We start from the raw sequence: 57124 nt of genomic DNA on the forward strand, positions 1-57124 counted from the left end.
ACGGCCCGAGTCCCGGATGGCCCGAGTCCCGGATGGCCCGAGTCCCGGATGGCCCGAGTCCCGGATGGCCCGAGTCCCGGATGGCCCGAGTCCCGGACGGCCGGAGTCCCGGACGGCCGGAGTCCCGGACGGCCGGAGGCTGGAGGACCGGAGTCTGGAGGACTGGAGTTCTCGAGCCCCGAGCCCGGGCCCGAAGTCACCGAGCCCGGACTGCGGGGGGCCGGATGCCCGGGGCCCGGGCCGGAAGTCCCCGAGCCGGGTCCGGAGTCGTCGCGCCCGGAGTGCCGGGGCCGGATGCCCGGAGCCCGGGGCCGGAAGTCCCCGAGCTGAGAGTGCCGGAGCCCGGAGCCCGGAGCCCCCGAGCCCGGGTCCCCGAGCCCGCAATGCCGGACCGCGGAGGCCCCGGCCCGGACTGCCGGAGTGCCGGGTCGGCATTCGTAGGGTCAGGCGGCCGTCGCGGTCCACATGGCCGTGAACGCCGCCGCCTCGCCGGCGAGCCAGCGTTCCACGTCGCCGGTCTTCGCCGCCGGGTCGAGGCGGTGGGTCGTGCCGCGGCGCAGGTCGACGAGGACTGGTTCCGCGTTCGGGAGGATCTCGTCCATGTGGCGGGCCATCAGGTGCAGGGTTGCCGTCACAGCTTCCGTGGTCGGGGGCTCCTCGTCGAAGTGGAGGCGGACGGCTTCGCGGCGGTTGTCCGCGTACCGGAGTCCGAAGTGGGGGTTGATCTTCACGGCCAGTGGGCCCACCGAGGCGAGGGCGTCGCGGGTCTGGGCGAGGCTCACGTCCTCGGGGTCGCCCAGGGAGTGCAGGTAGGTCAGGGCGCCGGCGCTCACGGACTCGTAGAGCGGCTTCCAGCGCTGCTTCACCAGGTCGACGACGCTGGTCAGGTAGGTGCCGCCGGTGCGGAAGGCGATGTCCGCCTTGAGGGCCTTGACGAGTTGGCTGTGGGGGTTGAAGCCGGTGCGGCGTTCACGCTGGCGGCGCAGGCCGCCCACGAACGTCGCCTTCGCCGGGCCGGTTCGCGCAACGTAGCGGGCGAAGCCGAGCATGGTCGCGTAAGGCGGAACGGTCGGCACTGAAGTGGACAAGGCAGGCCCGGTGGACAAAACAGGCCCGGTGGACAAAACAGGTGTCGTCACGTTGATCTCCCCGCAGCTCAGGCGCCGTTTTCGTACATACATTCTAATCGACGGGTACGACATTCCCAACCGACCGATGAGCGCCCGCAGGGCGCCGCTCCGCCCGGCAGAAGCGCGGACAGGCATCATCGGCTGATGCCAACTCCAGTGATCGTCATCCGCGACGGTGCTGTCCGCGCACACGGCTTCCGCGACGGCGACGCCGTCGTCTACGACTGGGGATTCACCTGGCAGGGCGTCGCCCAGGAGCAACGCATCGATGGCCCCTCGATGGGAGCTCCTGGAGAAGTGACTCCCGTCGGCCGAACGCTCAGTGATCGAGGGGGAGCGATACTGGTGCGATGGCATTGATCCGGTGTGACTTCTCCTCCGAGGCCCTGGCGCTGGGCACCTCCATGACCGTCCTCCTCCCGCAGCAGGCGAGCACCCAGATCGGCCTCGAAGGCCGCGCCGGTGATGCCGCTCCGCCCGTTCTCTATCTGCTGCACGGGCTGACCGACGACGACACCGCCTGGACCCGCTACACGTCGATCGAGCGCTACGCCGCCGCCAAGGGCATCGCCGTGGTCATGCCGCAGGTGCACCGCAGCTTCTACGCCGACGAGCGGCACGGCCTCAAGTTCTGGACGTTCCTCTCGGAGGAGCTGCCGTCCGTGGTCTCCAGCTTCTTCCGCGTCTCGACCCGCCGGGAGGACACCTTCGTCGCGGGGTTGTCGATGGGCGGCTACGGCGCCTTCAAGTGGGCGTTGCGCCGGCCGGAGCGCTTCGCCGCCGCGGCCAGCCTCTCCGGGGCGCTGGATCTGGTGTACATGGCCGAGCATGACCGTCGGCCCCACATCGCCGGGCTGATCGGCCGCGTCTTCGGGGATCGCCCGGTTGCCGGCGGCGATGACGATCTGCTGCACCTGCTGCAGGCGAACGACCGCGAGCTGCCCCGGCTCATGCTCCGGTGCGGGACCGAGGACCACCTCGTGGCGCACAACGAGCGCTTCGTCGCGGCCTGCCGCCGGTACGGGGTCGACATCGACGCCGAGTTCGGGCCGGGCGAGCACGAGTGGGGCTACTGGGATGCGCAGATCCAGGCGGTGCTGGACTGGCTGCCCCTGAAGAACTGAGGGTCAGGACTGGAGCGCGGACGCCATGCGGGCCTGCTCCTCGAGCACCTCGTTCATGCGGGCCTGCACGGCGTCCATCTGCCCGATCGTCTCGCTCGTCGTGTGGATGCCCGAGGAGACCGTACGCGCGCTGTTCTGGATCCCCGTGATCTGTTCGGCCACCCGCTGGGTGGCCTCCGCGGTCTCCCGGGCGAGGTCCTTGACCTCCCCGGCGACCACCGCGAAGCCGCGGCCGACCTCGCCGGCCCGGGCGGCCTCGATGGTGGCGTTGAGGGCGAGCAGGTTGGTCTGGTCCGCGATGGACGAGATGATTTTGATGACGTCGCCGATGGCGGTGGACGCCTGGCCCAGCGCCTCCACCTCCTGGGTCATCTCGGACGCGCGGGACACCGCGTCCTGGGCGACCCGGGTCGCGTCGTCGCTCGCCGCGCGCAGCCGCGAGACCGTGTCCAGCAGCTCGCGGGCGTTCACCGCGGCCGTCTCGTTGCCGCGGACGATGTCGAGGCGCTGGGAGACCAGCTGGGCGACGTTGCGCAGCGCGGACGCGCGTGACTCCGAGAGCTCGATGTACTCGCTCGTGAAGAAGTCCATGGTGCCGATGATCCGGCCGTGGCTGATGATCGGGAAGCAGACGCCGGAGCGGACGCCGGCCCGCTGCGCCGCCGGCGCGCGCACGCAGTCGGCAAGCTCACCGATGTCGCGGACGAAGACCAGGTCCCGGGTACGCCATGCGCGCCCGGACAGCCCCACGCCCTCGGCGAAGGTGGCCGCCAGGGTGACCTTGCGGAACTCGTCGCCGGCCGTACCGGACTCCACCTTGAACCGCAGCACGTTGTCGGCGTCGTCGATCTCCCAGTACGACCCGTACGCCCAGTCGAACGCGGCGCGCACCGAGTCCAGGGCGATCCGCAGCGTGGACGGCACGTCGGTGGCGTCGCCCAGGGCGGTGACCACGCTGGTCACGGCGAGGCGGTCGGCGGCGACCTGGCGCAGCTCGGCGGCGGCGACCGCGGAGAACCGGGCCCGCTCGGCGATCCGGGCGATGGACGCCCACTTCTCGGTGCGCGGCCCGTCGATGTACATCGGCTCGGCCGAGTAGTACTCGAGCACCGCGACGATCTCGCCGTCGCGCAGCACGGGCATGACGACCGCGGCCTCCATGCCGGCGTTCGCCGCCGCCTGGCAGCGCAGGCAGTCCTCGCACTCGGCCATGACGCCGACGTAGACCGGCTGCTTCGTGCGGACCGCGCGGCCGACGAGGCCGACGTCCATGGGCACCGGCTTGCCGGCGATGACGGCCTGCAGGTCGGGCGTGATGGCGCCGACCTCGTACGCGACCTCGATCTGACCGGTGCCGGTGGGCCGCCACACGGCGCCGTAGCTGAAGTTGTGCGAGGTCACCGTGCTGTCCACGGTGACCCGCCAGGCGGAGTCCTCGTCGGTCACGTTCTCCAGGTCGAGGATCAGCTTCTCGAGACTCTCGACGTCGCGCGGAATCGGACGCAGCGACGGGGTCTCCGCCACCCGCGATCGGAACGAGACCACCCGGCACTCCCGTCACTCGTCACCCCTGGACGAACCCATCATGGGGCAGGTTTGGGCCCGGGTGTGGCGGTTTGCCGGAACCGGCCACCCGGGCCCGACGGGTCACTCGCCGTCGCGGGCCTGCTCGGCGAGGAAGCGCTCCAGCTCCGCGCCGAGTTCGTCGGCGCTGGGCAGGGCGCCGCTCGGCTCGGCCAGCAGATTGCCCGCCCGGCCGCGCAGGAAGGCGTCGTACTGGGCCTCCAGGGACGTGACCAGGCGGCCGGCCTGCTCGTCGTCGGCGACCTGCTTGTCGATCTCCTCGCGGACCTCGGTGGCCGCCTCGTGCAGGGCCGCGGTGGGCAGGACCAGGCCGGTGGTGTTGGCGACCGACTCGACGAGCAGCTCGGCGGCCGCCGGGTACGTGGTCTGGGCGAGGTAGTGCGGTACGTGGGCGGCGTACCCCATGGCGTCGTGGCCGGCCTGGCCGAGGCGGAACTCGAGCAGGTTGCCGACGCTGGCCGGGACCTGCACCCGCTGCAGCCACGACTCCCGCTCGCCGAGGAGGCGCTGGTCGGTGGCGTGCGCGGTGACGCTCACCGGGCGGGTGTGCGGCACGGCCATGGGGATGGCGTTGAGGCCGATGGTCAGGCTGACACCGAAGCGTTCGATCAGGGCGCGGACGGCCTTGATGAAACGCTCCCAGTGCAGGTCCGGCTCGGGGCCGGCGAGCAGCAGGAACGGGGTGCCGGTCAGGTCGTTCAACAGGTGGAGCGCCAGGCTGGGCTGCTCGTAGCTCTCCCAGTGGTCCTCGACGAAGATCATCGGAGGTCGGCGCGACCGGTAGTCGAGGAGCTGGTCGAGGTCGAACGTCGCCAGGACGCGCCCCCCGAACTGCTCCAGAAGGTGTTCGCGGGCGAGCTGGATGGCGCTCCCCGCGTCGACGAACCCCGTGAGTGCCTGGACGAGTACCACGCCGTCCAGCTCAGGCAGGTCGTCGGCCAACTCGTAGAGCCCGTGTGGGTCGAGCACGCTGCGGACCTCCTCATGTACGTCGCCCGTGGACGCACGGGCGATAGAGGAGAAACACGCGGCCCCGCCGGGAAATTCCGGAGTCAGACCCGGAACTGTGCCACCAGCGACTGCAGCTCCTCGGCGAGCCGCGCCAGCTCGTCGGCGGTACGCCGGGATTCGGTCACGCCGTCGTTGGTGTTCTGCGCCGCCTCCGCCACGCCGGAGATGGTGCGGGCGATCTCGGTGGAACCGCCGGCCGCCTCGGCCACACTGCGTCCGATCTCGCTGGTGGTGGCGGTCTGCTCCTCCACCGCCGAGGCGATGGTGTCCGAGTACGCGTTGATCCGCTCGATGACCGCGGCGATCTCGCCGATGGCGTCCACCGCCGCCGACGTGTCGGTCTGGATGGCCTGGATCCGGTTGGAGATCTCCTCCGTCGCCTTCGCGGTCTCCTGCGCCAGGTCCTTGACCTCGCTCGCGACGACCGCGAAGCCCTTGCCGGCCTCGCCCGCCCGGGCCGCCTCGATGGTGGCGTTCAGGGCCAGCAGGTTGGTCTGCTCGGCGATCGAGGTGATCACCTTCACGATGTTGCCGACCTCGGCGGACGAGACGCCGAGCTTGGCGACGGTGGTGTTCGCCGACTGGGCCACCTCGACGGCGCCGCGCGCCACGGCCGCGGCGTCGGCGGCGCTGCTCGCGATCTCCTTGATCGAGGCGGTCATCTCCTCGCTGGCCGCGGCGACCGTGTCGACGTTGCTGCTGACCGTACCGGCCGCGACCGACACCAGGTCGGCGCGGGAGCTGGTCTGCTCCGCGTTCACGGCGATCCGGGTGCTCACCTCGGCCATCTCCTGCGCGGAGCCGGCCAGCGTGTGGCTGCTGCCGGTGATGCGGGAGATCGTGCTGCGCAGCGTGGCCGTCGCCCGGTCGAGCTGGTCCGCCATGCGGCCCACCTCGTCCTTCGACTTCATGCTCGCCGTGCGGGTGAGGTCGCCCGCGGCGATGCTGTCGATGACCTGTGAGACGCTGCGTACCCGCGACACGATGCCGCGGGCGATCGCCAGGCCCAGCAGCGTGGCCAGCGCGAGGCCGACGAGCAGGGTCACGATCACGAACGTCCGGGCCGATTCGTACGTCGATGCGGCGTCCGCGGCGCGGGCCCGGGCCGCGTCCTCCTCCTGCATGGCGAGCTGCTCGAGGTTGTACTTCGCCCGGATGATCGCCGGCTGGACCTGGGTGTCGCGTACCTGGAGCGTGGCCTGGGTGTTCCCGGCGTCGGCGGCGTTCAGGTAGGCGTCACGCGCCTCGACGTACTTGGTCCACAGGAACAGGGTCTGATCCATCAAGCGCGGGTTGACGGTGGTGGCCCGGTAAGCGGCGCCGTCCTGGACGATCTGGGCGTCCATCTTCTTGATCGCCGCCCTGATGTCCGGCGACGGGGACTGGCCGTACGTGAGCACGTAGGCGTGGACCGTGCCGGTGTCGGAGCTGATCTTGTTGAGCTGCTTCGAGGCGGTGAAGCTCTGTTTGAACAGGTTCTCGCCCACCGAGGCCATCTCGGCCAGGCGCGCGAGGGCGACGAGGCCGACGGCCGCTGCGACGAGCGTCATGGCTGCCACGATGATCAGGATCTTGGTGTTCAGCGACCGGTTGCCGAGCCAGTTCCCGAGCGGGCTGCGGAACGTGGGCAGGCGGAAGGACGGCGCTCTTCTGGCGGCAGACATTCGTGACGACCTCGTGGTAGCTCGGACGGGACGCTGTCGTCCCCTTCCTCACTATCGGTTGTCATTCGGGTGCGCTGAGGTGATATCGCGGAGTTCGACCTCACACGGTGAGCGGCCGGTGCTCGGCCAGGTGCTCACTGACCTGGTCGGCGGAGAGCGGCCGGGAGAAGTGGTAGCCCTGCGCGAAGCGGTAGCCGAGCCGGTAGAGCGTCTCCGCCTGCTCCGCGGTCTCGACGCCCTCGGCGATCGCCTGCAGGTGCAGGCCGTTGGTGATCTGGATCATCGCGGTGGCGATGACCGCCTCCTCCGAGCGGCCGCCGATCCCGTCGACGAACGACTTGTCGACCTTCAGCGTGTCGGCGGGGCAGGTCCGCAGCAGACCCAGCGACGAGTGGCCGGTGCCGAAGTCGTCCAGCGCGATCCGCACGCCGAGCGTGACCAGGTTCTGCAGCGCGTCCAGCGCGACGCCGCCGTCGAAGACCGCGGTCTCGGTGACCTCGACGACCAGCTTCTCCGGGTCGAAGCCGGTGTCGGCCAGCGCCGCCCGTACGTCCGCGGCGAAGCCGGGCTCACGCAGCTGGCGGGCCGACACGTTGACGCCGATCTCGCCGGGCGCGGCCGCGCCGAAGCGCTCCTGCCACTCCGCGGCCTGCCGCAGCGCGGTCCGCAGGATCCAGTCGCCGAGCGGCACGATGAGGCCGGTGCGCTCGGCGATCGGGATGAACACGTCCGGCCCGATGAAGCCGCGCTCGGGGTGCTTCCAGCGGATCAGCGTCTCCAGCGACGTCCACTCGCCGCCGGGCAGCGACACGATGGGCTGGTAGACGAGGGTGAAGTCGCCGTCGTCGAGGGCCCGGCGCAGCTCGGCGCCGAGCTGCGCGTCGGCGGCCTGGTCCTGCTCGAGCCGGGCGTCGTAGACGGCGTGCCGGCCCTTGCCGCGCTCCTTGGCGGCGTACATGGCGAGGTCGGCGCGGCGCAGAAGCTCCTGCGGGCTCGCCTCCGGCCACACCTCGGCGAGGCCGATGCTGGCCTTGACCAGCAGGTCGTAGCCGAGCGCGTGCACCGGCCGGGTCAGCGACTCCGCGATGCGGTCCAGCACCTCGGTCGCCTCGTCGCTGCGCAGGCCGTGCAGCAGCAGGCCGAATTCGTCGCCGCCGAGGCGGGCCACGACGTCGTCGGTGCGGACCGCCTCGCGCAGCCGGTCGGCGACGACCACCAGCATGGCGTCGCCCACCGCGTGGCCCAGCCGGTCGTTGATCGCCTTGAAGTCGTCGAGGTCGATCAGCGCGAGGCTGAGCGTCTCGGCGTCCTCGCCGGTCCGGTCCAGCGCCTCCTGGGTCTTCTGCTCGAAGAGCGTGCGGTTGGCGAGGTCGGTCAGGGCGTCGTGGTTGGCGCGGTGGGTGAGCTGGGTCTGGTAGCGGTTCAGCTCCAGCAGGTTCGCGTCGACCCGGCGCAGCAGACGTCCGTTCTCCGAGAGTGCGTTGATCTGGCGCGCCACCACCAGGGCGGTGAGCACGACCGCGGCGAGGGCGACGGTCAGCACCACCCCGCCCGCCGAGCTGCTGACGACCACCAGCAGGCCGTCCGTCGCGGCCACGGCCAGGTAGGGCGCGACACTGAACGGCCGGGCCCGCCGGTGCGGCACGTGCAGATGAGCGGCACGGCGCTGCCGGTCGGCGGCGAGGACGACGAACAGCAGGGTGCCGGGGATGTACGTCATGGCGCCGCTCAGGCCCGGGTGCACGTTGCCGGTGAGCGGGAACAGGGCACCGCCCAGCGCTCCGACCGCCGCGGCGCCGGCCAGCAGCCGCAGGGCGATCGGGTCGAGGCCGCCGAGCCCGGTGACCTTGACCTTGAGGAAGGCGAGCGAACCGAGCGTTCCCAGGACGGCCAGCATGAGCATCGGGCCGACCGCGACGCTGCCCACCGGGGCGGCGTCGAGGACGCTGATGGTGAAGTACCAGGAGAAGACGCCGAGGGTCACGGTGACCGTGGCGGCGTCCAGGACGAACCGCACCATGAGCCGGTCCCGCCGCTGGCGGGAGCCGATCGGCAGCCGCATCAGCGTCCAGAGCAGCACCATGATGGAGAGGCCGTACCCGATGGAGGCGACCACGTCGTGATCCCGGTCGCTCGCGCTGGGGTCGAGCACGTAGTGGCGGGCGTCGCCGGCGACGCCGAGCACGATGAAGGCGCAGACCACGGCGAGCGAGCGCCAGACACGCGAGGTGACGCGGTCGAGACCGGGGGAGAAGGCGGTACGCCGGCAGGCCCAGCCCGAGACGACCGCGCTGAGCAGCGCCGGGATCCAGCCCCACACCACGTGGGTGCGCTGCTCCGAGTAATTCACCACGAACAGGACGATCGACGCCACAAGGGTCGCGGCCGCCGTCAGCAGCAGCGGAGTCGGCCGCAGCCGATCCACCTGCCGTTCGTCGACCGTCATGCGGCACTGCCTTCCTGCCGGGTCCGGGGTGCTCCTGGGTGACTGATCGGTCGCACCGCGTGCGGCATGAGCAGAACGGGATGCCGGGTCGGTGCTCGCCTGACCGCGCGGCGTCGAATATTCCGGCAGCCATGTCGTGCACGTGCATCTGCAAGGCACAATGCAGTATCGTCGCGTCCCCCCCCTCGGAGTGATCTGGTGAATGACACCGAACAGGAACAGGCCGAACCGCCCGGGTCACTCTGGGCGCGCATGAAAGCCGACCCGCAGTACGCTCCCGAGCACCTGGCGCTCGAGGCGGTGCGCCGGCTCGGCCCGGAGGCGCGGCGGTGGGCCGAACGTGCCCGCGAGGACCAGCCCGAGGTCGCCGCCGACGCCCTCGCCGACCAGGCCGTCAAGCGCTTCATGAACCACGCCCGGCTCTCCGGCGCGGTCTCCGGGGCCACCGGGCTGCCCGGCGCGGTGGTCGACGTCGGCGTGCTGGCCTGGACGCAGTCGCGCATGGTCCTGCACATCGCCGCGGCGTACGGCGTCGATCCCACCAGCGCCGAGCGTGCCACCGATCTTCTGGTGCTCCAGCGGGTGCACAAGGTCGCCGAGACCGCGCGGGTCGCGCTGGGCGTCGCCGCGGGCCGGGAGCGGGCCAGCCGGCTCTTCGCGGGCGCCGCCGATCGGCCGCTCAGCGGCGTGATGCTCAAGCTGGGCGTGAAGCTGGCGCAGATGGCCGGCGTACGCGCGGCGAAGCGCATGTTCGCCAAGATCATCCCCGGCGCGGCGGTGGTGCTGGGCACCTGGGTCAACTCGGCCGCTACCAGAGACCTCGCTCACCGCACCCGGGAGCTGTACGGCCGCTCCTAAAGTGGCCCTCCCCGCTGTCGATCTACCCCGGGTAACGACCAGGATCCGGCGGCACGAGGGGAGGAACGCATGAAGAACGGCCGACGCTGGCTGCTGCTCTTCGCGCCCCTCCTGCTGGCCGGCTGCGGCGGGCTCGGCGGCTCCTCGACCACGGGCGCCCCGTCGCCCGCGGCGGGTACGGGCAACAGCAGCGGCAACTGGCTGGTGGTCGCCCAGGGCACGCCCACGCCCACGCCGAGGCCGAGCAGCGGCATCCCCCCGTACCCGATCCCGACCTCGACCGGATTCCTGGCGACCGCACCGGCCGCCACCCCCACGGCGTCGGCGACGCCGACCTGTCTGCCGGACACCGTGCACTTCTCCCGGATCCAGGCCCTGACCGTCACGCCGGGGACCACGAGCGCCAAGGCGAGCTGGTACAACGTCGGCGGGTACAACCTGGTGGAGTACCGGCTCACCGCGATCAGCCAGGACCTCCAGACGGGCAAGCAGCGTGACGTCGGCTGGGTGAAGGTCAAGCCTCAGCAGGCGTGCGGCCCGATGAGCGCCACTATCTCGAAGCTCGACCCCAAGACCGGCTACATCTTCTCGCTGGACGCCGTGGTCACCCGGCGCAGCGGTTCGGGCACCCACGCGGGCACGCTCATGCGCTCGTCCGTCGTCTACACCAAGTAGTCCGCCAGCTCCCGCCGCGGCCGGTAACCCTGTGCGCGGGCCCGGCCGAGGTCCAGCACCATGCCGTCGGTGAGCTGGTCGACCGCGTAGCGGGTGAGCGACGGCGTCACCGAGGCGATTCCCCGGATCAGGCCCGCCGGAACGTGCCTGACCGGCACGCCCAGGACTCGGCCCAGCACCTCGTCGCGCCGGTACGGCCGGTCGTCGGCGATGTTGTACGCCCCGCCCGGCCAGCTCAGCGCCGCGAGGCAGGCCGCCGCCAGGTTCTCCACCGCGGTCAGGCTCATCGGCACGTCGGGTCCCGGCAGCCAGGCCCGGCCGCCCCGGACCACCCGGCGCAGGCGGGGCAGCAGGTGCCGGTCGCCGTCGCCGTACACCGCCCGGGGGCGCAGCGCCACGGCGCCCGCCGCCAGCGCGAGACGTTCACCGGCGGCCTTGGTGCGGCCGTACGCGTTGCGCTGCCCGTCGGCCGGATGATCCTCGTCCACCGGTCCCGGATACGGGCCCGGCCGGTAGACGCTGGCGCTGCTCACCCACACGACGGGCCGGTCCCGGGCGGCCTCGAGCAACCGGGCCGTCCCGCCGACGTTCACCGCCCGGTACGCCGCCTCGGCCCGGCGCCCGGGTCGCGGGTCGCCCACGGCGGCGGCCAGATGCACGACGGCGTCGGCGCCCGCCAGGTCGGGCACCTCGCCGGCGGCGTCCCAGCGGACGTGCCGTCCCACCGGTCCCGGGCGCCGGCCCAGGCACACGACGTCGTGCCCGGCCGCGGCGGCGAGCCGCGCGACGGCCGCACCGCAGAAGCCGGACCCCCCGGTCACCGCGAGCCTCACGACGCCCGCACCACCAGCGAACGCCACGAGGGCAGCGCCGCGCCGCGGTCCACCCGGGCCCGCACGACGACCGGCCGGTACGGCGCCAGCGCCCGCAGGACGTCGGCGAGCTGCGTGCGGGCGAGCCGGGCGCCGGGGCAGGCGTGCGTCCCGACCCCGAACGCCAGCTGGGCGATCCGGGCGGGTGCCGGCCGCACGGGATCCGGGTCGAGCCGGTGCGCGTCCAGGACGTGCCGTGCGACCAGCAGCATCCGGTCCCCGGCGCGCACCGGGCATCCGCCGGGCACCGGCAGCTCGCCGGCGTCGGCCGCCACCCGGGGCAGCAGCGGGGTGGGGGCGGTGACCCGCAGCAGCTCGTCGGCGAGGGCCGGACGGTCCGCGTACGCCCAGAGCCCGGCGTCGCAAGCCCACGCCACCGCCCGGGGCACGGCGGCGACGGTGGTCGTGACCGCGGCCACCGCCAGCATGGTCGCCAGCGCCGCGCGGTCGTCGCCGTCGGGGGCGAGCAGCGCGGACAGCGTCGCGGTGGCCTCGCGGGCCGCGCGGGCCGTGCCGGGACGGCGGATGCCCGGCAGATGGGCGCGGGCGGCCGCCGCGGCCGCGTTCCGAGCCGCCGTGGCCAGCGTGACGGCGTCCACATCGACCTCCAGCAAAGCTGCCGCCGTGAGACCGGCCATCTCGGCCGCCACCGGGACCAGGTCGACGGCGCCCCCGTCGGCCAGCGGCTCGAGACGCCGGTCCAGCAGGCCGGTCCACGTCGGGCGGAGCCGGGCCACGCCGGCCGCGCCGAGCGCCTCGGCGGTGTCCCGGCGGGCCCGGCGATGCGCGTCGCCGATCTGGTCGAACAGCAGGTCGCCGCCGGTGAGCCGGCCGGCCGCCCCGCCCGTGGTGCCGGCCGCGGTGCGGTCGAGCGGGATCCGGGTCAGGCCGGCGACGAACGCCGCACGGTCGTGCACGAGCAGGGTGCGGCCGAGGCGCACGGCCGGGCGCCGGCGGGTGGCGGCGAGCAGGGCGAAGAGCAACGGGTGGCTGCCCAGGTACACGCGGCGGTCGCGGGTGCGCGCTCTCATCGGACGTGCACCGCCTCCGCCTGCGGCCGGTAGCGGCGATCCCAGTGCCACAGGAAAGTGCGGCGTGCTCCCCAGCCACGCAACCGGCGCAGGCTCGTCTCGACCACCAGCTCCTCGGCCCGGACGATGCGCTCGCTGTGCTGCCGGGCCCGGTTCAGCAGGGTCACGTCCTCGGCGCCGTCCTCCAGTGCTTCCCGGGGCGTGCCGCCGCAGCGCTCGTACAGATCCGCGGTGATGGCCAGGTTGTGGCCGTGGACCAGCACGAACGGGGCGCGCGCGGACGCCGACCGGTGCTGCCACCGTCCCGCGCGGGCGGCCAGGCGTACCACGGCGGGATAGATCCGGCGCTGCGCCCAGGTCGGGTTCTCGTCGCGGCGGGGCACGCTGCGGCCGCACACCAGATCATGGCGGTCCAGCAGGGCCCGGCCGGTGGCGACCCAGTCCGGGGCGGGCAGGCAGTCGGCATCCGTACGCAGCAGCTTCGTGGCGCCGTGCCGGATCGCATGGCGGAACCCGGTGTCGGCCGCCGTGCCCGCGCCCGGGGCAGGTTCGGTGACGACCTCGACCTCGCCGGAGAAGCCCGCGGCGACGGCGGCGGTGTCGTCCGTGGACGCGTTGTCCACGACGATCAGGGTGAAGTCCTGATCGGACTGGACCGCCAGCGCGGCGAGCGTGCCGGGCAGCAGCCGGGACTCGTTGTAGGCGGGAACCACCACGGCCAGGTCCCTCACGAGGCCGCCGCCAGCCGGGCCGCCGCGGCGCGGTCCGGTTTCCGGGACCGCCCGGCGAGCGGGACGTCCGCCAGCACCACCGAGTCCGGCCGTGCGGCGCCCATCCGGTCCAGCGGGGCGCGCAGAGCCGCCCGGACCGCCTCGGCGGAGACGCCGGCCGCCGGCTGCACGACGGCGACCACGCGCTCGTCGCCGTCGCCGGCCGGCACGCCCACCAGCACCGCCAGCTCGACGCCCGGTACGTGCAGCGCCGGCTCGTACAGGCCGGGATAGATGTTCTCCGCGCCGCGCAGGATCATGTCCTTGCAGCGGCCGCCGAGCACCACCCGGCCGTCACGCACCCGGCCGATGTCGCCGGTGGCGATCCACTCCCGTGGCTCCTCGCCGAGGTAGCGGTGGGCGGCGTTCGGGCCGGCGAGCAACAGCTGGCCGTGGGCATCCGTTCGGGCCCGCACGCCCGGGAGCAGCTCACCGGCCAGGTCGCCGTCGCCCTCGTGGCGGGCCTTCGCGGTGGCCTCGACGGCGGCCGCGGGGAAGACCTCGGTGAGGGCGTACACCCCCCAGGCCTCGTCCGCGCCGGCCCGCCGGACCCGAGCCAGCAGCTCCGCGCTGACCGGGGCGGAGCCACTGTAGACGCGGCCGGTGAAGCGGATGCCGGCGGCGAGCGCGGCGCGCAGCTGCGGCGGGGTCAGGTACGTCGCCTGTGGCGCCAGCCGGGCGGCCTGCCGGACCAGGCGCGCCGGCCGGCCCGCGGGCAGGGCCACCGGGGCACCACCGGACAGGGACGGGACGAGCACGAAGAACGTGCCGCCCAGCACCGGCCGCTCCGGCGCCGGGCGGACCAGGTCGTGCACCAGGCGCATCCCCGCGGTGACGCTGGCCCGGGTGTGCACGACGGCCCTCGGCTTGCTGGTCGTGCCGGAGGTGAAGACCACGACCGCGTCGCCGTCACCGTCGTGGCCGCGGGGGCGGGGGCCCGGGGCGGGCGGCAACGCGGGGGCGCTGCCGGGCAACCGCCGGCCGATGGTCACCGCGGGTGCCAGGGCGGCGAGATCGGGCAGGGCAAGGTGGGCGCGGCGGGCGAGCGGCGCGGCCCAGCCGGCGACCGCCTGCGCGGCCGCGTCCGCCAGCACCAGCCGCGGCTGCGCCAGGGTCAGCCGGGCGAGCAGTACGTCCGGGCCGGCGGTCGGGTCCAGCACCGCGACCCGCAGACCCAGGTGGTACGCCGCCAGCAGGACGGCCAGGGAGCGTGGCCCGGGGCGTACGGCCACGCCGACGGTGTCGCCGGCGACCAGCCCGCGGGCGTGCAGGGCCGCGGCATAGCCGGTGACGAGCCGGTGCAGGTCGCCGCGGGTGGCCCGGACGACCGTACGGCCGCCGCGCCGCGAACCGAGGACGGCGGCCCGCGGGTCGTCGTCGCGCAGGCTCGCGATCAGGTCGCCGAGCATCAGCGCGGATCCGCCGTGAGTTCGCCGCTGCCGCGGTCGAGGTACCACTTCGCGGTGCCGAGAATCCCGTACGCGCTCAGCCGCCGGGTCGAGTTCTCCACGACCATCGCCCGGCTGTGGCGGATGGCGGGAGTGGTCCGGCGTACCCGGTTGAGGAAGGTCCGGTCGGTCGGCGAGGGACGCCGGGGCATCCCGCCGCACGCCAGGTAGAGCTCCGCCGTGATCGCCATGTTGTTGCCCGCGTGCATCCGGTAGGGCGCCAGGTAACCGGCCTCGCGGTGCGCCGGCCGCAGCCGACCGAACGCCGCCGCCAGGCCCACCAGCGCGCGGAAGAACGCCCGCCCGGCCGGGCCGTGCTCGTCGCGGCGTGCGGTGATCCGCCCGCACATCAGCCCGGCGCCGCCGCGCAGCCCCGCTCGTGCCGCCGCCACCCACCCCGGGCGGGGGAGGCAGTCGGCGTCCGTACGCGCGAGCAGCGTCGCCCCCTGCGCGATGGCGTGCCGGAAACCGGTGTCCACCGCGCAGCCGACGCCCTTCTCCGGCTCGACGAGCACGTGCACCGGGAACGGGGCGGTGAACGCCCGCGCGATGTCCGCGGTGCCGTCGGTGGAGCCGTTGTCCACCACGAGCAGCTCGAAGCCGGTGTCCGTCTGCGCCGCCAGCGCCTCGAGGGTCTGCCGGATCCGCGCCGCCTCGTCGAACGCCGGCACGATCACCCAGAGCTCCGTCACGAGGAGACCTCCCAGACCATGGTCATCAGGCTGACGCCGCCGCCGAGCCCGACGAAGAGCACGCGGTCGCCGGGGGCGAGCCGGTCGCGGACCCGGGCGAGCTGGACGCCGAGCGTGGCGCTGGCGAGGTTGCCCAGCTCCGGCACGGTGATCTCGAGCTTGCCCGCGGGCACCCCGGCCACCTCGACGAAGCGCTGCAGGTACGGCATCGTCACCTGGTGCACCAGCACGCGGGCGTAGTCGTCCCAGCCGAGCCCGGTGCGGAAGGCGACCCGCTCGAGCAGGCCGAGGCCGATCTTCTCGAAGATGCCGCGCAGCTTGTGCCCGTCGCCGGTGAAGTAGGTGTGCTCGTCGCCGCGCGGGTGCCGGGAGCCGCCGCCGAAGATGCCGCCGACCGGCCAGTGCTCCGAGTGCGTCTCGCTGTCGACGTCCAGGATCCCGCCCGTGCGCACCGGCTCGACCAGCACCGCCGCGCCGGCGTCGCCGAAGGTGAAGCCGGCGAAGGCCTTGCGGGCCTGCGCCATGCCCTCGAGCCGGGGCCGCATGGACCGGGTCGGCGTCTCGCCGGTGACGACCAGCGCCCGCCGGGCCCGGCCCGCCACGATCATCGAGCGGGCCAGGTCGATGCCGTTGAGGAAGCTGTTGCAGGCATTCGTCACGTCGAGCGCGTGCGCCCGGCTGCCCAGCGCCGCCTGCACGACGTGGGCGGTGGCCGGCTCGACCATGTCGCGGGTGGCCGACGCGAACAGCAGCAGGTCGACGTCGAGGGCATCCAGGCCGGCCCGGTCGAGCACCGTCCGGGCGGCCCGTACGGCGAGGTCGGAGGCGTACTCATCGGTGGCGGCGACCCGGCGCCGGTCGATCCCGGTCGTCTGCGCGAACATGCCGGCCGGCAACGGCAGCCCGCTCGCGGCGGCGACCTGATCCTGCAGCTCGGCGGTGGTCACCTCGCGCTCGGGCAGCACGCTGGCCACCGCGGTGATGCCCACACGGGGAACGGTCAAGGTCATGAGCGCCAGCCTTCAGCAGTACGGGGGTGCGCGGCGTGAGTAGAACGGCTCATTCTTCCTAGGCCCGGCGGCTGCGGACAGCCCCGTGCGGCGTGGGTGGCGCCACAGGCCCCGGCGCGCGGATGTCTCTAAGCTTCCCGGCATGGAACCCATCGTCGACACGGTCGTGATCGTGGCGATCTGCGTGCTCGGCGCGGCCCTGGCCCGGCGGCTCGGCTTCATCGCACCGCTCGTGCTGCTGGTGGCCGGTCTCGGCCTGTCCTTCGTGCCCGGCATCCCCGAGGTGCACATCGAGCCCGAGCTGGTGCTGATCGGCATCCTGCCGCCGCTGCTCTACGTGGCCGCGCTGCAGACCAACCTCGTCGCCTTCCGCCGGGCGCTGCGGCCCATCCTGCTGCTCGCCGTCGGGCTGGTCATGTTCACCGCGTTCATCGTCGGCTTCGTCGTGCACGCCCTGCTGCCCGACGTGCCCCTGGCCGCCTGCATCGCCTTCGGTGCGGTCGTCGCGCCGCCCGACGCGGTGTCGGCGACGGCGATCGCCCGCCGCATCGGCCTGCCCCGGCGGGTGGTGGTCATCCTGGAGGGCGAGAGCCTCCTCAACGACGCCACCGCCCTGGTCATGGTGCGGATCGCGGCCGGCGCGCTCGGCGCGGCGGTCAGTTTCTGGACCATCGCCGGGCAGGTCGCGCTCAAGGCGGGCGTGGGGGTGCTGCTCGGCTGGGTGGCCGCCGTCGGGGCCGCCTGGCTGCACAGGCGGATCACCGACCCGCTGCTCGACGACGCCGTCTCCCTGCTCACCCCGTTCGTCGTCGTGATCGTCGCCGAGAAGCTGCAGTCCTCCAGCGTGGTCGCGGTCGTGGTGGCGGGTCTCTACCTCGGCCACCGGATCCCGTACCTGCTGTCGCCCACCTCCAGGCTGCAGATGGACGCCGTCTGGCGGCTCATCAACTTCCTGCTCGAGGGCGTCGTGTTCCTCCTGGTCGGCCTCCAGCTGCGGGATCTCGTCAGCCACCTGGAGTTCGACGTAGCGACCACCGTCCGGATCACCGGGTCCGTCTTCCTCACGCTGGTGGGGGTCCGGTTCGTGTGGATGTACCCGGCGACCTACCTGGCCCGGCTCTTTCCGCGGATCCGGGAACGGGAGGAACGCCCGCCGCCGGCGGTGCCGGCCGTCATCGCGTGGGCGGGCATGCGGGGTGTGGTGACGCTGGCGGCGGCGCTCACACTCCGGGGCATCGCAAAAGTGCCGGGGGACCTGTTCGTCTTCGTCGCGTTCGCGGTCATCGTGCTCACCCTGTTGGTCCAGGGCACCACGCTGCCGATGCTGTCGCGCCGGCTGGGGGTGCACGAGGACACCAGCGCCGAGGACGCGCTCGCCGAGGCAAGCGTGCAGCATGCGGCCAGCCGGGCCGCCCTGGAACGGCTGGAGGCGGCCGCCGACGGCGCGCCCGCCTCGGTGGTGGATCGGCTACGGGCGCTCACCGACAGCCGCTCCAACAACGCCTGGGAACGGCTGGGCAGCCAGGTGCAGGAGACCCCCTCGGCTGCGTACGGCCGCCTGCGGCGCGAGATGATTACCGCGGAGCGGCACGTCTTCAAGATCGCCCGGAACGAGGGGCGGATCTCGGAAGAGGTGCTCAACCGCGCCCAGCGCGAGCTCGACCTCGAGGAATCCCAGCTGAACCGGAGTGACGATTGACCTGCCAACACCTCAAGGACGCAGCCGAGCCCACCCCGCGGTCGCCGTACGAGGGCGGCTGCCCGGAATGCGTGCACGACGGCTACCAGGACTGGGTCCACCTGCGGGCCTGCCTGGACTGCGGCTACGTGGGCTGCTGCGACTCGTCGCCGCGGCGGCACATGTCCCGGCATCACGAGGAGACCGGGCATCCCGTGATGCGCTCGTACGAGCCGGGTGAGACCTGGAAGTGGTGCTTCGTCGACGAGCTGCTGGGAGCCTGACGTGCGCACGCTGGTCGTGGGCGCCGGGGCGACCGGCGGCTACTTCGGCGGCCTGCTGGCCGAGGCCGGCCGGGACATCACCTTCCTGGTCCGGCCGCGGCGCGCCGCCACGCTCGCCGAGCGGGGTCTGCGGATCCAGGCGCCCGGCGACGAGCGGGTGATCCGGGTCCGCACGGTCACCGCCGACGCGCTCGACGGGCCGTACGACCTGGTCGTCCTCGCCGTGAAGAGCTACGGCCTCGACCAGGCCGTCGCCGACATCGGGCCCGCCGTCGGCCCGGAGACGGTGATCGTGCCGCTGCTCAACGGCGTACGCCACATCGACACGCTGACCGCCGCGTTCGGCGCGGAACGGGTCTACGGCGGCGTGTGCATGATCGCGAGCACGCTCACCGAGGAGGGCGACGTCGTCCGGATGACCGGGCTGCACCGGCTCGCGTACGGCCCGCTGGATGGCGGCGGCGGTGACCGGCTCGACGCGGTGGCCCAGGCGCTCTCCGGCGCGGAGTTCGAGTCGCAGCCGTCGGCGCAGATCGTCCAGGAGATGTGGGAGAAGTGGGTCTTCCTGGCGAGCCTCGGCGTGGTGACGACGCTGATGCGCGCGACGGTCGCCGACGTGACCGCAGCGCCGGGTGGGGTGGCTTTCGCCGGTGCCGTCGCCGAGGAGGCCATCGCCGTCGCGTCGGCCGCGGGCCACCCGTCGCGGGAGTCCGCCCAGGCGTTCCTGCGCACGTCGCTCACCACCCGCGACGTGCCGCTGACCTCGTCGATGTACCGGGACATGGTGGCCGGAGCGCCGGTCGAGGCCGACGCCATCGTGGGCGATCTGGTCGCGTACGCGGAACGGCACGGTGTCGCGGTGCCGCTGATCTCCGCGGCCTGGACCAACCTGTCGATCTACATGCGCAACCGGACGGCCTAGGCCCAGGCCTCGGCGACGGCGGCGGCGACGGCGTCCGCCTGGGCCACGCCCGCCTCGAGGGCCGGCCCGCGGCGGCCCGGGTCCAGGATGTTGCCGCCGATGGCGGACCGTGCGGCGGCGTCCGGCGCGATGAGCAGGCTGCGCGTGGCTCCGAGGGCCGCGATCTCCGAAGCCGGTGACGCCCGGAACATTCCTCCGGTGGGTGCCAGCACCACGACGGCGTCGGCCCCCTCGGCGAGGTCGGCGTTCGTCACCGAGCGAACCCCGCCGTCCATGTAGTAGCCGGCACCGGCCCGTACCGGTGGGAAGACGCCCGGAAGCGCGCAGCTGGCCGCGACCGCGGCGGGCAACGGGATCCCGGCGTCCGCGTCCCAGGCGGCCAGGTCGCCGGTCGCGGTGTCGACCGCGGTGATGATCAGGCGCGGTGCCCGGGGCCACTCGTGCACCGGCAGCTGCTCGGCGAAGCGGGCCACGTGCGGGCCGTCCTCGCCCACCGGAGCCCGGCGGGCGAGCGCTCCCAGCCGGGCCCGGATCTCCCGCGGCGGCAGCGAGTGGTCACTGAGCACGGCGAAGCCCTGCGCGAGCAGGGTGGGATCGATGCGGGGCGACAACTCGATCTCGATGTCGGCCGTCCCCGCGACGGCCTCCTCGAGGTCCACGCCCGTGGCGAGCAGCGTGCCCACGTACGCCCCTGCGGAGGTGCCGACGATCAGGTCCGCCTTGCCCAGGTCGGTGCCGGCCCGGCGCAGGCCGCTGAGCACACCCAGCTCCCACGCGATGCCGGTGATGCCGCCGCCGCCGAGGACGAGCGCCCTCATGCGGTGAGCAGCCGGTCGGCCGCGAGCACCCGCTCGGCCTCCCGGGTCATCCCGCCGCTCGCCTGCGCCGCCTCGTACACGGCGTGGGTGCGGGCCGCGATCTCCGGCCACGCGAAGTCCTCACGGACCCGGCGGCGGCCGCGGCGGGCCAGGCCGCGGGCGAACTCGCGGTCGGTGAGCACCGAGCCCACCGACGCGGCCAGCGCCTCCGGATCCTGCGGCCGGAACGTGACGCCGGTGACCCCGTGCTCGACGATCTCCGCGAGGCCGCCGGTCGACGACACCGCCACCGGCGTGCCGGCCGCCGCGGCCTCCAGGGCCACCATGCCGAACGGCTCGTAGATGCTCGGCACCACGTAGCAGTCCGAGGCGCCCATGAGCGCGGTCAGGCTGTGCCCGGTCAGGAAGCCGGCGAAGCTCACGGCCGGGGAGGCCATGGCCTCCAGCTCCGCCCGGTACGGGCCGTCGCCGGCGATCACCACCCGCAGGCCGGGGCTGGTCTCGAGCAGCCGGGGCACCGCGGCGATCAGGTGCTGGACACCCTTCTCGTAGACGAGCCGGCCGGCGAAGGAGACCAGCGGTGCGTCCCCGGCGAACCGGCGGCGGGCGGCGGCGATCGCGCGGGGGCGGGCATACCAGCGCAGGACGTCGACGCCGTTGTGCACCACGTCGGTCTTGGCCACCGGTACGCCGAACTGCCGCACCACCTCGTCGCGCATGTACTCCGAGCACACGATCACCCGGGCGGCCTCGGCGGCCAGCCAGCGCTCGACGTCGTCGATCGTGCGGTTGTGCGGGTGCGGCAGATAACCCTGGTGCCGGCCGGCCTCGGTGGCGTGGATCGTGGCCACCAGCGGCACGTCGAGGTGCTCGCGCAGGGTCACGGCGGCGTGCGCCACCAGCCAGTCGTGGGCGTGCACGACGTCGTAGCCGGCCGTGCGGGCGGCGCGCAGGGCGGCCCGGGTGAGCGTGTGGTTGAACGCGGTGGCCCACCCGGCCATGTTGCCGTTCTCGACCGGGAAGGCGGGCGGGTCGTCGGGTGCCCGCACCACGTGCACGCCCTCGGCGTACTCCTCGCGCAGGGCGCCGGGGGTGTGCCGGGTGACGACCGTGACCTCGTGGCCGGCGGCGACCAGCGACGTCGCCAGCGCGTGCACGTGCCGGCCCAGGCCGCCCACCAGCAGCGGCGGGTATTCCCAGCTCAGCATCAGGATCCGGCTCATGAGGCGTACCCCCGTACCCGCAGTGTCTCGGCGACCGACCGGGCCGAGAACGGACTTCCCGTGGCCCGGTGCGGCGCGTCGCCGTCCGCCGTCTCGCTCAACGATCCCACCCCCGCCTCGCGCATGTGCGCCTCCAGTCCGGTCAGCAACCCCTCGGTGGGCAGTCCCGTGGCGGCGCAGGCGTCCGCGTACGGGCCGATCAGCCAGGGCCACACCGTGCCCTGGTGGTAGGCGATGTCCCGCTCGTCCCGGCCGCCGCGGTGGGTGCCCTGGTAGCCGTACTCGCTGGGGGCCAGCGTGCGCAGGCCCAGCGGGGTGAGCAGGGCGCCGCCGACGGCGCGCACCGCGGCGCGGTCGAGGTCGCGCCCGTCCGGCCCGGCCAGCGGGGCGTGCGGCAGCGACCAGGCGAGGAGCTGGTTGGGGCGCAGCGACGGGTCGTCGTCGAAGGCGCCGGCGCCCAGCGGGTACGTGGAGGCGGGCCCGTCGATGACGTCGTAGAGCCAGCCCTCCTGGGCGCGGAACCGGGCCGCGAACGATGCCGTCGCCCGGGCGTGCCTGGCGCGCAGGTCCGCGCTGTCCTTGCCGGCCTCGTCGAGCAGGTCGGCCATCGCGGCCAGGGCGTTCACCCACAGGGCGTTGATCTCGACCGGCTTGCCGATGCGCGGCGTGACCGGCCCGTCGTCGGTGTACGCGTTCATCCAGCTGCCGGCGTCGCCGTCGAGCCGGACCAGCTCGTCGGCGGGGTCGACGGCGAGCGTCCCGCGGCCGCCGAGATGTCCGCGCAGCAGCCGGCTGAGCGAGCCGACCAGTTCGGCCGCCAGGTCGCTGTCCCCGGTGCGGCGGACGTGCCGGTCGACGGCGTGCACCAGCCACAGCGGGGCGTCGAGCGAGCCGTGCGGGCCCCAGGGCCCGGTGTCCTCCCGTACGGCGCGGGTGGCCGCCCGGGTGCGGGCCAGGAGGAGTTCGCGGCCCTCCTCCGCGCGGCCGGTCTCCAGGAACAGCCCCTCGTACGCGGTCATGGTGTCGCCGAGGTAGCTGCCGAACCAGGGGTAGCCGGCGACCACGTCGGGGCCGTCCGTCCCGGTGACCACGAAATGATCCGCGGCCAGCACCAGGCCGGCCGCGGGTCCGTCGGCCTTGGCCGAGGTCACGAGCGCGTGGGCGCGTTCGCGGGCGGCCGCGACGACGGTGGCGGCAGCCGGCGGCCGGTCGTCCCGGGGACCCGCCCAGGCGCAGATCTCCATCGTGTCGCCGGCGTCGAGGCGGTCGACGAACGTGCCGGCCAGCCAGAGATCCTCGGTGGCGGGCAGCCCGCGGGCGGCCTCCTCCCGCTGGTACGCCCCCAGATGCCAGCCACCACCGGGCTGCCAGCCCGGCCCGGAGAGCCGGTACGCGTCCTCGACGACGACCCCGTCGGCGAGATGCTCGACCCGCGGGTCGCCGTCGCCGGCGCGCCGCTGCCCGTGCGCGTCGCGCCAGGTGCACATGGCCGCGACGGCCAGCCCCACGGGACCGGGCGCCGAGACCACCCGGTGCACGACGCCGAGGGCGCTGCGGCCGTGCATCATCGCCAGCTCCCGCTCGACGACGATGTCACCGACCCGCCAGCGCCACCGCGGCAGGCCGTCGGCCAGCGTGAACGTCTCCAGGTAACGGTGTCCCTCGGGCGACACGGCACCGGACTCCCACTGGTGCGTGTACAGCGGTACGTGTACCCCCGAGGGCAGCGTGAGGGTGAGGTCGAGGGCGGCAAGCGCGACGTGCCGGACAGCCGTGCCGGGGTCGGCCACGGCGAGCAGGGCGTGGTAGCGCCGGGTGCGCAGACCGGAGACGGTGCCGGTGGCGTAACCGCCGAGGCCGTCGGTCACCAGCCACTCGAGGGTGGCGCCGCCGTCGGGAGAGAGCGAACCGCAGGTCTGAGGACCCGCAACGATCGGCAGGGTCATGGGATGGACGACTCAGTCAGCGGCACGGTGCCCTCTATGCTCGTTTTCCCTCGTCTCAAACCACCCTGTCCGGTGATCGAACGCACATGGACAAGCGAAGTATCTGCGGGTAACCGGACAGTCGCGCAGACGTTATCAGCCGCGTCGGTGAGAATGACCGCTGACGCGGCCGCACAGGATTGAACCCCCGCTCGGCTGGGCACACGAGCCCCGCGCGGGGTCACTCCTCGTGACCGCGAGCACCGACGGTCGAGGGGGAGCATCACATGCAGGTGTGGCCGGGGCACCGGTATCCACTGGGCGCGACGTACGACGGGACGGGCACCAACTTCGCGATCTTCTCGGAGGTCGCCGAGGCCGTAGAGCTGTGTCTCTTCGACGCTTCGGGCAACGAGCGGAAGGTCCAGCTGCACGAGCAGGACGCTTTCGTCTGGCACGCGTACCTGCCGGGGGTGGAGCCGGGTCAGCGGTACGGCTATCGGGTGTACGGGCCCTACGACCCGTCGCGCGGCCTGCGGTGCAACCCGCACAAGCTGCTGCTGGACCCGTACGCCCGGGCGGTGGACTCGGACATCGACTGGCACCCGAGCCTGTACGCGTACGACTTCGACAACCCCGACCAGATGTCCGATCTGGACTCGGCGCCGCACATGGCGAAGGGCGTGGTCGTCAACCCGTACTTCGACTGGGGTAACGACCGGCGCCCGGACATCCCGTACCACCACTCGGTGATCTACGAGTCGCACGTCAAGGGCCTCACCGAGCGTCACCCCGACGTGCCCAAGGACATGCGGGGCACGTACGCGGCGATCGGCCACCCGGCGATCATCGACCACCTCGCGAAGCTGGGCGTGACGGCGCTCGAGCTGATGCCGGTGCACCAGTTCGTCCACGACAACCGCCTCGCCGACCTGGGGCTGCGCAACTACTGGGGCTACAACACCCTGGGCTTCTTCGCGCCGTACCACGGCTATTCGGCGATGGGCTCGCTCGGCCAGCAGACCCAGGAATTCCGGGGCATGGTCAAGGCGCTGCACGCCGCGGGCATGGAGGTCATCCTCGACGTCGTCTACAACCACACGGCGGAGGGCAACCACCTCGGCCCGACGATGAGCCTCAAGGGCATCGACAACCGGACCTACTACCGGCTCGTCGACGACCAGCCCAATTTCTACATGGATTACACGGGTACGGGTAACAGCCTCAACGTGCGCAGCCCGCAGAGCCTCCAGCTGATCATGGACTCGCTGCGGTACTGGGTCACCGAGATGCACGTCGACGGCTTCCGTTTCGACCTGGCGTCCACCCTCGCCCGGGAGTTCTACGACGTCGACCGCCTGTCCACCTTCTTCGAGGTGGTTCAGCAGGACCCGGTGGTCGGGCAGGTCAAGCTCATCGCCGAGCCCTGGGACGTCGGGCCGGGCGGCTACCAGGTCGGCAACTTCCCGCCGAACTGGACGGAGTGGAACGGCAAGTACCGCGACACCGTGCGCGACTTCTGGCGCGGCGAGCCCGCCACCCTCGCGGAGTTCGCCAGCCGGATCACCGGGTCCGCCGACCTCTACCAGGACGACGGCCGCAAGCCGTTCCACTCGATCAACTTCGTCACCGCGCACGACGGGTTCACGCTCAACGACCTGGTCTCGTACAACGACAAGCACAACGAGGCCAACGGGGAGGAGAACCGCGACGGCGAGAGCCACAACCGCTCGTGGAACTGCGGCACCGAGGGCCCGACCGACGACAAGGCCGTGCTCGCCCTGCGTGCCAAGCAGCGGCGCAACTTCCTCGCCACGCTCATGCTCAGCCAGGGCGTACCGATGATCTCGCACGGCGACGAGCTCGGCCGCACCCAGCAGGGCAACAACAACGCCTACTGCCAGGACAACGAGCTCAGCTGGATCGACTGGGAGAACGCCGACGAGACGCTGCTCGAGTTCACCCGCAAACTGACCGCGTTCCGCCACCGCCACCAGGTCTTCCAGCGGCGCCGGTTCTTCACCGGCCTGCCGGTCACCGCCCGCGGCGGCGGCGACCCGCTGCCCGACCTCGAATGGTTCACGCCGGACGGGCGCCAGATGGCCGGCGACGACTGGGGCAACGACTTCGGCCGCGCGGTCGCCCTCTTCGTCAACGGCGAGGGCATCCGCGAGCGCGGCCAGTACGGCCAGCGCCACGTCGACAGCTCGTTCCTGCTGTTCTTCAACGCCCACGACGCGCCGATCGAGTTCGCCACCCCGCCGGCCGAGTACGGCGAGAAGTGGGAGAAGGTCATCGAGACGGCCGAACCGTCGCCCGACCGCCCGAACGTGGTCGAGGCGGGCTCCAAGATCCTCGTACCGGACCGCTCGCTCATCGTCTTGGACAGGACGGTTTAATGGCCCCCCACCAGCCCACTGGTACGTACCGTGTGCAGATCCGCCCCGACTTCGGCTTCAAACCCACGGCTGAGCAGGCCGACTACCTGGCCGACCTCGGCGTCAGCGACCTCTACCTCGCACCGATCCTCACCGCCGCGCCCGGTTCCGAGCACGGCTACGACGTCGTGGACCACACCCGGGTCAGCCCGGCCCTCGGCGGCGAGGAGGGCCGGGTCGCGCTCAAGGCCGCCCTGGACGCGGCCGGGCTGGGGCTGGTCGTCGACATCGTGCCCAACCACGCCGGGGTGGCCGTGCCCGCCGCCAACCCGACGTGGTGGGACGTGCTGAAGAACGGGCAGGATTCGGCGTACGCGAAGTTCTACGACATCGACTGGTCCCGCGGGAGGCTGCTGATCCCGGTGCTGGCCGACGAGCCGGACGCACTCGACGACCTGCGCGTCGAGGACGGCGAGCTGCACTACTTCGACAAGCGCTACCCGATCGCCGACGGTACGGGCGAGGGCACCGCCCGGGAGGTGCACGACCGGCAGCACTACGAGCTCGTCAACTGGACCCGCGGCGACGCCGAGCTCAACTACCGCCGGTTCTTCGCCATCGTCGACCTCGCCGGGCTGCGCGTCGAGGATCCGGAGGTCTTCGAGGCCACCCATCGCGAGATCCTGCGCTGGTATGCCGAGGGCGCGGTCCAAGGCCTGCGCGTCGACCACCCGGACGGCCTGCGCGACCCGGGCGACTACCTGCGCCGGCTGCACGAGGCGGCACCGGACGCATGGCTCGTGGTGGAGAAGATCCTCGAGCCGGGGGAGGAGCTGCCCGACTGGCCGGTCGCCGGCACCACCGGCTACGACGCCCTCGCCGAGGTCTGCGGCGTCTTCGTCGACGCCACCACCGAGCGCTTCTTCGACACCCTCGACCACTACCTCACCGGCGGCGAGACCAGCTGGCAGGACCTCGTCCACCGGACGAAGTACCACCTCGCCACCACTCAGCTCGCCGCCGAGCTGGCCCGGATGTGCCGCCTGGTGCCCGAGATCGACGACGCCGCCGAGGCCCTCGCCGAGCTGGCCGCCTGCTTCCCGGTCTACCGCTCGTACCTACCGTTCGGTTCGCGGCACCTGGCCCGGGCCCGCTCCGAGGCCGGCCGCCGCCGCCCCGGGCTGACCGCGGCCCTGGACCTGCTCACCGCCCGGCTGCGCAACCCGGCCGACGAGCTGGCGATCCGCTTCCAGCAGTACACCGGCGCGGTGATGGCCAAGGGCGTGGAGGACACCGCCTTCTACCGGTGGACCCGCTTCACCGCCCGCAACGAGGTCGGCAACGACCCGTCGAAGTTCGGCGTCAACCTGGACGAGTTCCACGACACCGCCGGCGAGCGCCAGCGGCGCTGGCCGACCGGCATGACGTCGCTCTCCACCCACGACACCAAGCGCAGCGAGGACGTCCGCGCCCGGCTCGCCGTGCTCGCCGAGCTCCCCGGCGACTGGACCGAGGTGGTCCGCCGCTGGGTACGGACCGCGCCGCTGCCCGATCCGGCCCTCGCCCACCTGATCTGGCAGGCCGCGGTCGGCGCGTGGCCGATCGAGCGGGAACGGCTGCAGGCGTACGCCCTGAAGGCCGCCCGCGAGAGCGGCGTCGGCACCAGCTGGACCCGGCAGGACGAGAAGTTCGAGACCGCGCTGCGGACCATGGTCGACCGGATCTACGACGACCCCGCCCTGCACGGCGAGGTCGGCGACTTCGTCCGCTCGATCACCGCACCCGGGTGGTCGAACTCCCTCGGGCAGAAGCTGGTGCAGCTCACCATGCCCGGCGTGCCGGACGTCTACCAGGGCACCGAGCTGTGGGACTACTCGCTGGTGGACCCGGACAACCGGCGCCCGGTCGACTTCGGCCTGCGCCGCGAGCTGCTCGCCCGCATCGACGACGGCTGGCAGCCGCCGATCGACGAGAGCGGCGCCGCCAAGCTGCTGGTCACCAGCCGGACCCTGCGCCTGCGCCGGCAGCGCCCGGAACTCTTCCGCGACTACCGGCCGGTGTTCGCCGACGGCCGGGCCGCCGAGCACGTGATCGCCTTCGACCGTGGTGGGGTGGTCGCGGTGGCGACGCGCCTGCCGTTGGGATTGTCACGCCACGGCGGCTGGCACGACACCACGCTGACACTCGACGGCCACACCTGGACGGAAGTCTTCACCAACACCAGCTACGGCGGGAACCGCCTGGCCGTGGCCGATCTGCTGCACACGTACCCCGTCGCTCTGCTGGTGAAAGAGTAACCATGACCCTGTTCGAGGTATGGGTGCCCGAGAAGACCGTCAAGCTGCGGATCGACGGGGCCGAGCGGGACATGGAACGCGGCGACGACGGGTGGTGGCGCCTGGACGTGGCCGAGGCCGGGCCCGGCACCGACTATGCGTACCTTTTGCCGGATCACGACAGCCCGCTTCCCGACCCGCGCTCGAGATGGCAGCCTGAGGGCGTGCACGGCCCCAGCCGGGTGTACGACCACGCGGCCTTCTCCTGGACGGACGGCGCCTGGACCGGGCGTCAGCTCCCCGGTTCCGTCCTCTACGAGCTGCACGTCGGCACCTTCACCCCGGAAGGCACCTTCGAGGCCGCCATCGAGCGCCTCGACCACCTCGTCGAGCTCGGCGTCGACCTGGTGGAGCTGCTGCCCGTCAACGCGTTCAACGGCGAGTACAACTGGGGCTACGACGGCGTCTGCTGGTACGCGCCGCACGAGGCGTACGGCGGCCCCGACGGGCTCAAGCGTTTCGTCGACGCGGCCCACGCCAAGGGCCTCGGCGTGGTGCTGGACGTGGTCTACAACCACTTCGGGCCCAGCGGCGCGTACGCCCCCATGTTCGCGCCGTACCTCAGCGCGGCGGGCGCCAACCCGTGGGGCGCCTCGGTCAACCTGGACGGCCCGCTCTCCGACGAGGTACGCCGGTACATCATCGACAGCGTCCTGGCCTGGCTGCGCGACTACCACGTCGACGGCCTGCGGCTGGACGCCGTGCACGCCCTGGTCGACCACAACGCGATCCACCTGCTCGAGCAGATGGCGACCGAGGTCGAGAGTCTGTCGACGCACCTGGGCCGCCCGCTGTCGCTGATCGCCGAGTCCGACCTCAACGACCCGACGCTGATCACCCCACGCGAGGCCGGCGGGTACGGCCTGCAGGCCCAGTGGGACGACGACGTGCACCACGCCCTGCACGCCCTGCTCACCGGGGAACGGCAGGGGTACTACGACGACTTCGGCTCGCTCGAATGCCTGGAGACGGTGCTGACCGGCGCCTTCTTCCACGCGAACACGTGGTCGAGCTTCCGCCGGCGCCACCACGGCCGGCCGGTCGACCGCAACCGGGTGCCGGGGCACCGCTTCGTCGCGTACCTGCAGAACCATGACCAGATCGGCAACCGGGCCATCGGCGACCGGCTGTCGGCGACCCTGTCGCCGGGCCTGCTGAAGATCGGCGCGACGCTGCTGCTGACCTCACCGTTCACGCCGATGCTGTTCATGGGCGAGGAATGGGCGGCCAGCAACCCCTGGCAGTTCTTCACCAGCCACCCCGAGCCCGAGCTGGCGGCCGCGGTGCAGACCGGCCGGCGGCGCGAGTTCGCCTCTCACGGGTGGGCCGAGGCCGAGGTGCCGGACCCGCAGGACCCGGCCACCTTCGAACGCTCCAAGCTCGACTGGTCCGAACGCGACAAGCCGGGCCACGCCGAGATGCTCGACCTGCACAAGCGGCTGATCGCCCTGCGCCGCGAGCACCCCGACCTGTCCGACCCGCGCCTCGACCGCGTGGAGGTCTGGCACGGCGACCACTTCGTCGTGATGCGCCGCGGCCGGTGCGTGGTGGCGGCCAACCTGGCGCCGGTGCCGCAGACGGTCAGCCTGCGCTCGGTGCCGACCAAGGTGCTGCTCGCCACCGAACCCGGCGTGGTCCTGCAGCGCGACCGGGTGGAGCTGCCGGCAGAGGCCGCGGTGGTGGTGTTCGCGCGCTGATCAGCGATGCGCGTTGGTGCGCGCCACCGCCGCCGGGTCCGGTGCGGCGGGGCGTGCGCCGCGCCAGCGCTGGCCGATCCGGTAGGCGAAGGCGCGCGAGCCGTGGATGAAGCCGGTCGGGTGCAGGTCGGCCGGGACGTTGCGCACCGGGTCGAACGCCAGCGCCGCGTCGGTGGTCGCCGGCAGCGCCCGGCCGAAGCGCACCCGGCCGACGAGCCTGGTGGGGCCGTCGCCGTCGGCGGCTGCGAGCATCAGTCGCGCGCCGTCGTCGACTGCGGCCGCGGTGACCGATTCGAGGGTACGGCCCAGCGCGCGGCCGTCCAGATCCGGCTGGATGCTGAGGTGGAGCTTCGCGCCGGTGCCCGTGCGGTAGGGCAGGATCGTGCCGTACCGGCTGTCGAAGCTGGGCCGTGGCACCGGCACGTGCCGGAGCCATCGCCCCCGGCCGGCCGTCGAGAAGAGCAGGTCGGTCCGGTGCCCGGCGACCGGCCCGTGGATCCGCAGCGCGACCCCGAGCACGTCCGGGTAGCCCGGTGGGGTGCCGGCGCCCTTGGAGATCCGCAAGGTCACCGGGTGGCGGCCGGGGCGATCGAGCAGGGCCGCGCCGGTCGGCGTACCGAGGCCCCAGATCTCCAGCTCGCCGGTGAACGAGCGGCCGTCCGGATGCAGGAAACGACGGGTGCGGGAGCGTACGACCCGCACCCCGGCGGCGATCACACCGGCCGTCACGAGGGCACGCGCGAGTCTCATGGTCGCCCGGGTACCCGGTGATGTCGCGCTCATGCTTCACCATGGTCGGCATGTGGGGCAGGAAGCGGCGGCGGAAGCGCAGGGGCGGAGCGATCGACGCCTGCGACTGTGACTGCGATGTCTGTGACATCCCTGGGTGCGACTTCGGTCTGCTCAGCATGACTCTGCTGGCCTTCGCCCGGATCGGTGGTGCAGCACGCGGCTCGGGCAGCGCCCGTGCGGTCACCGCGGCGATCCGGGGCTATCGCCGGGTGTCGCCCCGGCTGCCGACCCGCTGCCGTTTCACGCCGACGTGCAGCGCGTACGGGCTGGAGGCGGTGCAGCGCTACGGGACCCGCCGGGGGCTGATCCTGACCGCCGGGCGGCTGCGCCGGTGCCGGCCGGGTGTCGCGTACGGGACCGCCGACCCCGTTCCGTGACCTTGATCAGGCACGATGGTCGCGCCGCGAGGGGAACGGGAGAGCTGTGTCGACGATGGACGGGGAACGGACGCCGGTCCGCAAGGTGGTGGTGCGCCGGCCGCCGAAGCAGCGCGGTGTGCCCCGGCAGCGTGCGCGGGAACGCCGCGGCGAGCGCGCCCTGACCGGGCTTCGCCGAACTTTCGCACTGCCTGCCGAGACGGTCCGGCCGTGGGGTTCCTCGCTGGCACCGTGGCGGCTCGCCGCGCTCGGTGTGGTGCTGATCGTCGTGCTGGCCTTCTCCTGGGTGTCGCTGTTCCACGTCGGGCCGCCGTCGGTGGAGGACCTGCGCCGTGCGGCCGGCGTCGACGAGTGGCGCACCCTGCCGATCGGCGTCAAGGACGACCAGCCGGGCATCGCCTACCGCGACAAGGACGGCAGCTGGAGCGGGTTCGACATCGACATCGCGTACATGATCGCGGAGGATCTCGGTTTCCGCCGGGACGACGTGCGCTTCTACGGCATCGAGAGCGAGGACCGGGCCCGCATGGAGGCCAGCGATCTCAAGGGCAACCCGGTGCCGGTGAAGATGGTGATCGCGAGTTACAGCATCACCGCGAAGCGCGAGGAGATGCCCAACGTCATGTTCTCCTCCTCCTACCTGCACACCGAGCAGTCCGTCATCACCCTGCGCGGGCACGCGAAGGTCGCCAGCCTCGAGGAGTTCAAGGGCAAGAAGGTCTGCACCCTCTCGGCTTCGACCAGCGCGATCACCGCGTCGGTCTCGGGCGCCGAACTGGTCCGGCGTAACCGCGTCTCGCAGTGCTTCGACGAACTGGACAACCCCTCGAGCGGGGTTGACGCGATCAGCACCGATGCGGCCATCCTGGGGGGATTCAAGGCGAAATTCCCCGACAAGTACGACCATTGGGACCTCGGCGACGACAACACCGAGGCGTGGGGCGTCAGTGTCGGGGACAACAAGGCGCTGCGGGACCTGGTGAACCTGACCCTCTACCGGTCCTACGCCGATCCGAAGGACGCCCGGTGGGAGCAGGCCTATCAGAAGAACATCGCTCCCGAGGCGAGCTCGAACGTCGAGCCCGACAAGACGCCCGTTCCGCTCGCACGCCCGCAGCAGCCGGAGACGCCCCGGCCGTACGTGCGTGAGCTGCCGTGGGAGGACCTCACCTCGTGACCACGGTGCGAACCTACGATCGCCGGCCGAAGTTGCGGCGGGCTCAGCTGAACTGGCTCCTGACCGCGCTCCCCGCGTTCCCCTTGGTGCTGCTCGTACTGCGGCTCTGGTATCTGAGCCGCCAGGACCTGCCGACGATGCTGCTCCTGGTGCAGTACATCAGCCCGCTCGGCATGATCAGCGCCCTGGTCATCACGCTGGTCTGGATCGTGCCCGCCGTGGTGCTGGTCCTGCGGACGCTGGGCGGCATCCTGCTGGTGAGCACGCCCGACGAGGACGAGACGGCGCGCCGTTCGCTGCTCGCGCTCACCGTCCTGCGGATGCCCGACTGGGTCGTGCTGCTGGCGGTCGCGCTGGCCGGCTTCACCTGGCAGATGCGGATGCTGCCGACGCTGCTGATGCTCGTGATCGCGATCCTCGGGCTCACGGCGGTGCAGCGCTATCCGACCGAGCACCGCATGCTCGTCGTGGTCACCCTGGTGATCCCCGTCGTGCTCGGCCTGCTCGAGCTGATCTGGTTGCGGCCCGGCATCCGCGTCGCGTGGTCCGCCGGTGAGGCCGGCACCGCGGTGCTGCTCATCGCGCCGCCGCTGCTGGGCTGGCTGCTCACCGGCCCGGTCCCGGCCCGCGCGGCCCGGCTGGCGACGCACTGGCCGGCGGTGGCGGGGGCGTTGATCGCACCCTTCGTCATCGGCGTCGTCTTCCTGCGGGCGCCCGTGCTGCCGAACAGTGCGGTCGAGGTGCGCGACGGGGACGCTCCGGTGCGGGTGATCCGCGGCCAGCTCATCACCGTCGACGACACGGCCACCACGATCCTGCAGCGCGGCGGCGAGGTCGTCTTCGTCCCGAACGCGCAGGTGCAGTCCAAGACCCTCTGCGCCGACCCCGTACGCACCCAGCACAGCCGGATCACCGTGCGGGGGTGGGCGGTCGACGAGTCCGCGCTGGAGTGGGTCGCACCCACCAGACCGCTCTCGGACGTCGATCCGCGATGCGTCGGCCGGCCGCTCGTTCCGTGACGGGATGCCCTTTTCCGCAGTTCGCGAGCGATCGATGATGGTTCACCCCCTACCTTGGGTCGCGCCCACGGCAAGTGGTGCCGGTAGCCTTCACCGTCGTGAACAAGTCTCGCTGTGACGGCGCGCCGCCGACCGCGTGCAGACAGGCTGGACCCGACCTGGCAGGCTGCACGCCATGACCTTGCACCTGCGGTGGGCGGCCGTCACCGATAAAGGCCACGTGCGAAGCAGCAATCAGGACTGCTACTACGCCGGTGACCGGCTTCTGGTCGTCGCCGACGGCATGGGTGGAATGGCCGCCGGGGACGTCGCCAGCCGTCTCGCCGTCGAGGCCATGGCGTCGCTGGACGTCCCGATCGACAACGATCATCAGATGGACGCGCTGCACAAGGCCCTCGAGGTCGCCAACGGGCGGATCGCCGAGACCGTCGCCGGCGACGCCGCCCTGCAGGGCATGGGCACCACGCTGACCGCGGTCATCTTCTCCGCCGACCGGGCCGCCCTCGCCCACGTCGGCGACAGCCGCGCCTACCTGTTGCGCGACGGCCGGCTCAACCAGCTCACCAAGGACGACACGTACGTCCAGATGCTCGTCGACCAGGGGCTGATCCGGCCCGAGGAGGCGGGCAGCCACCCGCGGCGCGCGGTCGTGACGCAGGCGCTGCAGGGTGAGCCGGTCAGCCCGTCGTACGTGATCGTCGAGCCCGAGCAGGGCGACCGCTGGCTGCTCTGCAGCGACGGCCTGACCACGGTGGTGGCCGCCGACCAGATCGAGGCCGAGCTGCTCGCCGGCGACGCGCCGCAGGTGTGCGCCGAGCGCCTGACCGACCTCGCGCTGCGCGGCGGTGGCCCCGACAACGTCACCGTGATTGTCGCGGATCTGACAGTCGAGGACTGAGCGCCCGGGTTGTCCGGCGGCGCACGCTTCTTGCAGGTGGCCGCGGCTGCGGTACCTTACTCCGGTCGCTCGGCGGTGGATGATCCCGTCGACGACCGGTTCGTTCCAGGGCGCTGCGGGTGGTGATGACGACGGGACTGCCGGCACGGTTGCCCGTGACGCTGGTGCTCGTCGCCGTCGTCGCGGCCGTCGGCGCGTCGGTCGTCCCCGCCGGCACCGCGCAGCGGCTCTACGACGACACCACCCAGTTCGCGGCCGGCGCCGCGGCCGCGATCGCCTGCTTCCACGCGGCTCGCGGCCACACCGGCGTCCGCATCGTGTGGCGCGTGCTGCTCGGCGCTGCCCTGGCGACGTGGGCGCTGGTGCGGCTCTGGTGGACGATCCGCGACATCGCCGGCCCCACCACGGTTCCCGCCGTCTCGGTCGCCGACGTGGCCCTGCTGACCCTGCCGCTGCTGACCTTCGTGGCGCTGGTCGCCGGCTCCATGGCGCTGCCCCGGCCGGTGCAGGCGTCGCTGCGGCGCGACCGCACGGTGCTGGTCATCGACAGTGTGCTGATCACCGGTTCGCTGCTGGCGATCGTGTGGCCGGCGCTGCCCGTCCGGCTGTTCGACGAGGCCGGGCGCGACCCGTGGGCCGTGGCGGTGGCGGCCGCGTACCCGGTCGTCGACCTGGTGCTGATCGTCATGGGTGTGCTGCTGCTGATCACCCGGCCCTCGTCGCGGGCCGCGCTGGCGCCGCTGCGGCTGATGGTGTGCGCGATGATCGCTCTCGGCTGCTCGGACACCCTGCGGCTGCTGCGTCCCGGCGACGGGCTGCCCGCCTCGCTCGTGTCGGCCGGATACCTGCTCGGGCCGGCGTTGCTCGCGCTCGCCGCGGCGAGCAACAAGGGGCTGGGCGAGGTACGGCCGCTGGACCGGGTGGAACGGGACTGGCTGCACCTGCTGCTGCCGTACGTGCCCGTGGTGGCCACCGGTGTCTTCATCGCGGTGCGCACCGGCAGCGGCGGGCAGCTGACGTCGTACGAGGCCTATCTCGGCTGGCTGGTGCTCGGCCTGGTCGTGGCGCGGCAGATGTTCACCATCGTGGACAACACCGTGCTGCTGGCGCGGGTCTCCGAGGGCCAGCAGGAGCTGCACCACCTGGCGTACCACGATCCGCTGACCGGGCTCGCCAACCGCGCGCTGTTCCAGGAGCGGCTGGTGCTCGCGCTGGACGCGTACCGTCATCGCCGGGTGCCCGTGGCCCTGCTCTTCGCCGACCTGGACGATTTCAAGCTGATCAACGACGGTTTCGGCCACGCGATGGGTGACCGGTTGCTGCGGATCGTCGCCGACCGCCTGCGCGCCGCCGTCGGCCCGGGTGATCTGGTGGCCCGGCTCGGCGGCGACGAGTTCGCGGTCCTGCTGGAACGGCGCGGACCCGAGACCGAGGAGACCGGCCACCGGATCCTGGCGGCGCTGCGCGAGCCCTACGTGATCGACGGGCACACCGTCGCGGTCAGCGCCAGCCTCGGCCTGGTGCTGCCGGAGCCGGACGATCAAGAGCTCTCCGCGGACGTGCTGCTGCGCCGGGCGGACGCGGCCATGTACGTCAGCAAGCGCCGCGGCAAGAACGCCATGGCCCGCTACTCCGCGGGCGCCGGTGGCGGGCCCAACGCCGACCTGCCGCACCTGCTGGCCCGGGCCGTGGGGGCGCCGGCCGAGTTTGGCTTCGAGACGTACTACCAGCCGATCGTCCGGTTCTCCGACGGCGCCGTGGTGGCGGTGGAGGCGCTGGCCCGGTGGACCGATCCGATCGCCGGGCCGGTGGACCCGGAGGTGTTCGTGACGGTCGCCGAGCGCACCGGGCTGGTCGCGGCCATCGACGACTTCGTGCTCGACCGGGCGTGCGCGGACGCGGCGGCGCTGGCCAACGCGTACGGCCGCCCGATCGACGTGCACGTCAACGTCTCGGCCGCGCGGCTCGGGCAGCACGGGCTCGAGGAGGCGGTGCTGTGCGCGCTGGAGCGGCACGCCGTACGCCCGTCGCGCCTCGTCGTCGAGATCACCGAGACCCGCCGGATTCCCGAGCTGCCACCGGCCGTGGAAGTGCTGCACCGGTTGCGGCAGCACGGCGTACGGGTAGCCCTCGACGACTTCGGCAGCGGCTACAACGCCCTGGCCCAGCTGCACTCGCTGCCCGTGGACATCGTCAAGCTGGACTCCACACTGACCGATGTGGACGTCGCACCCGAGCGGGCGGGCGCACTGTGCCGCTCGGTGCTGCGGATCTGCGCCGAGCTGGGCGTGTCCGTGGTGGCCGAGGGGGTGGAGACCCCGGCCCGGGCCCGGGCGCTGGTGGACCTCGGCTGCGATCTCGGCCAGGGATACCTGTTCGGCCAGCCCGCGCCGGCCCGCAGCCTGACCCGGGCGATCCCCACGCAGTCCGGTCCCGGAATGATGATCGCGCCCTAGCTTCTCCGCCGGTTGGTGTGCCGGGTCGGCGCGGCGGCCGCCGGGTCCTCGGGCCACGGATGGCGCGGATACCGGCCGCGCATCTCGGCGCGCACCTGCGGGTAGGCGTTGACCCAGAACGAGGCCAGGTCGCCCGTGACGGCGAGCGGGCGGCCGGCGGGGGAGAGCAGGTGCAGCACGACCGGCACCCGGCCGCCGGCCAGCCGCGGGGTGTCCTGCCAGCCGAAGGTCTCCTGCAGCTTCACCGCCAGCACCGGGGCGGCCGGTTCGCCGTAGTCGACCCGGATCGCGGATCCGCTCGGCACCGGCAGGCGCTCGGGCGCCATCTCGTCGAGGCGACCCGCGATCTCCCACGGCAGCAGCCGCCGCAGCGCCGTGGCAACGTCGATCCGCGCCAGGTCGGCGCGGCGGCGGGCCCGGCCCAGGTCCAGCCAGTCGGCGCCGGCCAGCGCCGCGTCCGACACGTCGGGCCAGGGCTCGCCCAGCGTCGCGTGGAGGAAGGCGAGCCGCTGCCGCAGCGCCGTCGCAGCCGGTGACCAGCTGAGCAGCCCGAGCCCCTCCCGGCGCAGGCCCTCGAGCAGGGCCGCCCGCACCAGCGCCGGATCCGGGTCCTCGATCCGGCGCTCCGCCAGGGTGATCGCGCCCAGCCGCTCGATCCGCCGGGCCACCACGTCACCGTCGATCCAGCCGATCTCGGTCGCGGAGGCGACGAGGGTCTGCGCCGCGGTCCGGGCCGTCGTCTCGTCGAGCGGGGCCGCACTGCGGATGCGCGCGGTCCGTGCCCCCGGCGCGCGGTCCGCGTCGGCGACGGCCAGCCAGGTCGTTCCGGCCAGGCCGCTGCCGCCGGCCAGCTCCGCGGCGGTCCCGCCGGCCATCAGGTACGCCGGGGAGCCGGCCTCCCGCGCCCGGGCCACCCGTTCGGGGTACGCGAGGCCGACGACGAGTCCCGCCGCCAGGTCGTCGCCGAGGCGTGGCCCGCCGCTGCGGGCCGGTTGCCGGTCGAGGGCCGCGGTGAGCCGGCGTACCTCCGCGGTCCACGCCCCGTCCGGCTCGGACCGCGCCCGGCGCCACGCCGCGACCACGTCGTCGCCGGTGCGTCCGGCGTCGAGCAGGGCGACGATCTCGGCCGTCCGCCGGGCCCCGGCCAGCGGTGCACCGTCGAGCAACGCCCGGGCCAGGCGCGGGTGCAGCCCGGCGTCGGCCAGACTGCGCCCGCGTGCCGTCACCCGGCCCTCCTCGCCGGTGGCGCCCAGCGCCCGCAGGGTGCTCATCGCCGCCTGCAGGGCGCCCGGTGGCGGCGGGTCCGGCAGCGCCAGGCCGGTGCCGTCCGGGTGCCCCCACAGGGCGAGGTCGAGCGCGAAGCCGGTCAGGTCGGCCGCCGCCACCTCCGGCTCCGGCTGCGCGGGCAGGCGCTCGTGCTGGGCCTCGGACCAGCAGCGGTACACCCGCCCCGGAGCCTCGCGGCCCGCACGCCCCGCGCGCTGCACGGCCGCCGCCCGCGACACCGGCACGGTGACCAGGGCGCCCAAGCCGCGGGCGTGGTCCATCCGGGGCACCCGGCTGAGCCCGGCGTCGACCACCGCCCGTACCCCCGGAACCGTCAGGCTGCTCTCCGCGACCGCCGTGGCCAGCACGACCCGCCGCTGCGCCGACGGGCGCAGCGCGGCGTCCTGAATGGACCCCGGCTGCCGGCCGTGCAAGGGCACCACCGTGGCACCGACGTCACGCAGCCGCCCCGCCACCGCCTCGATCTCGCGGGCACCCGGCAGGAACACCAGCACGTCACCGTCGCCGTCGGCCAGAGCCCGGCGCACCGTCGCTGCGACGTGCTCCAGCAGCCGCGGGTCGACGCGCAGCCCGTGCGGCGGCGTGATCGGCTGCTTCGGCGGGCACCAGCGCACCTCCACCGGGTGCAGCGCCGCGCCGGCCGTGATTACCGGTACGTCGCCGAGCAGGGTCGCGAAGCGCTGCGCCTCGGCGGTCGCGGAGGTGGCCAGCACGTGCAGGTCGGGTCGCAGGGCGGCGCGTACCTCCACGAGGAAGGCCAGCGCCAGGTCGGAGTCCAGATGCCGCTCGTGGCACTCGTCCAGCACGACGACCGCCGTGCCGGCCAGCTCCGGGTCCCGGTGCAGCCGCCGGACCAGGACGCCGGTGGTCACCACCTCGACCCGGGTGCGCGCGGACACCCGGCGGTCGCCGCGCACGGTGTAGCCGACGCGCTCGCCCACGTCCTCGCCCAGCAGCGCGGCCATCCGCCTGGCCGCCGCGCGTGCCGCCACCCGCCGGGGCTCGGCCACGATCACCCGCCCCCGGTCGCCCGGGGCCAGCGCCAGCGGCACGACCGTGGTCTTGCCGGTTCCAGGCGGCGCCACCAGCACCGCCGCGCCGTGCGCCGCCAGCGCCGCGGACACGTCCGGCAGGGCCGGCCGGATCGGCAGGTCGGGAAGGGCGGCGGCGGAGATCAGCACCGGCCCAGTCTCGCGTACGGGATGTGGTGTGTTGAACACCCCCGCGGTGCCCCCCGGACTGGTTGACTGATCTCGTGAAGGCGTTTCATGCACTCCCCGCCGACGAGCTGGAGGCCACGCTGCTCGCCGTGTGCGCCGTTCCGGCATGGGCGCGGGCCGTCGCGGACGGGCGGCCGTACCCGTCGCGGGCGGCCCTGCTCTCCGCCGCCGATGCCGCCGCGCGCGACCTCACCTGGGAGCAGGTCTGCCAGGGGCTGGCCGCGCACCCGCGCATCGGGGAGCGGGCGGAGGGCGACTCGAGGGAGGCGGCCTGGTCCCGCCGCGAGCAGTCCACGGCGGCCGGTGGCACGGACGAGCGGGTCCGGGCCGCGCTGGTCGAGGCCAACCGGGCGTACGAGGAGAAGTTCGGTCACGTCTTCCTCATCTTCGCGAGCGGCCGGACCCAGGAGGAGATCCTCGCCGCGGCCCGCGAACGCCTCGGCAACGACGAGGAGACCGAGCGCGCGATCGTGGCCGGAGAGCTGCGCAAGATCGCCCTGCTGCGGCTGGAGAGGGTGCTCGATGGGCTCGAGTGAGCGGTCCGAGGCGGAGTCCGGTGCGGCGATCTCCACCCACGTCCTCGACACGATCACCGGCGATCCGGCCCGGGACGTGCCCGTACGCCTGGAACGCCGCGACGCGGACGGCTGGCGGCTGATCGCCGAGGGGCGTACGGACGGCGACGGCCGGCTCAAGCACCGGGTACCGCCGCACGACTGGCAGGCGGGCGGCTACCGCCTGGTGTTCGCCGTGGAGCCCTATCTCGGCGGGGACGCGTTCTTCCCGGAGATCACCATTGCCTTCCACATCCACGACACCGAGCGGGACTATCACGTGCCGCTGCTGCTGAGCCGATACGGCTACACCACCTACCGAGGGAGCTGACGCGTGGCGATCGTGCTGGGACCCAACCGATACGGCAAGGCGGAGACCCGGCTCGTGCACGTCACGCGCGGCGGCGACACGCACGGGCTGACCGACCTCAACGTGAGCGTCGCGCTTTCCGGCGACCTGTCGGCGACCCACCTGACGGGGGAGAACTCGGGCGTCCTGCCCACCGACACGATGAAGAACACCGTGTACGCCTTCGCCCGCGAGCACGGCGTCGGCGAGCCCGAGGCGTTCGCGTTGCGGCTGGGCCGGCACTTCGTCGCCACGCAGCCGCAGATCGTCACGGCGCGGGTGAGCATCGAGGCGTACGGCTGGGAACGTCTCGGCCCGCACTCGTTCCGGCGCAAGGGCGACTTCACCCGGCTGTGCACGGTCACCGTGGGAGAGGGCGTCACGCAGGTCGTGTCCGGATTGAAGGACTTCGTGGTGCTCAACACCACCGCGTCGGAGTTCCACGGTTTCGCCCGCGACCGCTACACGACGCTGTCCGAGACCACGGACCGCATCCTGGCCACGGCCGTCGACGCCCGCTGGCGGCACCTGTCGGACACCACGGCGTGGGGCGAGTCGTTCGAGAAGGCCAAGGACGCGCTCGTCAACGCGTTCGTCAACACGTACAGCTACTCGCTGCAGCAGACGCTGTTCTCGATGGGCACCCGGGTGCTGGACAGCCGGCCCGAGATCGCCGAGATCCGCCTGACGCTGCCCAACAAGCACCACTACCTGGTCGACCTGTCGCCGTTCCAGCTCGAGAACCCGGGCGAGGTGTTCATCGCCGGCGACCGCCCGTACGGGCTCATCGAAGGAACGGTGACCCGCGACGACGTGCCGCCCGCCGACGCGGAGTGGTACCTCTGATCAATTGCGAGGTTGTCCACAGCCCGGTCCGTGGCCGGGCCCGGACCGCTACGGTACGGGAAGCCATCTGTGAAGGGAGTCGCCGCCCGTGACCGAGATCCTCTCCGACGAGGCCGTGGCGTTCGTCGCCGACCTCAACCGCCGGTTCCGCCCGCGCCGCAACGAGCTGCTGGCCCGGCGTGCCGAGCGGCGTGCCGAGATCGCCGCCGGAGGCAGCCTCGGCTTCCTGCCGGAGACCGCGGAGATCCGTGCCGGTGACTGGACGGTGCCGCCCGCGCCGGCCGACCTGACCGACCGCCGGGTGGAGATCACCGGGCCGACCGAGCGCAAGATGACGATCAACGCGCTCAACTCCGGCGCCAAGGTCTGGCTCGCCGACCTGGAGGACGCGAACACCCCGCACTGGGCGAACGTCGTCGCCGGCCAGCAGAACCTCTACGACGCCATCCGCCGCACCATCCGGCTCGAGACCGACAAGAAGACCTACGAGCTGGGCGAGGGCCCGTACCCGACGATCGTCATGCGTCCCCGCGGCTGGCACCTCGACGAGCGCCACCTGCCCGTCGACGGCGAGCCGGCGGTCGGCGCGCTCGTCGACTTCGGGCTCTACTTCTTCCACAACGCCGCCGAGCTCCTCGCGCGTGGCAGCGGGCCGTATTTCTACCTGCCCAAGATGGAGTCGCACCACGAGGCGGCGCTCTGGAACGACGTCTTCACCCACGCCCAGGAGGCCCTCGGCATCCCGGTGGGGACCATCCGTGCGACGGTGCTGATCGAGACCATCCCGGCCGCCTTCGAGATGGACGAGATCCTCTGGGCGCTGCGACCGCACATCTCCGGCCTCAACGCCGGCCGCTGGGACTACCTGTTCAGCATCATCAAGTATTTCCGCGACAACCCGGCCATGGTGCTGCCGGACCGCGCCTCGGTGACGATGACCGCGCCGTTCATGCGGGCGTACACGGAGCTGCTGGTCTCGACCTGCCACCGCCGGGGCGCGTTCGCGATGGGCGGCATGGCGGCCTTCATCCCCAGCCGGCGCGACCCGGCCGTCAACGAGGTCGCCCTCGCCAAGGTCCGCGAGGACAAGGAGCGGGAGGCGGGCGACGGCTTCGACGGCTCGTGGGTGGCCCACCCCGACCTGGTGCCGGTGTGCCGCGAGATCTTCGACCGGGTGCTGGGCGACCGTCCCAACCAGCTCGGCAAGCTGCGCGACGACGTCGAGGTCGAGGCGGCCCAGCTGCTCGACGTGGCCGCGACCGGCGGCGCCGTCACCGAGGCGGGCCTGCGGTCCAACGTCTCGGTCGCCCTGCAGTATCTGGAGGCCTGGCTGCGCGGCAACGGCGCGGTCGCCATCTTCAACCTGATGGAGGACGCGGCCACCGCCGAGATCTCCCGCTCGCAGGTGTGGCAGTGGATCCACAACGGCGTGCGCCTCGACGACGGCACCCCGATCACGGCGGACCTCGTCGGCCGTATCGAGGACGAGGAGCTGGCGAAGATCCGCGAGACCCTCGGCGACGAGGCCTGGACGTCGAGCCGCTTCGACGACGCCCGCAAGCTGTTCGAGCGGGTGGCGCTCGCCGACGACTTCGCCGACTTCCTCACCACCGCCGCCTACGACTCGATCGACTGATCGTGCGGCTCCGCGACGACGACTACGCCGCGATCGACGCCCGGCTGGCCGCCCACGACGCGTTCCTCGCCGCTCGCTATCCCGGCGAGCGGCCCGGGCGGCAGCCGGTGCACACGGTCTACATCCCCGCCGACCGGATCACCGGCTTCCGGGAGTGGGGGGCGCAGGCGCTCGCCGTGCTCGACGAGCACCCGCCGCTGCCGTTCCCGGCCGCGCTCGCCGACCGGGTCCGGGCCAAGCTCGTCGCGGAGCCCATCGAAGACCTGCGCATCGATTTCGAGGACGGGTACGGCGTCCGGGACGACGACGTGGAGGACGCGGCGGTGAAACAGGCCGCCGCGGTCCTGCTCGACGGTCCCCGCCCGCCGTTCGTGGGGATCCGCGTCAAGTCCCTCGAGGCGCCCACGCGGCACCGGGCGCTGCGCACCCTCGACCTGTGGCTCTCGCTGTACCCGGAGCCGTTCGTCATCACCGTGCCCAAGGTGAGCGGCCCGGCCCAGGTCGAGGCGGCGGTCGCCCTCTGCGAACGGCTGGAGACGGCGTACGGGCTGCCCGGCGGCAGCCTGCGCTTCGAGATCCAGATCGAGCTCCCGTCGGCGATCCTCGGCGCGGACGGTACGGCCACCGTCGCCCGCCTCATCACGGCCGCGGCGGGACGCTGCACAGGCCTGCACTACGGCACCTACGACTACAGTGCCGCGGCCGGGGTGGCGGCCGCCTACCAGGCGATGGACCACCCGGTCGCGGACTACGCCAAGGCCGTGATGCAGGCCGCGGCCGCCGGCACGGGGGTGCGCCTCTCCGACGGCTCCACCAACATCCTGCCGGTCGGCACCGGCGTGGCGATCCAGGACGCGTGGGCGCTGCACCACCGGCTCGTGCGCCGCTCCCTGGAACGCGGCTTCTATCAGGGCTGGGACCTGCACCCGGCACAGCTGCCGACCCGCTTCGCGGCCACGTACGCCTTCTTCGCCGACGGCATGGACGCGGCGACGACCCGTCTGCGCCGCTACCTGGACCGCCAGGCGGGCGGCATTCTCGACGAGCCGGCCACGGCCCGCGCCCTGGCCGGATATCTCCTGCGCGGCCTCGACTGCGGGGCGCTGCCGCCGGAGTCGGTCGGGTTCACGCGGGACGAGCTGCTGGCAATCGCCTGAGGAGTCCCTCGCGCTCGGCGGAGGACGGCTTCCGGTCGCGGGCGGCGCCGGTGCGATCGCGGACGTTCCGGCGGCGGCTTGGCGTGACGTGACCGCCCGGGGACGCCGGGCGGTTAGGCTCGCTTCATGGTCGATCTCGTGCTGCGATCCCGCCGCGCCGTCACGCCCGACGGTGAGCGGCCCGCCGCGGTCTCGGTCAGCGGCGGCCGGATCGTGGCCGTCGGCGGCTACGACGCGCCGGCCGGCGGCGCCGAGGAGATCGACCTCGGGGACGTCGCGCTGCTGCCCGGCCTGGTCGACACACACGTGCACGTCAACGAGCCCGGCCGCACCGAGTGGGAGGGCTTCGCCACCGCCACCCGGGCCGCCGCGGCCGGCGGGGTCACCGCCATCGTGGACATGCCGCTGAACAGCCTGCCGCCCACCGTGAACGCCGAGGCGCTCGAGATCAAGCAGGCCGCCGCCACCGGGCAGATCCACGTGGATGTGGGGTTCTGGGGCGGGGCGATCCCCGGCAACGCCGCGGACCTGCCCGGGTTGCACGCCGCCGGGGTGTTCGGCTTCAAGGCCTTCCTCGCCGACTCCGGCGTGCCCGAGTTCCCGCCGTTGGATCCCGGTCAGCTGGCCGAGGCTCTCGCGGCCGTGGACGCCCTCTTCGTCATCCACGCCGAGGACCCCGACCACCTGCATGCGGCGGTGCCGTCCCCGGCGTACGCGGACTTCCTGGCCTCGCGTCCCCCGGAGGCCGAGCACGCCGCGGTCGCTACCGCGATCGAGGCGGCCCGGGCCGCCGGGGCGCGCGTCCACATCCTGCACCTGTCGGCGGCGAGCGCCCTGCCGCTCATCGCCGCCGCGCGGGCGGACGGCCTGCGGGTGACCGCCGAGACCTGTCCCCACTACCTGACGCTCGACGCGGCGGAGATCCCGGCCGGCGCCACCGAGTTCAAGTGCTGCCCGCCCATCCGCGACTCCGCCAACCGCGACCGCCTGTGGACCGCGCTCGCGGACGGGCTCATCACCTGCGTCGTGAGCGACCACTCGCCGTGCACCCCCGACCTGAAGCGCCGCGACACCGGCGATTTCGCGGCCGCGTGGGGCGGCATCGCCTCGGTGCAGCTCGGGCTGCCGGTGATCTGGACGGCGGCGCGCGAGCGGGGCTACGGCCTCGCCGACGTCGCCAACTGGATGGCGCGGCGCCCCGCCGACCTGGTCGGGCTCACCGGCAAGGGCCGCATCGCCGTCGGCGCCGACGCCGACCTCGTCGCCTTCGACCCGGACGAGACCTTCGTCGTCGACCCCGGGCGGCTGCACCACAAGAACCCCGTCACGCCGTACGCGCACAGGACCCTGACCGGGGTGGTCCGCACGACCTGGCTCCGCGGCCGGACGGTGACCGGCGCGGCACCGCACGGCCGTTTCCTCATCCGGGAGGTCTCCTGATGGAAGAGTTCACGCTGCTGCCCGACCTGGCGTCGCGCACGTTCGGCGGCGGGGTGATCCACGCCAACGACGAGTTCTTCGCCGCGGCCGACCATCTCGTCGAACCCGCCTCGCCGGTGTTCGCGCCGAAGACGTTCGGGCAGAAGGGCCAGGTGTACGACGGCTGGGAGACCCGGCGCCGCCGCGAACCCGGGCACGACCACGCGATCATCCGGCTGGGCGCCCCCGGGGTGGTGCACGGCATCGACATCGACACCGCGTTCTTCACCGGCAACTATCCGCCGTACGCCTCGGTCGAGGGCTGCGCGTTCGACTTCCATCCGGACGCCGCCCAGCTCGCCGAGGCGCAGTGGGTGCCGCTGGTGCCGCGATCCCCGCTCTCGGGGGACAGCCAGAACCTGTTCGCCGTGGATTCCCGCCAGCGCTTCACCCACGTACGCCTGAACATCTACCCGGACGGCGGCGTGGCCCGCCTGCGGGTGCACGGCGAGGTGGTGCCCGACCCGCGGCTGCTGCCGAGCGTCTTCGACGTGGCCGCCGCCGAGTACGGCGCCCGCATCGTCAGCTGCAGCAACATGTTCTACGGCCACCCCCAGAACATGCTCAACCCGGGCCTGGCCCGCTCCATGGGCGACGGCTGGGAGACGTCCCGCCGCCGCGACGACGGCAACGACTGGGTCCTGGTGCAGCTCGCCGCCCCCGCCGTGATCGAGCTGGCCGAGCTGGACACCAGCCACTTCAAGGGCAACGCCCCGGGCAGCGCGACCCTGCGCGGCATCGACGCGCGCACCGGCCTGCTCGACGACCCGGACGACTGGTTCGAGCTGCTGCCGCAGATCCGGCTGAGCCCGGACACCCGGCACCGCTTCCCGGTCGCCGTGGTCCCGGTCGCCACCCACGTGCGGCTGGACATCTTCCCGGACGGCGGCATGGCCCGGCTGCACCTCTACGGCCGCCCCGACGGCGCGGCGCTGCGCGCCCGCTACGAAGCCGTCACCTGATCGGCCGTGGGTACCGAGCGTCCCTGGGTACGCGGCGAACTCCCCTGGCTCCGGTCGGGCCCGTTGTTCCGGGTGCACCGCAGCGCATTCGACGACCTCGACGCCTACCTGGACCGGTTTCCGTACCGGCGATTCCGCCTCGACGGCCGCGCCATGACGTCCCGGCTGGAGGCTCACGGGGAGATCGCCCGGACCTTCGGCTTTCCGGACCACTACGGCAGGAACTGGGACGCCTTCGAAGACTGTTTCGGTGACTTCCTGGCGTTGCACTCCGGCGAGTTGATCGCGATCGTCTGGGACCACCTCGACGTCACTGCCCGGGAGGCACCGGCTACCGCCGCGGAGGTGGGCTGGGCCCTGCTGAACGGCAGCCGGCAGGACGTCGCGCTCGACCTCTTCGGCGTCGGCGAGGGCGACGACTTCGACTGTCCTTGAGGAAGGATGTCGAGAATCGGGCCTCGGCTCCGTCCCCGGGGCACACCCGAGACAAGGAGTGAGAACCATGGCCAAGGTCGTCGCGGACATGTCGATGTCGCTGGACGGATTCATCGCGGACACCCAGGACCGCACCGAGGAGCTCTTCGGCTGGTACGGCAACGGTGACGTCGAGGTGCCGACCGCCGATCCGGCCATGACGTTCACGGTCTCCGAGGCGAGCGCCGGGCACCTGCGTCCCGCGTTGAACGGCGGGGTGGGGGCGCTGATCGCCGGGCGGCGGATCTTCGATCAGACCGGCGGGTGGGGCGGGCGGCACCCGCTCGGCGTACCGGTCTTCGTGGTGAGCCACTCGGTGCCCGACGGCTGGCCGCGGGCGGACTCCGACACCACCTTCCACACCGACGCGATCGCGGCGCTGGAGGCGGCGAAGAAGGTCGCCGGCGACCGGATCGTCGCGGTGTCCACTCCGACGCTGACCCGGCAGTATCTCGACGCCGGGCTGCTCGACGAGATCGTGGTCTCGCTGGTGCCGGTGCTGCTGGGCAGTGGCGTCCCGTACTTCGCCGACCTCGCGAAGACGCCGGTGCGCCTCGGCGACCCGACGGTGGTGCCCGGCAGGGGTGTCACCCACCTGACCTACCCCGTGAAGCGGTAGGGGGACGGCGTTACGGTTCCTCGCGTGGGCCGGACCGTGACTCTCGTACTCGTCGACGCCGCCGGTGAGGTGCTCGGCGCGTTGCCGCCCTTCGAGCTCGACCTGCCGTGGTGGCAGGAGACGGCGGACGTCGTGGAGGCGGTGCGCGCTCGGCACGGCGTACACGTGACCGTTCTTCGTCTGCTGTCCGCGGCGAACGCCGCGCCACCGGGCGGAGCGGTCACCCTGCTCGCGCAGGTCTTCGAGCCGGTGGCCGCGGAGCTGAAGCCGTGGGAGGTCGCCGGGGAGCCCGCGCCGCGGCGAGCTCCCTGGGCGGTGCCCGGCGGACCGGCCGCCTCCCTGCACTGGGCCGCCGAGACGCTGGGGCGCGACGACCTCGTGGCCGTGCAGCACCGCACGTGGAACCTCTCGGCGATCTGGCGCCTGGACGGCGGCGGTGAGCCCGTGGCCTGGCTCAAGCAGGTCCCGGCCTTCCTCGCCCACGAGGCGGCGGTGCTGCGCCTGGTCGAGGCGGTGGCGCCGGGCCTCGTGCCCACCGTGCTCGCCGCCGGCGACGCGGGTCGTACGCTGCTCGCCCACGTGCCGGGGGAGGACCGGTACGGCGCAGACGCGTCCTTCTGTGCCCAGGTCGCGCGCGACTTCCACCCCGTACAGGCGCACTTCGCGATCCGGGTCCCGGACCTGGTGGCGGCCGGCGTGCCGGACCGGCGGCTGAGCTTCGAGCCGTTCGCGCGGGTGGCGCAGCCGTGGCTGGACAGAGTGGACGGTCTCGAGGAGCTGATGGCTGAGCTGCCGGCCCGGCTCGCCGCCGTCGACGCCTGCGGGCTGCCCGGCACGCTCGTGCACGGCGATCTCCATCCCGGGAACGTCCGTGCGACGCGCACGCGCCGGGTGATCGTCGACTGGGGCGACTCGACCGTCTCGCATCCGGCGTTCGACATCCTGCGGCTCACCGGTGGCCTGCCGGAAGCCGACGCGGCCCGGCTCGTCGCCGAGTGGGCGGCCCGGTGGCGGGAGACGGCGCCGGACAGCGATCCGGAGACGGCGGTCGCGCTGATCCGCCCGGTGGCGGCACTTCGCGCGGCCGTGGTCTACCAGGACTTCGTCGACCACATCGAGGACTCGGAGCGGCCGTACCACGAGGCCGACGTGCCCGAGCGGCTGACGGCGGCGGTGGTGGCGGCCCACCTGCCCTGAACGCCGGGCACGACTACGGTGGAGCGGTGACCGACCTGCGCCGCCGTTTCGTCGAGCAGATCCGGCGCCACGGTGCGCCGTTGACGCCCGAGCTCGCCGAGGCCTTCGGGGCGGTGCCGCGCGAGATCTTCGTGGCCCAGGGGTTCCAGCGGCGCGACGGCACCTGGGCGGAGCCGGGCGCCGCGGGGTTTCTGGAGACGGTCTACCAGGACGACGTGCTCGTCACCAAGGTCCACGAAGGACTGCCGGTCAGCTCCTCCAGCCAGCCGTCGCTGATGGCCGTCATGCTGGCCGCGCTGGACGTGCGGCCCGGTCACCGGGTTCTCGAGATCGGCGCCGGCACCGGCTACAACGCCGCCCTGCTCACCGCGCTCGGCGCCGAGGTGACCAGCGTCGACGTGCAGGCCGACGTCGCCGCCAGGGCACGCGCCGCGCTAACCCGGGCCAGGATCGAGACGGTACGGGTCCTCGCGGGCGACGGCTACGCGGGCGCACCGGGGGAGCGCTTCGACCGGGCGATCGTGACGGTCGGCGTCGCCGGCGTGTCACCGCACTGGCTGCGGCAGGCCGGCCCGGGCCCGATCGTGGCACCCGTCGAGCACGCCGGCACTCACCCCGTCCTCGCGATCCGGGGTGCCGCGGAGGGCCCGGTCACCGCCACGGTCGTCTGCCCGTCCGGCTTCATGACCGCGGCCGGCCCGCTGACCGCGCGGCACGCCCGCGCCCACCCGCACCCCGTCCCGCCGGACACCCTCGCCGCCTTCGCGGAGACAGCCCCGGCCCGGTGGGCCGAACCGCTCGACGCCTACGGCTACCGGGATCTCTGGTACGCCGCCGGCGTCTGGAACACCCGCGCCACCCACGCCGCCATCCCGGGACGCGACGGCAGCACGCTCGTCCTGCTGGACGACACGGGTACGGGCGGAGCGGCGATCCTGTCCGACGGCTCGGTCATGGCCGGCGGTGATCACGCCCCGCGCTACGCCGCGGAGGCCGCCGAGGTGCTGGACCGCTGGGACGCGGCCGGCCACCCGCCGATGCAGGCCTGGCGGATCACCCTGCGCCGCGCCGGCGACCCGGAGGCCCCCATCTGGTGCCCCGCCGTCTGGGAGCTCGATCAGGCTCCGGCGCGGTAGCTCAGCAGCGCCCGCGCCGTGGCGGCCTGCCCGGCGGCGATCAGACCCAGCAGATACACGAGTACGGGTGCCAGCAGCGCACCCAGGACCGCCAGCGGGACGGCGCCGGCGGTCGAGTGCACCGTGAACGCCCCGAAGGTCCAGCCGGCGGTGCCGGTGCTCGCCAGGACCGGGCTCAGCAGGAACGCGACGTCGAGGAGCACGAGCAGGCCGTACCCGAGGTAGACGGCGGGGACGACGAGGCCCAGGAAGGCCGGATAGAGCAGCTCGCGCCAGGTGGCGGTCTCGGCGTAGCGGACCCGCAGCCAGAAGACGGGGCCGGCGGAGGCGGGCGGGTGCGGCGACGGCGCCGGGCGCTCGTCGACCAGGCCGAGCCGGGCCCGCTCGACCGCGCCGAGCGGGATCGCGGCCAGCGGCCCGAAACCGGCGAACAGCACCAGCGACACGAGCATCAGGAAGAGCACGCTGCTGGAGGGCGCGACGTGCTCGGTCAGCCGCGACAGCGCGGCGACCCACGGCAGGGCGAGCACCGTCATCGCCGCGGCGACCGGTGCGGCTACGGGCAGAGTGGTCAGGACGTACAGGAAGGCGCGCCAGGGATCGATGATGGACACACCGTCACGGTAGGTGCGCGGTCCGGGCCGTCCCAGCCGTCCAGGAATAGTTCCGGGGGTATACCCAGCACTACCACGTGCGCGCGCGGCGATCCCGCCACGGACGGCCGTCGGGGTCGTAGATCAGGCGGTACGCCGGCACGGCCCAGAGCCGCTGGTGCCAGGGGAGCGGCTCGGTCTCGTGCGGCACCAGGCGGCCCGGCGGGCGCGGACCCTTCTCGCCGCTGTCGTGCCAGTCACGCAGGGTGTCGGCAGCCTGGCGCACCGCCCGTACGGTGTCATCCGGGTCGAGCAGCCCCTCGTCGCTGTCCCGATCGAGGTGCTCGCGCAGCAGCGCGAGCCGCAGATTCCGGGCGTAGACGCGGGCGCCGTCACCCAGCCCGGCCGGATCGGCGGGCGCCCGGTCGTCCCGGGTCCGGTCCACCACCGCGCAGGACAACTCGCTGTCGTGCGTCCACGACCGGCGGTTGAAGTTGTCACTGCCCGTGCTGGCCCACACGTCGTCCACCACACACACCTTCGCGTGCACGTAGACGGGCGTACCCTCATGGTTCTCGACGTCGAAGACGTGCACCCGGTCCGGCGCCGCCCTGCGGCACAGCGAGATCGCCTCCGCCCGCCCGACCTGGTTCGGCGGCAGCGCGAACCGGCCGTCGACATCCGGGTAGCGGGGCACGACCGCGATCAGATGCAGCCCCGAGTTGTCGTTCAACGCGTCCGCGAACAGCTGCGCGACCTCCTTGGACCACAGGTACTGGTCCTCCAGGTAGATCAGCCGACGGGCCCGCTTGATCGCCTTCGTGTAGCCGCGCGCGATGCTCTGCTCACCCTTCGGCGCGAACCCGTACGGCGGCCGCATCGCCGGATACGTCCGCAGCACCTGGATGTCGTGCGGCCCGCATTCGGGCGGATCCGGCGGCTGCGGCGGAAGCCGGTCGGCGCGCAGGTCGGCGTGTCGGAGCTTGTCGGTGAGCGTACTGATCGGGCCGTGCTGATCCAGCGGGGTCGGATCGTTCCAACGCTCCCGGAACGACAGATCAAGCGCCCCGACCACCGGCCCCCGCATGGCCAGCTGCACGTCGTGCCAGGGCGGATTCTTTCCGTACGCCTTGGCCATGGCCACCGCCTGCGGATCGCCCAGATGCCCGGCGTCGTCGCGCCGGCTGTGGCACAGATCGATGCCGCCGGCGAACGCGATGTCCTTCTCCGGCGCCTCCGGATGCCGCAGGATCACCACCTTCTGGTGGTGCGAGCCGCCGCGGCGTACCCGCTGGTCGAGCAGCACCTCGCCCCCGGCGGCCTCGACGCCCTCACCGAGGTTCCGGTTCTCCTCCTCGCTGTACGCCAGCTTGTCGAGGTGCGAGCGCCACAGCAGGCCCTTGACCACGACACCCCGCTTGGCGGCCGCGGCGAACAGCTCGGCGATGGTCGGGCCGTGCTCGCGCAGCCGCTCGTCGGGATCGCCCCGCCAATCGGTGAAGAACAGATAGTCACCGTCACCGAGCGTTTCCACCTCGGTCACCAACCGGTCGAAATAGGTTCCACCGTGAAAGAGGGGCTCGACGGTGTTTCCTCGAGTCCAGGTGGGTATCTGTGAGTCCGGGTTGCCGCGCTCGTCGGCGGTCAGGAACCAGTCCTCCAGTGACACGGGCAGCCCTTCCGAGGTCGACGACGCCCTCACGGTAGGCCCCTTGACGCCTGCCCGCACCCTGAGCCCGTAGCCAACCCTCGCGAAGGACCCCTCATGAGCAGCGAGCCCCTGACCACGACCGCCGTACCGACCGACGCCGCCGCCTCGTCCGAGCGCGGGCTGCTGATCGCCATGCTGGTCATGGTCCTCATGGGCGTGGGAGCAATGTTCCTGATGTCGTGACCGGCTTCCTGCTGGGACATGCCTGACATGGTCGGTTTCGTGTCGATGATCTTAAGGTGAGCCGCCTCACTGAGGGCCGTTTCGTGACGGAAAGCGGGCAGCGCAGATCCACCCCGCTCATTCATACTCGTCGGCATGACGGGGGAGCCGGTTTTCAGCAACGCCACGATCGAGATCCCGCCCGGCGAAGCAGCCACGGGCGCGACGAAGGTGGTGTGGACGCCGACGCACGGGCCGCTGACCGTGACGGTGCCTCCGGGGACGGTGGACGGGGCGGTCGTCTGGGTGCAGACGGCGGCCGGGATCGTTTCGGTGACCGTACGGGTGGCGTCGCCGTTCACTGCTCCGCCGCCTTTTCCTGGCGCTTCCGCGCCGCCGGCTTCCGCGCCTCCCGCTTCTGCGCCGCCGGCTTCCGCGCCTCCCGCTTCCGGTCCTCCTGCTTCCGCGCCGCCGGCTTCCGGTCCTCCTGCTTCCGGTCCGCCGGTTTCCGGGGCTGGGGCTCCCGGGTTTCCCGCTCCTGGCTTTCCCGCTACCGGGGTTCCTCCTCAGGGCTTTCCGCCCCCTGGCGTGGCCGGACCGGGGTATCCGGCTCCTGGCGCTGCCGGACCGGGCTTTCCGGCGCCGGGCGGATTTCCCCCGCCTGCGGCGGGCTATGCACCGGCCGGCGCCCACCCGGCCGGGGGATTCCCGCCCGGCGCCCACCCGGCCGGGGGATTCCCGCCCGGGGCCTACCCGCCGCCGGGCGGCTATCCGTCAGCTGACGGCTCCCCGGAGCCCGGGCCTCACCCGGCCTCCGGCGGCTTTCCGGCGCCTGGCGCGCAACCCGGTTTCCCGGCGTCTGGCGCTCAGCCCGGTTTCCCGGCGTCTGGCGCCCAGCCCGGTTTCCCGGCGCCCGGCGCTCACCCCGGGTTTCCCGCGCCCGGCGGTTTTCCGGTCCCCGGCGGCTATCCGGGCGGCCCGGCTTTCGCCGGTCCCCCCACGGCGGCGCCCCGCACCGGCCGCCGCAATGTGATCATCGGCTCGGTCCTCGCCGCCGCCCTGGTGCTCGGCTGCTGCGGCGTGATCCGCGTCTTCTCCGGCGGCGACGATGACGGGGCCACGCAGGCCGGCAAGCGCAACGGCGTCGCGGCGACGACGGTGCCGGCGAACGCCGGACCGGTCAGCCCGGAGCAGTACGCGCAGCTGCTGGCCGCCTCCGACAGCGCCATCAAGGTGCCTTTCGCCAAGCTGAACACGAGCAGCAGCGCCGCGTTCGCCAAGGCGGCCCCGGCGGCGGCGACCACGATCCGCGCCGAGGCCGGCAAGCTGCGCTCGACCAAGCCGCCCGCGGGCGCGGAGGGCGTCCACGGGCAGCTCGCGCTGGAGCTCGAGAGCCTCGGCGACATGGTCGAGCAGACGGCCGGCGCGAAGCAGGAGTGCCCGGCTGCCTCGCCGTACGCCACGATCCTCCAGTCCGGCTGGGCCGACGGCCTCCGCGAGGACGCCAGGAAGCTCGCGGCGGCGGACTCCACCTTCAAGTTCGGCACGTTCCTGCCGGGCGCCCCGAAGGAGCAGAACCGGCGGCTCAAGACCGGTACGTACGTCAAGCGCACCGGCTCCGGCGGCCTCGGCCACCTGAAGATCAAGAATGGCGCCTCGGACACGACGATCTCGCTGGTCCCGAACAAGGGCAAGAAACCCAAGCCGGTCTTCACCGTCTACGTCCGTAGCGGCGGCACCTACACGGCCAAGGGCATCCGCGACGGGACGTACCGGATCTACACGGCTTCGGGCAAGGACTGGAACGCCGGCGGGAAGGGCTTCACGCGGGACTGCTCGTTCACCAAGTTCGACGACACGTTCAAGTTCACGACCACGTCGTACTCGTCGTCGATCTGGACGATCACCCTCACCCCGATGATCGGCGGCAACGCGTCCACCAGCGACGTCGACCCGAACTCCTTCCCCAACTGACGGAGCCTCGCGAGGACGCCGACCGCTGCCGGCCCAGACCGGCGGCGGTCGTCCCCATCGGGACGCCGCGAGCAGCAAAGGCCGGGGCAGTCGGCTGTGCACGGCCCACCCCGGCCCCGGGCGCGACGACGGGCTCCGGCCGGAGTCAGATCACGCGGAAGTCAGTGACGAAGGCGGCCACCTCCCCACGAGCGGTCCGCCCGACGAACGTCGCGTAGCCCCCGTCCTCCCACCCCGTTCCCACCGCCACGACATTCGCGCCCGTGGCGGGGTCGGTCACCGCGCCGAGGGCGGCCGGGGCGGGTGGGCTCGGATCGGGCAGGTACGTCTCCTCGACCCGCTCGTAGGGCCATGCCTCCAGGGCGGTCAACGCCCGCTGGTCGGCCAGCGTCGCGGCGCCGCAGTCCGCCGGGTACGCGAAGAAGCCGTCTTCGTCGCGGAAGGACGGACCTGCCTCCGCGGGGATCGCCGGCTCCCAGCTGGCCACCGGCTCGTCGCGGACCACCAGCTGCAGTGCAGCCGTCCGCCGGTCCGCCTCGGGACCGTGGCGGACGGACGGATCGCCGGCGCTCGTTCTCGGCGAAGCGCCGCGGTGGCCCGGTGACCGCGGGGACCCGGCGTGCTGCCCGGTGCGGTCCCGGACCGGTGCCGCAGCCGCCCGGCCGGGACCGGGCGCCGGCGTGCCGGCGGAACGGCGGGCGGGCTGGGACACGGCCACCCAGGCCCGCAGGTTGTAGCGGCCCGGCGGCACGGTGACCGTGAAGGGCGGCATCTCGCCCGGACGGCTGAGCGGATCGCAGGCGACGACATGACCCGTGGGCAGGGCCACCGTGCCGAGCGGGATCATGGTGAGGCGGTAGTCGTGGGTGTCGTCGAAGTGGTGCGCGCCCTCGGTCAGCAGCCGATCCAGCATCTCGCCGATGTCCACAGCCATGCCCGGAGGATATCGGCGACCACCGACAAAACCGCTGCATGCGCGGAAGGGCTCCGCTCAGTCCGTGTGCGGAAGCCGCTCCGCCGGGATGACGCCCAGCCGTCCCTTCTGGAAGTCCTCGAACGCCTGCATGAGCTCCTCCCGGGTGTTCATCACGAAGGGCCCGTAGTGCGCCACCGGCTCCCGGATCGGCTGACCGCCCATGATGAAGAGCTCCAGCGCCGGGGTGTTCGAATCCTGCGCGGCGTCCGCGTCGACCAGGATCGCGTCGCCCGGCGCGTGGGTGGCGAGCTGGCCGATCCGGATCGGCCGCCGGTCCGTGCCGACCGTGCCGCGGCCTGCCAGGACGTACACGAGGGCGTTGTACTCGGGCTGCCAGGGGAGTTCCAGGCGGGCGCCGGGCTGCAGGGTGACGTGGGCGAGGTTGATCGGGGTGTGGGTCGAGCCGGGTCCGGCGTGGCCGGCGATCGTGCCGGCGATGACGCGGATGAGGCCGCCGCCGTCCGGGGTGGTCAGCAGGGCCGACTCCCGGCCGCGGATGTCCTGGTATTTGGGCGCGATCATCTTGGCGACCCTCGGCAGGTTGACCCAGAGCTGGAGGCCGTGGAACAGGCCGCCGCTCATGACCAGCTTCTCCGGTGGCGCCTCGATGTGCAGGATGCCGCCGCCCGCCGTCATCCACTGGGTGTCGCCGTTGGTGATCGTGCCGCCGCCACCCAGGGAGTCCTGGTGGTCCATGGTGCCGTCGATCATGTACGTGACGGTCTCGAAGCCGCGGTGCGGGTGCCACGGCGTACCCTTCGGCTCGCCCGGCGCGTAGTCCACCTCGCCCATCTGGTCCAGGTGGATGAAGGGGTCGAGCTCCGGCAGGGGCACGCCGGCGAAGGCCCGCCGGACCGGGAAGCCCTCGCCCTCGTAGCCGGAGGGTGCGGTGGTCAGCCTGCGGACCGGCCGGTAGGTCGTGGTGGCGGGGTCGAGCCGGGGCAGACGCGGCAGGACCAGGACGTCGTCGACGGTGATCGCGGGCATGGCGGTCCCCTTCAGGAGATGGCGGGGCGCAGGCGCGCTCCGAGCCGGGTGAAGACGCGGGCGAGGACGGCGATCTCGGCGTCGTCGAGGTCGTCGATGAAGCTGTCGCGGACGGTGGCCAGGTGCAGCGGGGCGGCGGCGACCAGCGCCGCCATGCCCTCGTCGGTGAGTACGGCCTCCTGGCCGCGGCCGTCGTCGGGGCAGCTCTGCTTGCGGACGAGGCCGCGTTTGACCATGGAAGTGATCTGGTACGTGACCCGGCTGGGCGAGAAGACCATGAAGCCGGCCAGTTCACCCATGCGGAGCCGGTGCCCCGGTGCCTCGGAGAGCACCACGAGCACGTGGTAGTCGGCCATGCTCAGCCCGGTCCGCGCCCGCAACTCGTCCTCGAGGCGGGTCTGCAGCGCCCAGCTGCTCTCGATGTACGCCCGCCAGCACGTCTGCTGCCCGGCGTCGAGTGGTTCGGCCATGACACAGACGCTAACTCTTTCAAATCTGAAATACCAGGGGTACGCGCATGACGCGGCTCACGCCAAAAGGCGCGCGAGCTCGCCCAGGTCCGAGATCGGGATGTCGCCCGAGACACCCTTCAGGGCGGCGACGGTGGCCCCGGCCGCGCGACCGGCGGCGACGCCCACCTCGGCGTCCTCCACCACGAGGCAGCGAGCGGCCGGTACGCCGAGCAGCTCCGCGCCCCGCAGATAGCCCTCGGGATCCGGCTTGCCGGCGCGGATGTCCTCCACCGTCACGAGCACCCGTACGTCGATGCCCGCGGCCCCGAGCCGGGCCTCGGCCAGGCGCGCGTCGGCGCTGGTCACGACCGCCCATGGCAACCGGAGGCCGGCCAGCAGCTCGAGGGCGCCCGGTGTGGCCACCACGTCGGCGAGGTCCTCGTACTGCAGCTCGAGCTGGCGGGCCGCCGCGACCGCCACCGCCGCGTCGTCGAGGTCCGGGCGGGTCAGCCGTACGGTGCGCTCGGCCGGCGCGCCGTGTGCGACCGCGAGCACGGCGTCCGGGTCGGTGTCGTACTCGGCGGCCCAGGTGAGCCAGGCCCGCTCGACGGCCGCGTCGGAGTCGACGAGGGTGCCGTCCATGTCGAAGAGGACGCCCTCGACGCCGGAGAGGTCCACGTCAGGCACGGTAGTAGACGCGTACCTCGTATCCCGTTCGGGTGAGGTGCCAGCCGAGGTCGTCGACGTCGAGGATCTGCGGCCGGCCGGCGAGCCAGGCCGCCGCCATGTCCAGCGTCTCCGCGGGGGTCGCGCCGGTGAAGGTCATGCAGCGGGCGGCGGTGTCGCCGGCGGCGGGTGCGTGCCGGGGCAGTGCCTCGGCTGTCATGGTCGGCTCGGGGCCGGTCACCACGGCGGTCGCACCCACCGCCTCGCCGTCGCGCACGCCTTGGACGAACCAGTCGTTGATCGTCTCGTCGTGCTCGACGGCCCAGCCGCTGACCGGGCCGACGTCGGCGGCGATCGCGTGCTTGGCGTTGTCGAGGGCGGCGTCCAGCGTG

At 73.0% G+C, this 57124-nt stretch carries 50 protein-coding genes (1 of these 50 only partly in view); 27 read left to right on the forward strand and 23 right to left on the reverse strand.

Features of this window, described 5'->3' with window-relative positions; genetic code table 11:
• Nucleotides 1-443: 443 nt before the first annotated feature.
• The gene (locus ACIBO8_RS16945) at nt 444-1088 is read right to left on the reverse strand and encodes a hypothetical protein (protein WP_396116142.1); all 645 of its coding nucleotides are present in this window, start codon (nt 1086-1088) and stop codon (nt 444-446) included.
• Between the two features lie 392 nt (nt 1089-1480).
• Between ACIBO8_RS16945 and ACIBO8_RS16950 the strand changes: the two genes are divergently transcribed.
• On the forward strand, nt 1481-2254 hold the full coding sequence (locus ACIBO8_RS16950) for an alpha/beta hydrolase (protein ID WP_396116143.1): 774 nt from the start codon (nt 1481-1483) through the stop codon (nt 2252-2254).
• A 3-nt stretch (nt 2255-2257) separates the two neighbouring features.
• On the opposite strand, the gene ACIBO8_RS16955 is transcribed toward ACIBO8_RS16950, so the two are convergent.
• The 4 genes from ACIBO8_RS16955 to ACIBO8_RS16970 all read right to left on the reverse strand — a co-directional run bounded on the left by ACIBO8_RS16955 (nt 2258) and on the right by ACIBO8_RS16970 (nt 8959).
• Complete coding sequence (locus tag ACIBO8_RS16955) at nt 2258-3799, reverse strand: GAF domain-containing protein (RefSeq protein WP_396116144.1); 1542 nt, start codon at nt 3797-3799, stop codon at nt 2258-2260.
• Nucleotides 3800-3901: 102 nt separating this feature from the next.
• Nucleotides 3902-4807, reverse strand: a complete 906-nt coding sequence (locus ACIBO8_RS16960; protein ID WP_396116145.1) for a proteasome assembly chaperone family protein — start codon at nt 4805-4807, stop codon at nt 3902-3904.
• Between the two features lie 83 nt (nt 4808-4890).
• Nucleotides 4891-6513, reverse strand: a complete 1623-nt coding sequence (locus ACIBO8_RS16965; protein ID WP_396116146.1) for a methyl-accepting chemotaxis protein — start codon at nt 6511-6513, stop codon at nt 4891-4893.
• Nucleotides 6514-6613: 100 nt separating this feature from the next.
• Nucleotides 6614-8959, reverse strand: a complete 2346-nt coding sequence (locus tag ACIBO8_RS16970) for a putative bifunctional diguanylate cyclase/phosphodiesterase (RefSeq protein WP_396116147.1) — start codon at nt 8957-8959, stop codon at nt 6614-6616.
• A 252-nt stretch (nt 8960-9211) separates the two neighbouring features.
• On the opposite strand from ACIBO8_RS16970, the gene ACIBO8_RS16975 reads away from it, so the two are divergent.
• A complete protein-coding gene (locus ACIBO8_RS16975) occupies nt 9212-9817 on the forward strand; it encodes an EcsC family protein (protein WP_396116395.1) in 606 nt (201 codons plus the stop codon).
• Between the two features lie 69 nt (nt 9818-9886).
• Nucleotides 9887-10492 carry a hypothetical protein gene (locus ACIBO8_RS16980; protein WP_396116148.1) on the forward strand — a complete coding sequence of 202 codons (606 nt, stop codon included), beginning with the start codon at nt 9887-9889 and terminating at the stop codon, nt 10490-10492.
• Here ACIBO8_RS16980 and ACIBO8_RS16985 read toward each other — a convergent pair.
• The 6 genes from ACIBO8_RS16985 to ACIBO8_RS17010 are packed head-to-tail and all read right to left on the reverse strand — an operon-like array spanning nt 10480 to nt 16315.
• A complete protein-coding gene (locus ACIBO8_RS16985; RefSeq protein WP_396116149.1) occupies nt 10480-11325 on the reverse strand; it encodes an NAD-dependent epimerase/dehydratase family protein in 846 nt (281 codons plus the stop codon). The genes ACIBO8_RS16980 and ACIBO8_RS16985 overlap by 13 nt on opposite strands.
• Nucleotides 11322-12395: a cytochrome P450 gene (locus ACIBO8_RS16990; RefSeq protein ID WP_396116150.1), complete on the reverse strand. Its 1074-nt coding sequence runs from the start codon at nt 12393-12395 to the stop codon at nt 11322-11324. The genes ACIBO8_RS16985 and ACIBO8_RS16990 overlap by 4 nt, the downstream gene beginning before the upstream one ends.
• Nucleotides 12392-13126, reverse strand: a complete 735-nt coding sequence (locus ACIBO8_RS16995) for a glycosyltransferase (RefSeq protein ID WP_396116151.1) — start codon at nt 13124-13126, stop codon at nt 12392-12394. The genes ACIBO8_RS16990 and ACIBO8_RS16995 overlap by 4 nt, the downstream gene beginning before the upstream one ends.
• Nucleotides 13123-14574 (reverse strand): class I adenylate-forming enzyme family protein, encoded by a 1452-nt coding sequence (locus ACIBO8_RS17000; RefSeq protein ID WP_396116152.1) that lies wholly within the window; start codon nt 14572-14574, stop codon nt 13123-13125. The genes ACIBO8_RS16995 and ACIBO8_RS17000 overlap by 4 nt, the downstream gene beginning before the upstream one ends.
• The gene (locus tag ACIBO8_RS17005) at nt 14574-15305 is read right to left on the reverse strand and encodes a glycosyltransferase family 2 protein (protein WP_396116153.1); all 732 of its coding nucleotides are present in this window, start codon (nt 15303-15305) and stop codon (nt 14574-14576) included. Before ACIBO8_RS17005 ends, ACIBO8_RS17000 begins: the two co-directional genes overlap by 1 nt.
• Nucleotides 15302-16315, reverse strand: a complete 1014-nt coding sequence (locus ACIBO8_RS17010) for a 3-oxoacyl-ACP synthase III family protein (protein ID WP_396116154.1) — start codon at nt 16313-16315, stop codon at nt 15302-15304. Before ACIBO8_RS17010 ends, ACIBO8_RS17005 begins: the two co-directional genes overlap by 4 nt.
• Nucleotides 16316-16457: 142 nt before the next feature.
• On the opposite strand from ACIBO8_RS17010, the gene ACIBO8_RS17015 reads away from it, so the two are divergent.
• The 3 genes from ACIBO8_RS17015 to ACIBO8_RS17025 are packed head-to-tail and all read left to right on the forward strand — an operon-like array spanning nt 16458 to nt 19199.
• A complete protein-coding gene (locus tag ACIBO8_RS17015) occupies nt 16458-18014 on the forward strand; it encodes a cation:proton antiporter (protein WP_396116155.1) in 1557 nt (518 codons plus the stop codon).
• Nucleotides 18011-18277, forward strand: coding sequence for a UBP-type zinc finger domain-containing protein (locus ACIBO8_RS17020; protein WP_396116156.1), 267 nt, complete (start codon nt 18011-18013; stop codon nt 18275-18277). Before ACIBO8_RS17015 ends, ACIBO8_RS17020 begins: the two co-directional genes overlap by 4 nt.
• Before the next feature lies 1 nt (nt 18278).
• Complete coding sequence (locus ACIBO8_RS17025; RefSeq protein WP_396116157.1) at nt 18279-19199, forward strand: ketopantoate reductase family protein; 921 nt, start codon at nt 18279-18281, stop codon at nt 19197-19199.
• Here the strand turns inward: ACIBO8_RS17025 and ACIBO8_RS17030 are convergent.
• Genes ACIBO8_RS17030 through ACIBO8_RS17040 form a run of 3 tightly spaced genes read right to left on the reverse strand, consistent with a single transcriptional unit; the run spans nt 19196 to nt 23186 of the window.
• On the reverse strand, nt 19196-20017 hold the full coding sequence (locus ACIBO8_RS17030) for a patatin-like phospholipase family protein (RefSeq protein WP_396116158.1): 822 nt from the start codon (nt 20015-20017) through the stop codon (nt 19196-19198). The genes ACIBO8_RS17025 and ACIBO8_RS17030 overlap by 4 nt on opposite strands.
• The gene (locus tag ACIBO8_RS17035) at nt 20014-21240 is read right to left on the reverse strand and encodes a glycosyltransferase family 4 protein (RefSeq protein WP_396116159.1); all 1227 of its coding nucleotides are present in this window, start codon (nt 21238-21240) and stop codon (nt 20014-20016) included. Before ACIBO8_RS17035 ends, ACIBO8_RS17030 begins: the two co-directional genes overlap by 4 nt.
• Nucleotides 21237-23186, reverse strand: coding sequence for an amylo-alpha-1,6-glucosidase (locus ACIBO8_RS17040; RefSeq protein WP_396116160.1), 1950 nt, complete (start codon nt 23184-23186; stop codon nt 21237-21239). Before ACIBO8_RS17040 ends, ACIBO8_RS17035 begins: the two co-directional genes overlap by 4 nt.
• Nucleotides 23187-23452: 266 nt before the next feature.
• Between ACIBO8_RS17040 and glgX the strand changes: the two genes are divergently transcribed.
• From glgX to treZ, 3 genes are read left to right on the forward strand one after another with little or no spacing between them, the layout of a single operon-like run.
• Nucleotides 23453-25564, forward strand: coding sequence for a glycogen debranching protein GlgX (glgX, locus tag ACIBO8_RS17045; RefSeq protein ID WP_396116161.1), 2112 nt, complete (start codon nt 23453-23455; stop codon nt 25562-25564).
• Nucleotides 25564-27840 carry a malto-oligosyltrehalose synthase gene (gene treY, locus ACIBO8_RS17050; RefSeq protein ID WP_396116162.1) on the forward strand — a complete coding sequence of 759 codons (2277 nt, stop codon included), beginning with the start codon at nt 25564-25566 and terminating at the stop codon, nt 27838-27840. Before glgX ends, treY begins: the two co-directional genes overlap by 1 nt.
• Nucleotides 27841-27842: 2 nt before the next feature.
• Entirely contained in the window at nt 27843-29576 is a 1734-nt protein-coding gene (gene treZ, locus ACIBO8_RS17055; protein ID WP_396116163.1) for a malto-oligosyltrehalose trehalohydrolase, read from the forward strand.
• On the opposite strand, the gene ACIBO8_RS17060 is transcribed toward treZ, so the two are convergent.
• Nucleotides 29577-30326, reverse strand: a complete 750-nt coding sequence (locus ACIBO8_RS17060) for a hypothetical protein (RefSeq protein WP_396116164.1) — start codon at nt 30324-30326, stop codon at nt 29577-29579.
• A 158-nt stretch (nt 30327-30484) separates the two neighbouring features.
• Here ACIBO8_RS17060 and yidD point away from each other — a divergent pair, with 158 nt between their 5' ends.
• From yidD to ACIBO8_RS17085, 5 genes are all read left to right on the forward strand, one after another.
• Nucleotides 30485-30745 carry a membrane protein insertion efficiency factor YidD gene (yidD, locus tag ACIBO8_RS17065; protein ID WP_396116165.1) on the forward strand — a complete coding sequence of 87 codons (261 nt, stop codon included), beginning with the start codon at nt 30485-30487 and terminating at the stop codon, nt 30743-30745.
• A 55-nt stretch (nt 30746-30800) separates the two neighbouring features.
• The gene (locus ACIBO8_RS17070) at nt 30801-31922 is read left to right on the forward strand and encodes a transporter substrate-binding domain-containing protein (protein WP_396116166.1); all 1122 of its coding nucleotides are present in this window, start codon (nt 30801-30803) and stop codon (nt 31920-31922) included.
• Nucleotides 31919-32941 (forward strand): hypothetical protein, encoded by a 1023-nt coding sequence (locus tag ACIBO8_RS17075; RefSeq protein ID WP_396116167.1) that lies wholly within the window; start codon nt 31919-31921, stop codon nt 32939-32941. Before ACIBO8_RS17070 ends, ACIBO8_RS17075 begins: the two co-directional genes overlap by 4 nt.
• Nucleotides 32942-33116: 175 nt before the next feature.
• Complete coding sequence (locus tag ACIBO8_RS17080; RefSeq protein WP_396116168.1) at nt 33117-33839, forward strand: PP2C family protein-serine/threonine phosphatase; 723 nt, start codon at nt 33117-33119, stop codon at nt 33837-33839.
• Nucleotides 33840-33964: 125 nt separating this feature from the next.
• Nucleotides 33965-36295 carry a putative bifunctional diguanylate cyclase/phosphodiesterase gene (locus ACIBO8_RS17085; RefSeq protein WP_396116396.1) on the forward strand — a complete coding sequence of 777 codons (2331 nt, stop codon included), beginning with the start codon at nt 33965-33967 and terminating at the stop codon, nt 36293-36295.
• Here the strand turns inward: ACIBO8_RS17085 and hrpB are convergent.
• A complete protein-coding gene (gene hrpB, locus ACIBO8_RS17090; RefSeq protein ID WP_396116169.1) occupies nt 36292-38763 on the reverse strand; it encodes an ATP-dependent helicase HrpB in 2472 nt (823 codons plus the stop codon). The genes ACIBO8_RS17085 and hrpB overlap by 4 nt on opposite strands.
• A gap of 74 nt (nt 38764-38837) precedes the next feature.
• Between hrpB and uraD the strand changes: the two genes are divergently transcribed.
• From uraD to ACIBO8_RS17145, 11 genes are all read left to right on the forward strand, one after another.
• The gene (uraD, locus tag ACIBO8_RS17095) at nt 38838-39338 is read left to right on the forward strand and encodes a 2-oxo-4-hydroxy-4-carboxy-5-ureidoimidazoline decarboxylase (RefSeq protein WP_396116170.1); all 501 of its coding nucleotides are present in this window, start codon (nt 38838-38840) and stop codon (nt 39336-39338) included.
• Complete coding sequence (gene uraH, locus ACIBO8_RS17100) at nt 39325-39687, forward strand: hydroxyisourate hydrolase (protein WP_396116171.1); 363 nt, start codon at nt 39325-39327, stop codon at nt 39685-39687. The genes uraD and uraH overlap by 14 nt, the downstream gene beginning before the upstream one ends.
• A gap of 3 nt (nt 39688-39690) precedes the next feature.
• Nucleotides 39691-40551, forward strand: coding sequence for a factor-independent urate hydroxylase (gene pucL / locus ACIBO8_RS17105; protein ID WP_396116172.1), 861 nt, complete (start codon nt 39691-39693; stop codon nt 40549-40551).
• 88 nt (nt 40552-40639) lie between these two features.
• Nucleotides 40640-42187 carry a malate synthase A gene (aceB, locus tag ACIBO8_RS17110; RefSeq protein ID WP_396116173.1) on the forward strand — a complete coding sequence of 516 codons (1548 nt, stop codon included), beginning with the start codon at nt 40640-40642 and terminating at the stop codon, nt 42185-42187.
• A 2-nt stretch (nt 42188-42189) separates the two neighbouring features.
• Nucleotides 42190-43344, forward strand: coding sequence for a DUF6986 family protein (locus ACIBO8_RS17115; RefSeq protein ID WP_396116174.1), 1155 nt, complete (start codon nt 42190-42192; stop codon nt 43342-43344).
• A 126-nt stretch (nt 43345-43470) separates the two neighbouring features.
• Nucleotides 43471-44784 (forward strand): allantoinase AllB, encoded by a 1314-nt coding sequence (gene allB, locus ACIBO8_RS17120; RefSeq protein ID WP_396116175.1) that lies wholly within the window; start codon nt 43471-43473, stop codon nt 44782-44784.
• Nucleotides 44784-45785, forward strand: a complete 1002-nt coding sequence (gene alc / locus ACIBO8_RS17125) for an allantoicase (RefSeq protein WP_396116176.1) — start codon at nt 44784-44786, stop codon at nt 45783-45785. The genes allB and alc overlap by 1 nt, the downstream gene beginning before the upstream one ends.
• A gap of 6 nt (nt 45786-45791) precedes the next feature.
• Nucleotides 45792-46220, forward strand: a complete 429-nt coding sequence (locus tag ACIBO8_RS17130; RefSeq protein WP_396116177.1) for a barstar family protein — start codon at nt 45792-45794, stop codon at nt 46218-46220.
• Nucleotides 46221-46287: 67 nt separating this feature from the next.
• Nucleotides 46288-46878: a dihydrofolate reductase family protein gene (locus tag ACIBO8_RS17135; RefSeq protein ID WP_396116178.1), complete on the forward strand. Its 591-nt coding sequence runs from the start codon at nt 46288-46290 to the stop codon at nt 46876-46878.
• A 24-nt stretch (nt 46879-46902) separates the two neighbouring features.
• Complete coding sequence (locus ACIBO8_RS17140; protein WP_396116179.1) at nt 46903-48075, forward strand: aminoglycoside phosphotransferase family protein; 1173 nt, start codon at nt 46903-46905, stop codon at nt 48073-48075.
• A gap of 26 nt (nt 48076-48101) precedes the next feature.
• Nucleotides 48102-49211: a protein-L-isoaspartate O-methyltransferase gene (locus ACIBO8_RS17145; RefSeq protein WP_396116180.1), complete on the forward strand. Its 1110-nt coding sequence runs from the start codon at nt 48102-48104 to the stop codon at nt 49209-49211.
• Here ACIBO8_RS17145 and ACIBO8_RS17150 read toward each other — a convergent pair.
• Together ACIBO8_RS17150 and ACIBO8_RS17155 are read right to left on the reverse strand one after the other, a co-directional pair.
• Complete coding sequence (locus ACIBO8_RS17150) at nt 49193-49825, reverse strand: sensor domain-containing protein (RefSeq protein WP_396116181.1); 633 nt, start codon at nt 49823-49825, stop codon at nt 49193-49195. The two genes, ACIBO8_RS17145 and ACIBO8_RS17150, sit on opposite strands and share 19 nt — an antisense overlap.
• Nucleotides 49826-49895: 70 nt before the next feature.
• Nucleotides 49896-51473, reverse strand: coding sequence for a phospholipase D family protein (locus ACIBO8_RS17155; protein ID WP_396116397.1), 1578 nt, complete (start codon nt 51471-51473; stop codon nt 49896-49898).
• A gap of 96 nt (nt 51474-51569) precedes the next feature.
• Between ACIBO8_RS17155 and ACIBO8_RS17160 the strand changes: the two genes are divergently transcribed.
• On the forward strand, nt 51570-51698 hold the full coding sequence (locus tag ACIBO8_RS17160) for a hypothetical protein (RefSeq protein WP_396116182.1): 129 nt from the start codon (nt 51570-51572) through the stop codon (nt 51696-51698).
• A 1008-nt stretch (nt 51699-52706) separates the two neighbouring features.
• Nucleotides 52707-53651 carry a hypothetical protein gene (locus ACIBO8_RS17165; RefSeq protein ID WP_396116183.1) on the forward strand — a complete coding sequence of 315 codons (945 nt, stop codon included), beginning with the start codon at nt 52707-52709 and terminating at the stop codon, nt 53649-53651.
• 145 nt (nt 53652-53796) lie between these two features.
• Here the strand turns inward: ACIBO8_RS17165 and ACIBO8_RS17170 are convergent, their stop codons facing one another.
• The 5 genes in view from ACIBO8_RS17170 to ACIBO8_RS17190 are tightly spaced (at most 57 nt apart) and all read right to left on the reverse strand, a layout consistent with a single transcriptional unit that may run on beyond the window.
• Nucleotides 53797-54585, reverse strand: a complete 789-nt coding sequence (locus ACIBO8_RS17170; RefSeq protein ID WP_396116184.1) for a DUF4241 domain-containing protein — start codon at nt 54583-54585, stop codon at nt 53797-53799.
• Between the two features lie 57 nt (nt 54586-54642).
• On the reverse strand, nt 54643-55614 hold the full coding sequence (locus ACIBO8_RS17175) for a pirin family protein (RefSeq protein ID WP_396116185.1): 972 nt from the start codon (nt 55612-55614) through the stop codon (nt 54643-54645).
• Nucleotides 55615-55625: 11 nt separating this feature from the next.
• On the reverse strand, nt 55626-56084 hold the full coding sequence (locus ACIBO8_RS17180) for a MarR family winged helix-turn-helix transcriptional regulator (protein ID WP_396116186.1): 459 nt from the start codon (nt 56082-56084) through the stop codon (nt 55626-55628).
• A 57-nt stretch (nt 56085-56141) separates the two neighbouring features.
• Complete coding sequence (locus ACIBO8_RS17185; RefSeq protein WP_396116187.1) at nt 56142-56744, reverse strand: HAD-IA family hydrolase; 603 nt, start codon at nt 56742-56744, stop codon at nt 56142-56144.
• A 1-nt stretch (nt 56745) separates the two neighbouring features.
• On the reverse strand, nt 56746-57124 hold the 3' portion of the coding sequence (locus tag ACIBO8_RS17190) for a hypothetical protein (protein WP_396116188.1). Its footprint extends 44 nt past the window's final position; 379 of the gene's 423 nt are visible here — the last part of the coding sequence; its start codon lies off the right edge, out of view; it ends in the stop codon at nt 56746-56748.

It is taken from the genome of Actinoplanes sp. NPDC049681 (assembly GCF_044465265.1).
Lineage (GTDB): Bacteria > Actinomycetota > Actinomycetes > Mycobacteriales > Micromonosporaceae > Actinoplanes.

Excerpts from the sequence above, each read along its gene's own strand:
- ACIBO8_RS16950 (WP_396116143.1), top strand. The coding sequence starts at position 1,481 with ATGGCATTGATCCGGTGTGACTTCTCCTCCGAGGCCCTGGCGCTGGGC.
- ACIBO8_RS16965 (WP_396116146.1), bottom strand. The coding sequence starts at position 6,513 with ATGTCTGCCGCCAGAAGAGCGCCGTCCTTCCGCCTGCCCACGTTCCGC.
- ACIBO8_RS16970 (WP_396116147.1), bottom strand. The coding sequence starts at position 8,959 with ATGACGGTCGACGAACGGCAGGTGGATCGGCTGCGGCCGACTCCGCTG.
- ACIBO8_RS16975 (WP_396116395.1), top strand. The coding sequence starts at position 9,212 with ATGAAAGCCGACCCGCAGTACGCTCCCGAGCACCTGGCGCTCGAGGCG.
- ACIBO8_RS16980 (WP_396116148.1), top strand. The coding sequence starts at position 9,887 with ATGAAGAACGGCCGACGCTGGCTGCTGCTCTTCGCGCCCCTCCTGCTG.
- ACIBO8_RS16990 (WP_396116150.1), bottom strand. The coding sequence starts at position 12,395 with ATGAGAGCGCGCACCCGCGACCGCCGCGTGTACCTGGGCAGCCACCCG.
- ACIBO8_RS17000 (WP_396116152.1), bottom strand. The coding sequence starts at position 14,574 with ATGCTCGGCGACCTGATCGCGAGCCTGCGCGACGACGACCCGCGGGCC.
- ACIBO8_RS17010 (WP_396116154.1), bottom strand. The coding sequence starts at position 16,315 with ATGACCTTGACCGTTCCCCGTGTGGGCATCACCGCGGTGGCCAGCGTG.
- ACIBO8_RS17015 (WP_396116155.1), top strand. The coding sequence starts at position 16,458 with ATGGAACCCATCGTCGACACGGTCGTGATCGTGGCGATCTGCGTGCTC.
- ACIBO8_RS17030 (WP_396116158.1), bottom strand. The coding sequence starts at position 20,017 with ATGAGGGCGCTCGTCCTCGGCGGCGGCGGCATCACCGGCATCGCGTGG.
- ACIBO8_RS17035 (WP_396116159.1), bottom strand. The coding sequence starts at position 21,240 with ATGAGCCGGATCCTGATGCTGAGCTGGGAATACCCGCCGCTGCTGGTG.
- ACIBO8_RS17040 (WP_396116160.1), bottom strand. The coding sequence starts at position 23,186 with ATGACCCTGCCGATCGTTGCGGGTCCTCAGACCTGCGGTTCGCTCTCT.
- glgX (WP_396116161.1), top strand. The coding sequence starts at position 23,453 with ATGCAGGTGTGGCCGGGGCACCGGTATCCACTGGGCGCGACGTACGAC.
- treY (WP_396116162.1), top strand. The coding sequence starts at position 25,564 with ATGGCCCCCCACCAGCCCACTGGTACGTACCGTGTGCAGATCCGCCCC.
- treZ (WP_396116163.1), top strand. The coding sequence starts at position 27,843 with ATGACCCTGTTCGAGGTATGGGTGCCCGAGAAGACCGTCAAGCTGCGG.
- ACIBO8_RS17060 (WP_396116164.1), bottom strand. The coding sequence starts at position 30,326 with ATGAGACTCGCGCGTGCCCTCGTGACGGCCGGTGTGATCGCCGCCGGG.
- yidD (WP_396116165.1), top strand. The coding sequence starts at position 30,485 with ATGACTCTGCTGGCCTTCGCCCGGATCGGTGGTGCAGCACGCGGCTCG.
- ACIBO8_RS17070 (WP_396116166.1), top strand. The coding sequence starts at position 30,801 with ATGGACGGGGAACGGACGCCGGTCCGCAAGGTGGTGGTGCGCCGGCCG.
- ACIBO8_RS17080 (WP_396116168.1), top strand. The coding sequence starts at position 33,117 with ATGACCTTGCACCTGCGGTGGGCGGCCGTCACCGATAAAGGCCACGTG.
- ACIBO8_RS17085 (WP_396116396.1), top strand. The coding sequence starts at position 33,965 with ATGACGACGGGACTGCCGGCACGGTTGCCCGTGACGCTGGTGCTCGTC.
- uraH (WP_396116171.1), top strand. The coding sequence starts at position 39,325 with ATGGGCTCGAGTGAGCGGTCCGAGGCGGAGTCCGGTGCGGCGATCTCC.
- allB (WP_396116175.1), top strand. The coding sequence starts at position 43,471 with ATGGTCGATCTCGTGCTGCGATCCCGCCGCGCCGTCACGCCCGACGGT.
- alc (WP_396116176.1), top strand. The coding sequence starts at position 44,784 with ATGGAAGAGTTCACGCTGCTGCCCGACCTGGCGTCGCGCACGTTCGGC.
- ACIBO8_RS17135 (WP_396116178.1), top strand. The coding sequence starts at position 46,288 with ATGGCCAAGGTCGTCGCGGACATGTCGATGTCGCTGGACGGATTCATC.
- ACIBO8_RS17160 (WP_396116182.1), top strand. The coding sequence starts at position 51,570 with ATGAGCAGCGAGCCCCTGACCACGACCGCCGTACCGACCGACGCCGCC.
- ACIBO8_RS17170 (WP_396116184.1), bottom strand. The coding sequence starts at position 54,585 with ATGGCTGTGGACATCGGCGAGATGCTGGATCGGCTGCTGACCGAGGGC.
- ACIBO8_RS17175 (WP_396116185.1), bottom strand. The coding sequence starts at position 55,614 with ATGCCCGCGATCACCGTCGACGACGTCCTGGTCCTGCCGCGTCTGCCC.
- ACIBO8_RS17180 (WP_396116186.1), bottom strand. The coding sequence starts at position 56,084 with ATGGCCGAACCACTCGACGCCGGGCAGCAGACGTGCTGGCGGGCGTAC.